Origin of the sequence: Novosphingobium gossypii, assembly GCF_050433305.1 — a bacterium.
GTDB classification, from domain to species: Bacteria; Pseudomonadota; Alphaproteobacteria; order Sphingomonadales; family Sphingomonadaceae; genus Novosphingobium; species Novosphingobium gossypii.
Window position 1 is genome coordinate 111,144 of the sequence record NZ_JBNPXM010000005.1, and the last position, 57,671, is coordinate 168,814.

Annotated in this window: 45 protein-coding genes, 1 tRNA gene and 1 riboswitch (2 of these 47 cut by a window edge); of the genes, 29 read left to right on the forward strand and 17 right to left on the reverse strand. The window is 66.9% G+C overall.

The annotated features are described in order from the left end of the window. Window positions 1-2,636 carry the 3' portion of an NAD-glutamate dehydrogenase domain-containing protein gene (locus GGR40_RS11390; protein ID WP_429276354.1) on the forward strand. Its footprint begins 2,122 nt before the window's first position, so 2,636 of the gene's 4,758 nt are visible here — the last part of the coding sequence; its start codon lies beyond the left edge, outside the window; the stop codon is at window positions 2,634-2,636. A 57-nt stretch (window positions 2,637-2,693) separates the two neighbouring features. On the opposite strand, the gene GGR40_RS11395 is transcribed toward GGR40_RS11390, so the two are convergent. Further along, entirely contained in the window at window positions 2,694-3,155 is a 462-nt protein-coding gene (locus tag GGR40_RS11395; RefSeq protein WP_429276355.1) for an Lrp/AsnC family transcriptional regulator, read from the reverse strand. 106 nt (window positions 3,156-3,261) lie between these two features. Between GGR40_RS11395 and phhA the strand changes: the two genes are divergently transcribed. The 4 genes from phhA (at window position 3,262) to maiA (ending at window position 6,500) form a co-directional block, all read left to right on the forward strand. Then, entirely contained in the window at window positions 3,262-4,116 is an 855-nt protein-coding gene (gene phhA, locus GGR40_RS11400; RefSeq protein WP_429276356.1) for a phenylalanine 4-monooxygenase, read from the forward strand. Then, on the forward strand, window positions 4,113-5,213 hold the full coding sequence (hppD, locus tag GGR40_RS11405; protein WP_429276357.1) for a 4-hydroxyphenylpyruvate dioxygenase: 1,101 nt from the start codon (window positions 4,113-4,115) through the stop codon (window positions 5,211-5,213). Before phhA ends, hppD begins: the two co-directional genes overlap by 4 nt. A gap of 76 nt (window positions 5,214-5,289) precedes the next feature. Continuing rightward, window positions 5,290-5,859, forward strand: coding sequence for a VOC family protein (locus tag GGR40_RS11410; protein ID WP_429276358.1), 570 nt, complete (start codon window positions 5,290-5,292; stop codon window positions 5,857-5,859). After that, window positions 5,826-6,500: a maleylacetoacetate isomerase gene (maiA, locus tag GGR40_RS11415; RefSeq protein WP_429276359.1), complete on the forward strand. Its 675-nt coding sequence runs from the start codon at window positions 5,826-5,828 to the stop codon at window positions 6,498-6,500. Before GGR40_RS11410 ends, maiA begins: the two co-directional genes overlap by 34 nt. 1 nt (window position 6,501) lies before the next feature. Here maiA and GGR40_RS11420 read toward each other — a convergent pair whose 3' ends face one another. The 5 genes from GGR40_RS11420 to astD form a co-directional block, all read right to left on the reverse strand. Further along, the gene (locus GGR40_RS11420; protein ID WP_429276360.1) at window positions 6,502-7,182 is read right to left on the reverse strand and encodes an HAD family hydrolase; all 681 of its coding nucleotides are present in this window, start codon (window positions 7,180-7,182) and stop codon (window positions 6,502-6,504) included. Window positions 7,183-7,265: 83 nt separating this feature from the next. Then, the gene (locus GGR40_RS11425; RefSeq protein ID WP_429276361.1) at window positions 7,266-8,516 is read right to left on the reverse strand and encodes an N-succinylarginine dihydrolase; all 1,251 of its coding nucleotides are present in this window, start codon (window positions 8,514-8,516) and stop codon (window positions 7,266-7,268) included. A gap of 69 nt (window positions 8,517-8,585) precedes the next feature. Beyond that, on the reverse strand, window positions 8,586-9,596 hold the full coding sequence (locus GGR40_RS11430) for an arginine N-succinyltransferase (protein WP_429276362.1): 1,011 nt from the start codon (window positions 9,594-9,596) through the stop codon (window positions 8,586-8,588). Continuing rightward, window positions 9,593-10,798 (reverse strand): hydrolase, encoded by a 1,206-nt coding sequence (locus GGR40_RS11435; RefSeq protein ID WP_429276363.1) that lies wholly within the window; start codon window positions 10,796-10,798, stop codon window positions 9,593-9,595. The genes GGR40_RS11430 and GGR40_RS11435 overlap by 4 nt, the downstream gene beginning before the upstream one ends. Next, window positions 10,795-12,219, reverse strand: a complete 1,425-nt coding sequence (gene astD, locus GGR40_RS11440) for a succinylglutamate-semialdehyde dehydrogenase (protein WP_429276364.1) — start codon at window positions 12,217-12,219, stop codon at window positions 10,795-10,797. The genes GGR40_RS11435 and astD overlap by 4 nt, the downstream gene beginning before the upstream one ends. Before the next feature lie 163 nt (window positions 12,220-12,382). On the opposite strand from astD, the gene GGR40_RS11445 reads away from it, so the two are divergent. Then, window positions 12,383-13,450, forward strand: a complete 1,068-nt coding sequence (locus tag GGR40_RS11445; RefSeq protein ID WP_429276538.1) for an NAD(P)H-dependent flavin oxidoreductase — start codon at window positions 12,383-12,385, stop codon at window positions 13,448-13,450. A 20-nt stretch (window positions 13,451-13,470) separates the two neighbouring features. Here GGR40_RS11445 and GGR40_RS11450 read toward each other — a convergent pair whose 3' ends face one another. From GGR40_RS11450 to zwf, 5 genes are all read right to left on the reverse strand, one after another. Beyond that, on the reverse strand, window positions 13,471-16,284 hold the full coding sequence (locus GGR40_RS11450) for a phosphoenolpyruvate carboxylase (protein WP_429276365.1): 2,814 nt from the start codon (window positions 16,282-16,284) through the stop codon (window positions 13,471-13,473). Beyond that, window positions 16,284-16,910, reverse strand: a complete 627-nt coding sequence (eda, locus tag GGR40_RS11455) for a bifunctional 4-hydroxy-2-oxoglutarate aldolase/2-dehydro-3-deoxy-phosphogluconate aldolase (RefSeq protein ID WP_429276366.1) — start codon at window positions 16,908-16,910, stop codon at window positions 16,284-16,286. Before eda ends, GGR40_RS11450 begins: the two co-directional genes overlap by 1 nt. After that, on the reverse strand, window positions 16,907-17,887 hold the full coding sequence (glk, locus tag GGR40_RS11460; protein ID WP_429276367.1) for a glucokinase: 981 nt from the start codon (window positions 17,885-17,887) through the stop codon (window positions 16,907-16,909). Before glk ends, eda begins: the two co-directional genes overlap by 4 nt. Window positions 17,888-17,898: 11 nt before the next feature. Beyond that, window positions 17,899-19,713: a phosphogluconate dehydratase gene (gene edd, locus GGR40_RS11465; protein ID WP_429276368.1), complete on the reverse strand. Its 1,815-nt coding sequence runs from the start codon at window positions 19,711-19,713 to the stop codon at window positions 17,899-17,901. A gap of 96 nt (window positions 19,714-19,809) precedes the next feature. Continuing rightward, window positions 19,810-21,252 carry a glucose-6-phosphate dehydrogenase gene (gene zwf, locus GGR40_RS11470; RefSeq protein WP_429276369.1) on the reverse strand — a complete coding sequence of 481 codons (1,443 nt, stop codon included), beginning with the start codon at window positions 21,250-21,252 and terminating at the stop codon, window positions 19,810-19,812. Between the two features lie 308 nt (window positions 21,253-21,560). Between zwf and GGR40_RS11475 the strand changes: the two genes are divergently transcribed. The 8 genes from GGR40_RS11475 (at window position 21,561) to phoB (ending at window position 29,798) form a co-directional block, all read left to right on the forward strand. Continuing rightward, entirely contained in the window at window positions 21,561-22,550 is a 990-nt protein-coding gene (locus GGR40_RS11475; RefSeq protein ID WP_429276370.1) for a sensor histidine kinase, read from the forward strand. A gap of 105 nt (window positions 22,551-22,655) precedes the next feature. Beyond that, complete coding sequence (locus tag GGR40_RS11480; protein WP_429276371.1) at window positions 22,656-24,161, forward strand: porin; 1,506 nt, start codon at window positions 22,656-22,658, stop codon at window positions 24,159-24,161. 111 nt (window positions 24,162-24,272) lie between these two features. Continuing rightward, a complete protein-coding gene (locus GGR40_RS11485) occupies window positions 24,273-25,319 on the forward strand; it encodes a substrate-binding domain-containing protein (protein ID WP_429276372.1) in 1,047 nt (348 codons plus the stop codon). A 31-nt stretch (window positions 25,320-25,350) separates the two neighbouring features. Beyond that, window positions 25,351-26,724 carry a phosphate ABC transporter permease subunit PstC gene (gene pstC / locus GGR40_RS11490; protein WP_429276373.1) on the forward strand — a complete coding sequence of 458 codons (1,374 nt, stop codon included), beginning with the start codon at window positions 25,351-25,353 and terminating at the stop codon, window positions 26,722-26,724. Then, entirely contained in the window at window positions 26,717-27,604 is an 888-nt protein-coding gene (gene pstA, locus GGR40_RS11495; protein ID WP_429276374.1) for a phosphate ABC transporter permease PstA, read from the forward strand. The genes pstC and pstA overlap by 8 nt, the downstream gene beginning before the upstream one ends. Window positions 27,605-27,608: 4 nt before the next feature. Then, entirely contained in the window at window positions 27,609-28,385 is a 777-nt protein-coding gene (pstB, locus tag GGR40_RS11500) for a phosphate ABC transporter ATP-binding protein PstB (protein WP_429276375.1), read from the forward strand. A 25-nt stretch (window positions 28,386-28,410) separates the two neighbouring features. Next, window positions 28,411-29,112 (forward strand): phosphate signaling complex protein PhoU, encoded by a 702-nt coding sequence (gene phoU / locus GGR40_RS11505; protein ID WP_429276376.1) that lies wholly within the window; start codon window positions 28,411-28,413, stop codon window positions 29,110-29,112. After that, a complete protein-coding gene (gene phoB, locus GGR40_RS11510) occupies window positions 29,109-29,798 on the forward strand; it encodes a phosphate regulon transcriptional regulator PhoB (protein ID WP_429276377.1) in 690 nt (229 codons plus the stop codon). The genes phoU and phoB overlap by 4 nt, the downstream gene beginning before the upstream one ends. A 67-nt stretch (window positions 29,799-29,865) precedes the next feature. On the opposite strand, the gene GGR40_RS11515 is transcribed toward phoB, so the two are convergent. The 4 genes from GGR40_RS11515 to GGR40_RS11530 form a co-directional block, all read right to left on the reverse strand. Further along, on the reverse strand, window positions 29,866-30,441 hold the full coding sequence (locus GGR40_RS11515; RefSeq protein WP_429276378.1) for a TMEM165/GDT1 family protein: 576 nt from the start codon (window positions 30,439-30,441) through the stop codon (window positions 29,866-29,868). Window positions 30,442-30,538: 97 nt separating this feature from the next. Next, window positions 30,539-30,646: riboswitch (yybP-ykoY riboswitch) on the reverse strand. Window positions 30,647-30,752: 106 nt separating this feature from the next. After that, entirely contained in the window at window positions 30,753-33,461 is a 2,709-nt protein-coding gene (locus GGR40_RS11520) for a TonB-dependent receptor domain-containing protein (protein WP_429276379.1), read from the reverse strand. Between the two features lie 88 nt (window positions 33,462-33,549). Beyond that, window positions 33,550-35,205, reverse strand: coding sequence for a hypothetical protein (locus GGR40_RS11525; protein ID WP_429276380.1), 1,656 nt, complete (start codon window positions 35,203-35,205; stop codon window positions 33,550-33,552). Between the two features lie 42 nt (window positions 35,206-35,247). After that, window positions 35,248-35,496 (reverse strand): hypothetical protein, encoded by a 249-nt coding sequence (locus tag GGR40_RS11530; protein ID WP_429276381.1) that lies wholly within the window; start codon window positions 35,494-35,496, stop codon window positions 35,248-35,250. A gap of 27 nt (window positions 35,497-35,523) precedes the next feature. Between GGR40_RS11530 and GGR40_RS11535 the strand changes: the two genes are divergently transcribed. The 8 genes from GGR40_RS11535 (at window position 35,524) to virB11 (ending at window position 43,484) form a co-directional block, all read left to right on the forward strand. Beyond that, window positions 35,524-35,898 carry a hypothetical protein gene (locus GGR40_RS11535; protein ID WP_429276382.1) on the forward strand — a complete coding sequence of 125 codons (375 nt, stop codon included), beginning with the start codon at window positions 35,524-35,526 and terminating at the stop codon, window positions 35,896-35,898. A gap of 270 nt (window positions 35,899-36,168) precedes the next feature. Beyond that, window positions 36,169-36,468 (forward strand): TrbC/VirB2 family protein, encoded by a 300-nt coding sequence (locus GGR40_RS11540; protein ID WP_429276539.1) that lies wholly within the window; start codon window positions 36,169-36,171, stop codon window positions 36,466-36,468. Window positions 36,469-36,472: 4 nt separating this feature from the next. Beyond that, complete coding sequence (locus GGR40_RS11545; protein ID WP_429276383.1) at window positions 36,473-36,754, forward strand: VirB3 family type IV secretion system protein; 282 nt, start codon at window positions 36,473-36,475, stop codon at window positions 36,752-36,754. A 28-nt stretch (window positions 36,755-36,782) separates the two neighbouring features. Continuing rightward, complete coding sequence (locus tag GGR40_RS11550) at window positions 36,783-39,212, forward strand: VirB4 family type IV secretion/conjugal transfer ATPase (RefSeq protein WP_429276384.1); 2,430 nt, start codon at window positions 36,783-36,785, stop codon at window positions 39,210-39,212. Between the two features lie 4 nt (window positions 39,213-39,216). Continuing rightward, complete coding sequence (locus tag GGR40_RS11555; protein WP_429276385.1) at window positions 39,217-40,479, forward strand: TrbL/VirB6 family protein; 1,263 nt, start codon at window positions 39,217-39,219, stop codon at window positions 40,477-40,479. Next, window positions 40,476-41,357: a TrbG/VirB9 family P-type conjugative transfer protein gene (locus GGR40_RS11560; RefSeq protein ID WP_429276386.1), complete on the forward strand. Its 882-nt coding sequence runs from the start codon at window positions 40,476-40,478 to the stop codon at window positions 41,355-41,357. The genes GGR40_RS11555 and GGR40_RS11560 overlap by 4 nt, the downstream gene beginning before the upstream one ends. Window positions 41,358-41,360: 3 nt before the next feature. Beyond that, the gene (locus GGR40_RS11565) at window positions 41,361-42,449 is read left to right on the forward strand and encodes a TraB/TrbI/VirB10 family type IV secretion system protein (RefSeq protein ID WP_429276387.1); all 1,089 of its coding nucleotides are present in this window, start codon (window positions 41,361-41,363) and stop codon (window positions 42,447-42,449) included. A gap of 6 nt (window positions 42,450-42,455) precedes the next feature. Further along, window positions 42,456-43,484, forward strand: coding sequence for a P-type DNA transfer ATPase VirB11 (gene virB11 / locus GGR40_RS11570; protein ID WP_429276388.1), 1,029 nt, complete (start codon window positions 42,456-42,458; stop codon window positions 43,482-43,484). Between the two features lie 213 nt (window positions 43,485-43,697). On the opposite strand, the gene GGR40_RS11575 is transcribed toward virB11, so the two are convergent. Both GGR40_RS11575 and GGR40_RS11580 read right to left on the reverse strand, forming a co-directional pair. Next, a complete protein-coding gene (locus tag GGR40_RS11575; protein WP_429276540.1) occupies window positions 43,698-45,206 on the reverse strand; it encodes a Ppx/GppA phosphatase family protein in 1,509 nt (502 codons plus the stop codon). A 133-nt stretch (window positions 45,207-45,339) separates the two neighbouring features. Continuing rightward, entirely contained in the window at window positions 45,340-47,523 is a 2,184-nt protein-coding gene (locus tag GGR40_RS11580; RefSeq protein ID WP_429276389.1) for an RNA degradosome polyphosphate kinase, read from the reverse strand. Between the two features lie 123 nt (window positions 47,524-47,646). On the opposite strand from GGR40_RS11580, the gene GGR40_RS11585 reads away from it, so the two are divergent. The 7 genes from GGR40_RS11585 to GGR40_RS11615 form a co-directional block, all read left to right on the forward strand. Further along, window positions 47,647-51,030: a transglutaminase family protein gene (locus GGR40_RS11585; protein WP_429276390.1), complete on the forward strand. Its 3,384-nt coding sequence runs from the start codon at window positions 47,647-47,649 to the stop codon at window positions 51,028-51,030. A gap of 57 nt (window positions 51,031-51,087) precedes the next feature. Next, on the forward strand, window positions 51,088-53,589 hold the full coding sequence (locus GGR40_RS11590) for a circularly permuted type 2 ATP-grasp protein (RefSeq protein WP_429276391.1): 2,502 nt from the start codon (window positions 51,088-51,090) through the stop codon (window positions 53,587-53,589). Further along, window positions 53,589-54,470 carry a transglutaminase family protein gene (locus GGR40_RS11595; protein WP_429276541.1) on the forward strand — a complete coding sequence of 294 codons (882 nt, stop codon included), beginning with the start codon at window positions 53,589-53,591 and terminating at the stop codon, window positions 54,468-54,470. The genes GGR40_RS11590 and GGR40_RS11595 overlap by 1 nt, the downstream gene beginning before the upstream one ends. Before the next feature lie 290 nt (window positions 54,471-54,760). Beyond that, a tRNA-Leu gene (locus GGR40_RS11600) sits at window positions 54,761-54,847 on the forward strand. Window positions 54,848-55,062: 215 nt separating this feature from the next. After that, on the forward strand, window positions 55,063-55,809 hold the full coding sequence (locus GGR40_RS11605; protein WP_429276392.1) for an ImuA family protein: 747 nt from the start codon (window positions 55,063-55,065) through the stop codon (window positions 55,807-55,809). A gap of 25 nt (window positions 55,810-55,834) precedes the next feature. Then, window positions 55,835-57,247 carry a Y-family DNA polymerase gene (locus tag GGR40_RS11610; RefSeq protein ID WP_429276542.1) on the forward strand — a complete coding sequence of 471 codons (1,413 nt, stop codon included), beginning with the start codon at window positions 55,835-55,837 and terminating at the stop codon, window positions 57,245-57,247. Then, window positions 57,244-57,671, forward strand: partial view of an error-prone DNA polymerase gene (locus GGR40_RS11615; protein ID WP_429276393.1) — the 5' portion only. It continues 2,803 nt past the right edge of the window; the window shows 428 of its 3,231 coding nt (coding positions 1-428); the start codon lies at window positions 57,244-57,246; the stop codon falls past the right edge of the window. Before GGR40_RS11610 ends, GGR40_RS11615 begins: the two co-directional genes overlap by 4 nt.

Genomic DNA, 57,671 nt, shown 5'->3' on the forward strand with positions numbered 1-57,671 from the left:
CGATCCGCACCGGGCTGGCCGCAGTCAACGCGATCAACGACGACCGCCTGCTGCGCGCCTATCGCGACATCGTGCTGGCGATGCTGCGCACCAACGCCTTCGCACCTGCCGGAGAGACCGCGCTGGCGTTCAAGTTCGATTCCGCGCTGGTGCCCGGCCTGCCCAAGCCGGTGCCATGGCGCGAGATCTTCGTCTATTCGCAGCGGGTGGAGGGCATCCACCTGCGCGCCGGCCCCGTCGCGCGCGGCGGCCTGCGCTGGTCCGACCGCCGCGACGACTTCCGCGTGGAGATCCTGGGCCTGATGAAGGCACAGCGCGTCAAGAACGCGGTGATCGTGCCGACCGGCGCGAAGGGCGGCTTCTACCCCAAGCAACTGCCTGATCCCGCGCGCGACCGCGCCGCATGGGCCGCCGAAGGGCAGGGCAGCTACGAAGTCTTCATCGACACCCTGCTGTCCATCACCGACAACATCGAGGGTGACCGCGTCGTCCATCCCGAAGGCGTCGTCATCCGCGACGGGGAAGACCCTTACTTCGTGGTCGCGGCGGACAAGGGCACGGCCAAGTTCTCCGACGTCGCCAACGGCATTGCCGAACGGCGCGACTTCTGGCTGGACGATGCCTTCGCCAGCGGCGGCTCCAACGGCTACGACCACAAGGCGATGGGCATTACCGCCAAGGGCGCGTGGCTGTCCGTGCAGCGCCACTTCCTGGAAATGGGCGTGGACGTGCAGGTCGATCCGGTCCGTGTTGTCGGCTGCGGCGACATGTCGGGCGACGTGTTCGGCAACGGCATGCTGCTGTCGAAGTCGCTGAAGCTGGTCGCCGCGTTCGACCATCGCCACATCTTCCTCGACCCCGATCCCGACGCGGGCAAGGCGTGGGCAGAGCGCCAGCGTCTGTTCGACCTGCCCGTGTCGAACTGGAACGACTATGACAAGGCGCTGATCTCCAAGGGCGGCGGCGTGTTCCCGCGCAGCCTGAAATCGATCCCGCTGAGCGAGGAAGTGCGCGCCGCGCTGGACGTCTCGGCGACCGAGATCGACCCGGATTCGCTCATCACCGCGATTCTGTCCGCACCTGTGGATCTGCTGTGGTTCGGCGGCATCGGCACTTACGTGAAGTCCTCTGCAGAGAACAACGTGCAGGTGGGCGATCCCACAAACGATGCCCTGCGCGTCAGCGGCAACGAACTGCGCGTGAAGGTGATCGGCGAAGGCGCGAACCTGGGCGTGACGCAGGCCGGTCGCATCGAGTTCGCGGCCAGGGGCGGGCGCATCAATGCCGACTTCATCGACAATTCGGCGGGCGTCGATTGTTCGGATAATGAGGTCAACATCAAGATCGCACTGGCCGCCGCCAAGCGCGCCGGAAAGCTGCCCGAAAAGAAGCGCGTCGAACTGCTGCGTTCGATGACGGACGAAGTCGCCGCGCTGGTGCTGGAGGACAACCGCCTTCAGGCGCTGGCCCTGTCCATCGCCGAGCGTGGCGGGGCGCAGGCCATCCCCTCGCACATCCGCCTGATCGAGACGATGGAGGAAAGCGGCCATCTGGATCGCCGGACGGAGGGGCTGGCCGACAACGACGTGCTCACCCGCCGTGCGCAGGACGGGCGCGGGCTGACCCGGCCGGAACTGGCGGTGCTGCTGTCCAGCGGCAAGCTGTTGCTGCAGGGCGCGATCGAGGACAGCGACCTTGGTGCCGATCCCGGTCTGACGGACCTGCTGCTGGCCGCCTTCCCGCAGCCGATGCAGGACAAGTTCGGCAAGTTCATCAAGTCGCACCGGCTGGCGAAGGAAATCATCGCCACCAAGCTGGCGAACCGCATCGTCAACCGGCTGGGCATCGTGACCCCGTTCGAGCTGGCGGAAGAAGAAGGCGCGCACCTGTCGCAGGTTGCCGCCGCCTTCGCTCTGGCGGATCGGCTGCTGGGGCTGGAAGTGCTGTGGGAGCGGATCGAGTCTGCGCCGATGGCCGAAACCGCCCGCGTCGCGCTGTTCGACACTGTCGCCAACGCGGTACGCGGCCACATGGCCGACCTGCTGCGTGCCGGTGCCGGACAGATGGCGCCGTCCGAACTGGTCGCGCGGCTGGGCAAGGGCATTGCCGCACTTTCCACCGATACCGCCGAACTGCTGGGCGAACGCATTGCCGCTCATTCCCGCAAGCTGCGCGACGGGCTGACCGGCATTGGCGCGCCTGAGGACGTGGCGGCGCAAGTGGCGCACCTTTACGACCTCGACGGCGCGGTGGGCATCGCCTCGCTCTCTGCCGAGACGGGCATCGCACCGCGCAGGCTTGTCGGCGCATTCTCGCGCGTGGGTGCGGGACTCGGCCTCGACTGGGCGCAGGCGACGGCGGCGACCATGAGCCCGTCCGACCCGTGGGAGCGCCTGCTGGTCGCGGGCCTTGCGCGCGATTTCCAGCAGATGCGGCTGGATTTCCTGCGCGGCATCGCCCGCACCAAGGCCGGTAAGAGCGACCCGCTTGCCGCCACCGAGGAGTGGGGACGCCAGCACAAGAGCGCCATCGACGCCTTCCGCGGCATCGTCCACCGCGCGGAAAAGGCGGTCACGATCACCCCGGCGATGCTGGCACAGATCGCCAGCCAGGCCCGCAACCTGCTGGGGCGGTGAACGGACAGGGCACTTCGGCAGCGCCGGAGTGCCTTGATCCGTACAGGGCCTACCGCCTTATCCCACCGGCACTGCGCGATCTTCCTTGATCGTTTCCAGCACGATGATCGACTTCACGTCCCGCACGCCGGGAATGCGCAGCAGCGTGCGCAGGGTGATCTGCGACAGGTGCTCCACGTTGCGGGCCATGACCCGCACCAGATAGTCCATGTCCCCGGTGACCGCGTGGCAGGCGATGACGTGCGGGTTGTCGGCAATGGCCTGCTCGAACCGGGCGATATTCTCGTCCACATGCGCGACGAGGTTGATGAGCACATAAGCCTCAAGCTCGAAACCCAGCACGCGGGGGTCGAGCACCGGCGCATAACCGCGGATCACGCCTTCGTCCTCCAGCCGCTTGATGCGGCGGCTGACCGGTGTGGCGGATAGCGAAACCCGCTCGGCCACTTGCGCCACGGGCATGCGCGCATCTTCCTGCAGGGCGGCGATAATGCCGAGATCGAATTCATCAAGCTGCATGGATCACCTGCCGATATGCGATCTGATAGTGGATTCCACCAATACCACATCTTTGCAGCCTATCAAACGCACGGAACTGAAGGCGGACCTATGGCATTCTATTTCCATGAAGAAGCCGTCGACGATCACGTCCAACAGCGGCCTTCGGGGAGAGTATGACCACGCTGCCGACGATTATACCGTCGGGCAGGACTGGCATGCCTATACCCCGGAGATGCACGAGCGCTGGCGCCGCCTGTTCGCGCGTCAGTCGGATCTTGTGCGGACCCATGCCTGCGCGTCGTTCCGTGACGGACTGGCCCGGCTGGACTGCGCCGACGGCATCCCCCGCTTCGAGGACGCCAACACCGTGCTGGGCGCGGCCACAGGCTGGCGGCTGGTGGCGGTGCCGGGCTTCATCCCGGACGACGTGTTCTTCGACCATCTGGCCCACCGCCGCTTCCCCGTCACCCGCTGGCTGCGCGAGGAGCATGAACTGGAATATCTGGCAGAGCCGGACGTCTTCCACGACTTCTTCGGTCACGTGCCGATGCTGCTGGACCCGGCGATCGCCCGCTTCCTCGAACTCTACGGCAAGGCCGGGGTGCGGGCGATGGCGATGGGCGCGCTGGACATGCTGGCGCGCCTCTACTGGTACACCGTCGAGTTCGGGCTGGTGCACGAGGACGGCGCGCTCAAGGTGTTCGGCGCGGGCATCATCTCGTCCTCGGGCGAAACCCGCTTCGCCATAGAGGACAGGCAGGTACTGCGCCTGCCGTTCGATCCGGTGCGGGTGATGCGCACCGGGTACATGATCGACAGTTTCCAGAAGACCTACTTCGTCCTCGACAGCCTGCCGCACCTGATCGAGGCGCTCGTCAGCCTCGATTTCGGTCCCGTCTACCAGACCTGGCGGAACGACCCGCCGCTTCCCGCCGGCGAAATGCTGCCGGGTGAATTTCCTATCGGAGCCTTCGCATGACCGACCTGTTCGACAATCCCATCGGCCTTGACGGGTTCGAGTTCGTCGAGTTCTCGGCCCCCGAAAAGGGCGTGCTGGAGCCGGTGTTCACGGCGATGGGCTTCACCAAGATCGCCCGCCACCGCTCCAAGGACGTCGAACTGTGGCGGCAGGGCGCGATCAACTTCATCACCAATTACGAACCGCACAGCCCTGCATGGTTCTTCAGCCGCGAGCATGGCCCATCGGCGTGCGGCATGGGCTTTCGCGTGCGCGATGCCCGCGCCGCCTATGCCGAACTGCTGGCGCGGTCGGCAGAACCGGTCTCGGTGGCGACGGGGCCGATGGAACTGCACCTTCCGGGCATTCGCGGCATCGGCAATTCGATCATCTACCTGATCGACCGCTACGAAAAGGACGGTGACAAGGCGCTGTCGATCTACGACATCGACTTCGATTACCTGCCCGGCGTCGATCGCCACCCGTTGGGCGCGGGGTTCGATGAAATCGACCACCTGACGCACAACGTCTACGGCGGGCGCATGGCCTACTGGGCGGACTTCTACGAGAAGCTCTTCAACTTCCGCGAAATCCGCTATTTCGACATCAAGGGCGAATATACCGGCCTGACCAGCCGCGCGCTGACCGCGCCTGATGGCAAGATCCGCATCCCCCTGAACGAGGAAGCGGAGGGCGGAAAAGGTCAGATCGACGAGTTCCTGCGCGCCTTCAACGGCGAAGGCATCCAGCACATCGCGCTGATCTGCGACGATCTTCTGGCCGCGTGGGACAAGCTGAAGGCGCTGGGCGTACCGTTCATGACCGCGCCGCCGGAAACCTATTACGAGATGCTGGAAGAGCGCCTGCCCGGCCACGGCCAGCCGACCGAAGCACTGAAGGCGCGCGGCATCCTTCTGGACGGGACGACGGACGGCGGCACCCCGCGCCTGCTACTGCAGATCTTCGCCGAGGCGCGGGTGGGGCCGGTGTTCTTCGAATTCATCGAACGGCGCGGCGACGACGGCTTCGGCAACGGCAACTTCAAGGCCCTGTTCGAAAGCATGGAACGCGACCAGATCCGGCGCGGCGTATTGAAGGTTGACGAACCGGCGGAGTAGTTGCGCGCGGGTCGAACGGTTTTGGGAGAGACGGGCGGGGCCATGCAGCCTCGCCCGCAAACTCCGGGAGAATGAGATGACTGAAACGGCACCTGCGTCCGCTGCCCCCGCCCTTGGTGGCATCCATCATGTGGCCTATCGCTGCAGGGACGCGAAGCAGACCGTCGCGTTCTATCGCGACGTGCTGGGCATGGACTTCATGCTGGCCATCGCGGAGGATACGGTGCCGTCCACCGGCGCGCCCGATCCTTACATGCACGTCTTCCTCGACTGCGGCGGGGGCAACGTGCTGGCCTTCTTCGAACTGCCCAACGCGCCCGAGATGGGCCGGGACGAGGCCACCCCCGCCTGGGTCCAACACATCGCCTTCAAGGTTGAGAGCGAGGCCGATCTTCTGGCGGCCAAAGCGCGCGCGCAGGCGGCGGGGCTGGAGGTGATCGGCCCGACGCACCACGGCGTGTTCAAGTCGATCTACTTCTTCGATCCCAACGGCCACCGGCTGGAGCTGGCCTGGCAGTTCGGCACCGTCGACCAGATGGCATCGCTGCGCGCCGTTGCGGACGACATGCTGGACGAATGGGCCCGCACGCGAAAGGCGCCGCGCCATGCCGCATGGCTGCACGAAAAGATCGCGGCGGAAAGCTGACCGTGGTGCTGCGCCTTCACGGATACTGGCGCAGTTCCACAACATATCGCGTGCGGATCGCGCTGGCGCTGAAGCGGCTGGATCACGAAATCATCCCGGTGAACCTGCTGGCGGGAGAGCATCGCGCGGATGCCTTTCGCGCGTGCAACCCCTTCGCCACGGTGCCGGTGCTGGAGGCCGACGGCGTGGTTCATGCGCAGTCGATGGCCATCCTGGAGTGGCTGGACGAACGGTTTCCCGAACGCCGGTTGCTGCCGGCCGGCATCGAAGACCGCTTTGCCGCGCGCGAACTGGCCATGGCGCTGGCCACCGAACTGCACGCGCCGCTCAACCTGCCGGTGCTACAGTATCTGAAGCTAGATCTGGGGCATACGCAGGCCGAAGTGGACTTGTGGTACTGGCACTGGCTGGAGCGCACGCTGGGCGGGGTGGAGGCGCGGCTGGAACAGCGCGGGTCGGGCGATTTCCTGTTCGGCGCGCCGGGCTACTTCGAATGCGTGGCGGTGCCGCAGCTTTACAACGCGCGGCGCAATGGCTTCGACCTGTCCGCCTACCCGCAGTTGACCCGGATCGATGCGGCCTGCGCCGAATTGCCGGAATTCGCCCTCTCTCACCCCGACCGGCAGCCGGACGCCGTATGAATCAGCCCGCTTCGGTCGGCGCCAGCAGCAGGTCGCGCAGGGCGGACAGGCTGGGAAGTACGGTGGCGCCGGCCAACGTCATTTCCTCCGTCGCGGGGAGCAGGTCGGGCACCATGAAGGTGGCGATGCCTGCCGATGTGGCCGCGATCACGCCGGCATAGCTGTCCTCCACCGCCACGCAGTCCGCAGGCGCGATGCCCAGCCGGCTGGCAGCGAGGAGGTAGGGTTCCGGGTTCGGCTTGGCCTGCGCCACATCGTCACGTGTGACGATGACGTCGAAATAGTCGATCAGCCCCGCCTTCTCCAGCCGCCACTGCGCCAGCCCGTTTGCCGTCGATGTCGCCAGCGCCAGCGGAATGCCCGCCGCGCGGAAATGGTCCAGGATGACCAGCGCGCCGGGGCGCAGTTCCACGCCGGCCTCCAGCGTGGCGTCGAACAGCGCATCCGCCTCTGCATAGAACCGTGCGAGCGGAAACTCGGGGCCGAGCCGCTCTGCCAGCATCTTCTCATTCAGGTCGCGGCTGACGCCCACCATCGCGTCCAGCAGGCCGTCCGGCAGCGGCCAGCCGATCGCCTGCGCCGTCTGCGCATAGCTGCGATGATGCACCGCCTCCGTCGAGATGAGGGTGCCGTCCATGTCGAAGATGGCGGCGCGGATCGGATCGGGGATGGGAGTGGCCATGGTTCTCAATATGGAGCGGCTTGGCGATGGGGCCATTGCAAAAAGCACGATCCGCGAAAAGATCGGTGCAAGTGCGGTCCAGGTTAGGCGAGTTCGTCCAGCCCCAGTTCGCTGCACAGCGCCACGCGGGCTTCGATGCAGGTGGTCCATAGCGCCGGGTCGGACAGATTTTCCACGGCGATATGCTCGGGCCATAGCCGTGCCACCAGCGCCTCGATCCGGTCCAGCTTTTCGGGCGTGGCGATGAAGCGCGGGTCTATGGTTGCGGGGTCGGCCACCACGCGCAGGCGCAGGCAGGCAGGGCCGCCGCCGTTTGCCATGCTTTCGCGCAGGTCATGGACGAAGAGGTGGCGGATCGGCCCATTCCCGGCCACATGCGCCTGCAGCCAGCGCCAGACGGAGGGCGTTTCCCGCGCTTCGCCGGGCAGGACCAGCGCCGCTTCGCCCGACGGCAGTGTCACCAGCTGAGCGTTGAACAGGTACGATGAAATGGCATCGGCCAGGCTGACCTCGGCGGCGGGAACCTCGACGATCTCGATCTCTGGCAGTTTCGCGTGCAAGGTGGCGTACAGCGCGTCGCGTTCGGCGAAGGCCTGTTCATGCGTGAACAGCACCCGTTCGTTGGCGACGGCGACGACGTCGTTGTGGAACGCTCCTGCCGCGATCGCCTCGTCCGACTGGCGGGCGAAGACGGTGCGTTCGGGCGACAGGCCGTGGATGCGGGCGACGGCTTCGCTGGCCTCGCGGTGCTGGCGGGCGGGATACGGGCCGCCTGCCGCGCCATAGACGAAGACCTCGATCCCCGGCGCATCGTGGCCGGCGCACAGGCGCATGTGGTTGGCCGCGCCCTCGTCGCCGAAGGGCGCAGGTACCGGGGCGTGGACGGCGAAGTGCGCAGGGTTCGCAAAGGCGATGCGCAGCTGCTCCAGCGTGCCGGCCCATTCGTGGCTGCGGTGCGGCATGGTGACAAGGTTGGCGACCGTCAGGTGGCAGCGCCCATCGGCGGTGTCGGCGGCGGGCGATACGGTGGCGGCGTTGGCCGCCCACATCGACGATGCCGACAGCGCATTGGCGCGCAATGTGGGGGCGGCGTCCTCCACCGTGGTGCCCAACTGCGCCAGCCATGCCGCGTCAGGGCGGCGCAGCGGCAGGAAGAAGCCCTGCGGCAGCCCCCGCTCCAGATTGGCGCGCATCTTGGCCAGCCCCTGCAACGCCGCCGCGCGCGGGGCGGACGTCTTGCCGAAGTTCTTTGTCGAGGCGAGATTGCCCAGGCTAAGCCCGGCGTAGTTGTGGCTGGGGCCGACGATGCCGTCGAAGTTGATCTCTGTGCGCATGGGTTGAGCCTAGCTTTCGGACGGGATGAGGGCAATTCATCGTCCCGGATCGAATCCGGGACGATGGGATTATGCCGGAGCGAACGTGACCGCATCCCCCACGCCGATCCCCAGCAGAGCCGCCGCCGCCTCGTCCAGCGTGCCGTCTTCGCCGACGCTGCCAAGGCATGCGCGGAAATCGGCCAGCCGTCCGGTGGCGATCAGGTGCGTCGGTTCGGTGTCCCGCGCGAGGCCTATGGCGCTGATCGTCGCCGTGCGCGCATCCTGCACGGTGCGGATCTGGTCGGTGCGGGCGATCATGGTCGGGCCGCCGTCGAAGATGTCGATGTAGTTCTGAAACGCGAAGCCCTCGCTCTCCAGCATCCGCATGGCCGGGCGGCCCGAATAGTGCGGCTGGCCCATCACCTGCCGCGCGCCTTCGGAGAGGAGGGCGGTGTAGATGGGGTGCTTGGGCATCAGGTCGGCGATGAACTGGTTGCCGTGCTTGGCGTTGAATTCGTCGGCATCGCGAAAGCTCATGTCGAAGAAGCGGCCCGCAAGGCCATCCCAGAACGGCGAATTGCCTGCATCGTCGATGGCGCCGCGCAGTTCCGCCAGCGTCGTCTCGCCGAAGCGTTCGCGGTGCATGGCGATGAACAGGTAGCGGCTGCGCGCCAGCAGCTTGCCCACGCCCGCCGACCGTTCCGTGGCGTCAAGGTAGAGGCCCCCCACTTCGCTGGCACCGTCAAGGTCGGTGGACAGGGTCAGCATCTCTGCGCGGAAGGTGCGGTCCAGTTCCTTGGAATGCTGGGTGATGCGCCCGATGCGGTACGAATAGAACGGCAGTTCGGTGCCCACCTGCGAGAACGCCTGACAGGTGCCGCGCACTTTGCCCGTCTGCGTATCCTCAAGGATGAAGGCGAACAGGTCGTTGGCGATTTCGCCATCGTCGCGGGCAAAGCACTTTGCCGCGCGTTCCAGCTTGCCCTTCAGTGTCGGGCGGTCTGGCGGCAGGTTGGTGAAGCCGCCGCCGGTGCCCTTCGCCATGCGATAGAGCGCCTCAAGGTCGCCCTCTTTTGCGGTACGCAGCAGGAAGGTCATGCAGCGAGTCCTTCACGATCGAGGCGATGGAGGACAAGCGCCGTAAGGCGGGCGCGGGCGTCTAGCGAACTGGCGATCATGAACTCCTGCGGTGAATGGATCGAGCCGCCCAGCGCGCCCATCGTGTCGAGCACGGGGACACCGCAGGCGGCGATGTTGTTGCCGTCGCATACGCCGCCGGTGTCCTGCCAGCGCATGGACTGGCCAAGATCTGCGGTGGCTTTGCTGACGAGGCCGAACAGCGCTTCGGTCTGCGGCGTGATGGGCTTGGGCGGGCGAGAAACATGGCCGTGGAGGTGGATATGCACATCGTGCGCGGCGCTGACTTCGGCCACTGCTTCGTCCACCAGCGCGCGGGCCGCTTCGGCCAGATCCGGAGAGCGGGGGCGCAGGTTGAAATGCAGGATCGCCAGATCGGGCACGGTGTTGTTGGGCGCGCCGCCTTCGATCCTTGCGGGGTTGATGGTCAGCCCATCACGCACGCCCTTAGCAAGGCGCATGGCAAGGTCGCTTGCGGCGACAAGCGCGTTGCGACCGTCCTGCGGGTTGCGCCCGGCGTGGGCGGAGCGGCCCGTCACCACCGCGGCGTAATTGCCCGAACCGGGGCGGGCGCGCGCCATCGAACCGTCGGGCAGGCCGGGCTCGTAGGTAAGCGCCGCCAGCTTGCCCTGGGCCAGCTGCGCGATCAGCGCGGCGGAGGACAGAGAGCCGGTCTCCTCGTCGCTGTTGATGAGGACGTCGTAGCCCAGAGTCGGATTGCCCCGTTCGTAGGCCGCCAGCCCGGCCAGCATCAGCGCAAGGCCGCCCTTCATGTCGGCCGTACCGGGGCCGCTCACAGTATCCGCATCCAGCCACGTCATCGTCTGGAACGGGTGATCGGCGGCGTAGACGGTATCCATGTGGCCGGTCAGGATCACCCGGCGCTCCGCCTGCGGCCTGACCGAGAGTACGAGGTGCCGGCCATGGCCCACTTCGCGCAAGGTGCCCTTGGCGTCCACTTTCTCGACCGGAGCGGCATCGACCAGCCGCACTTCGCCGGGCAGCGCGGCGAAGGCATCGGCAAGGCGGGTTGCCACTACAGCCAGCCCGTCGAGGTTGCCGGTGCCGCTGTTGATCGCCGCCCAGTCCAGCGTATGCGCCAAAATGGGCGCACGCTCTATCGGGGCCAGAAGGTCCAGTTCCTCGACGGCAAGCGCGCTCATGCGGTAAGCTTGCCGGCCAGCGCGCCAAGGTTGCCCTGCGCGTCCGCCGCCTCGAAGCTGGCGACCGGGTAGGCGCAGTAATCGGCGGCATAGTAGGCGCTGGGGCGGTGGTTGCCGCTGTCGCCAAGCCCGCCAAAGGGCATCGATCCCGCCGCGCCGGTTGTCGGGCGGTTGCGATTGACCACGCCCGCACGGATTTCGCGCGCGAACCGCTCCCACAGCGCATCGTCCGCGCTGACAAGGCCCGCAGACAGGCCAAAGCGGGTGTTGTTCGCTGCCTCCATCGCGGCGTCGAAATCGGGCACGCGGCTGACCTGCAGCACGGGGGCGAAGATCTCCTCGTCCGGCACGAAGACGCCCGTGACGTCGAGCATCGCCGGAGTGACGAATGCGGCGGAGCGGCCCTCCACGCCGGAGAAGGGCGCGATCACCTTTGCCCCGCGCGCCACCAGATCGTCGAAGCGCGCGCGGGCGGCGGCAGCGGCGGCATCGGAGATGAGCGGGCCGATCCACGGCTCGGGTGTCTCGTCCCAGGCGCCGATGGTCACGCGCGCGGCCATCGCGGCGACGGCATCGACCAGTGCGGTGCCGAACGCGTCGTCCGGCACGATAAGCCGCCGCGCGCAGGAGCAGCGCTGGCCGCTGGTGATGAAGGCGGATTGCACCACGACCGATGCGGCTTCCTCGACGTCGGCGGCGTCCCACGCGACCAGCGGGTTATTGCCGCCCAGTTCGAGCGCAAGGATCACGTCGGGCCGGTCGGCGAAGATGCGGCGGAAATGCGCGCCTGCCGCTGCCGAGCCGGTGAATAGCAGCCCGTCGATGTGCCCGTCGACCAGCGCTTCACCGCTCTCGCGCGCGCCCTGGATGCACTGGAAGACATGGGGGTGGTCGATCAACGCTTCGGCCCAGCATTCGGCCATCGCCGCGCCGGTCGCGGGGGTCATTTCGGAAGGCTTGAAGACCACCGTATTGCCCGCCAGCAGCGCCGGAACGATGTGGCCGTTGGGCAGGTGACCGGGGAAGTTGAACGGGCCGAGCACCGCCATGACGCCGTGCGGACGGTGACGCAGCACGGCCTGACCGAACGGCATGGCGCTCTGCCGTTCCCCGGCGCGCTCGGCCTGCGCGGCGATGGAGATGCCGACCTTGCCGATCATCGATGCGAGTTCGGCGCGCGTCTCCCACAAGGGCTTGCCGGTTTCGCGGGCGATGATTTCGGCGATGGCGTCCTTGCGGGTTTCAAGCGCGGCGCGGTAGCGCTCCACCACGGCAACGCGGGCTTCCACCGGCAGTGCGGCCCATGCCGGAAACGCCTGTCGCGCGCGCATCAGGGCGGCAGCGACCGCTTCGGGACCGGTGGCTTCGCCGCTCCAGACCTGCGCACCGCTGGCCGGATCGATGGAATGAAGCACGGTCATTTCGGGTTCCTCTTGCGGTCGATGGCGGCGATCTGTGTGAATGGCGTGGGAGCCGGATGCCGCCCGGTTGTTTTAGGCTATGAGCCAAGACATAGGAACACGGCGCGGGGAAGTCCATCGGCATGCCCCGCCCCCGGCGAAGCGATCAGGAGCAGGCATGACGATGACCTTGATGCAGCGTATCGGCACGGACATTCCGCTGGTGCAGGCGCCCATGGCGGGCACCAGCACGCCGGACATGGCCGCAGCCGTATCGAACGCCGGGGCGCTCGGCTCGATCGCGGTGGGCGCCACCGACGCGGCGGGCGCGCGGGCGATGATCGCGGAGACGCGGGCGCGCACCTTGCGGCCCTTCAACGTGAACCTGTTCGTCCATCGCACTCCGGTGGCGGACCCCGAGCGCGAGACGGGATGGCTGGACTGGATGCGTTCGCTGTTCGTCGAATTCGGCGCGGAGCCGCCGCAGGCGCTGCAATCGCCCTACACCAGCTTTGCCGACGATGCCGAGATGCTGGCGCTGCTGGTGGAACTGGCGCCGCCGGTGGTGAGCTTTCACTTCGGCCTTCCCGGCGCCGAGGCGATCGCCGCCCTGCGCGAACAGGGCGTGCTGCTGCTCGCCACCGCGACCAGCATCGAAGAGGCGCGGGCGATAGAAGCCGCCGGGATCGACGGCATCGTGGCGCAGGGCATCGAGGCGGGCGGTCATCGCGGCATGTTCGACCCCGGCGCATTCGACGCGCAGCTGGGCACAATGGCGCTGACCCGGCTGTTGGTGCGCGAAACCCGACTGCCGGTGATCGCGGCGGGCGGCATCATGGATGGCGCAGGGATCGCGGCGGCGCTGGATCTGGGCGCGGCGGCGGCGCAGCTGGGCACGGCCTTCGTGCTGTGCCCGGAATCGGCGGCGGACGAAGCCTATCGCGCCGCGCTGACGGGGCCGGGCGCGTGGCGGACCACGCTGACGCCGCTGGTATCGGGCCGACCGGCGCGGGCGCTGGCGAACCGCTTCACCGCACTGTCCTCCGAGGTGGGGGACCGTCGGATGCCGGATTATCCCATCGCCTATCATGCCGGAAAGGCGCTCAACGCTGCCGCCAAGGCGCGCGGAGAGCACGGCTTCGGCGCGCAGTGGGCCGGGCAGGGCGCCCCGCTGGCGCGGGCGATGCCGGCGGCGGAGCTGGTCGCTACGCTGGCCGCGGAAATGCGCGCGGCAAGGGGGCGCGGTTCGTAACCCCGCCCCTCGCACCCGCATCACCCGTGGGCGCCGAACTCGTTCGCCAGTGCGGTGGTGATCCGCAATGACAATCCATAAGACCGCGCGATCGGGTCGATGAAGTCCTTGTGGATCTGCGCATAGCCGGTCGCGCTGGAATCCGGGTAGTCGCTGGGGGCGTCCACCGCGAAGTCGCCGATGGACGGGAAATGCACCGGGAAGGCGCGGCGCAGCTGGGCCAGACCGTCTTCCACGCGCAGGGTGAAGAACATCTCAAGCACGTCATCGCGGCTGATGTCGTTGGCGCGGCTGAACTGCGGGGTCATGACCGATCGCAGGAACATGTGTTGGAACAGTGCGATGCGCAGCGCATGCAGAACGCCCAGCGACCGGCGCGTATGTTCGCGGTCCTGCTGCGGGGCTTCGTCGGGTATAAGATCCAACAGCCGGTGCAGCTTGAGCGCGTCGACCCGCAGGCGCGACGCAAGGCGGCGGTACACGCCGACGCGGTCGTCGCGGGTCAGGTATTCGGCCAGCTTGAGGCAGGCGTCCGAGATGTTCTCCTCGCCGCCGCGATAGGGACGGCTGGCCCAGTAGGCCGAGTTGAACAATTCGCCATAAGCCGACACCGTCTTGATCGAGGCCAGTGCATTGGCGGCGCGGGCCAGCCGGATGATCTGCCGCCCGCGTGCCGATTCGCGCAGCAGCCCGGCGATCTCCTCGCGGTTGCCGTCCGCCGCCGTGCCGATGCCCGCGATCACGTTCACCGGATAGCCCAGCTGCTGCAGGATCGCGTTGTGCGGGATCGCGCGGATCTGGCGCAGGTTCATCGTCCGGTCGGAAGCGAGGTCCGACTGGCGGCGCGCCTTGCGGCTGCCGGTGTCGTTCAGCAGGCCGAGGCCGAACGCGGTGATCGCGCGGCTGTAGGTCGAGCTTTCCAGATGGCCGTGCTGCACGGCGCGGATGGCGCGGTAGAAGTCGAGGGACAAGTCGGTGCGGCGATAGAACAGGTCGGTCGGCACGTTGACGTCGGCGTCCCACAGCGGACGCTCCGCCATGCGGGTGAGCGTAGCCAGCGCCAGTTCGTCGGACCCGAACCACAGATAACCGTCGCCACCCTGGAAGCTGACCTCCGGCTCCAGCCGGATGCCTGCACGCAGGAACCGGCGGCGGGCCCAGGGGGATAGCTGCCAGTCGAACCGGTCGTCGATGCTGGACGGGTGGCAGCCGCGGCCCATCGATTCGCCGCCGGTGTTGAAGATCAGGGCGCAGACGTCCGACAGGCCGTTGGCGGCCATGGCTTCGGACAGGCGGCCCTGCAGGCGTTCGATGGCGAGCGCTGCGGGCACCTGCCCCACGAAGCGGCCCGCGTCCGAGAACCCGGTCTGGATCGACACGCGCCCGCGCCGCCGTGCGTAGTCGCGGTAGGCGGGTTCGGCCAGCACCGCGTCGAGAAAGCGCCCGCCGTGTTCCAGCGCGGTTTCGGTCTCGAACAGGGGGGACACGTCCACCTTGTCGTCGATCCCGAACATGCGCGCGAAGTATAGCGCGGCGAGCACGGTGGTCGGCTCTTCGCACTCTGCCACGAGCATGCGGATCGGGGCGTCGGCGTCGATGTGGCTCAGGATCTGCGCCATCGCCAGGAACTGGCGCACGGCGGTGCTGTTCTCGATCGCAAGGGCGGCGAAGTTGGAGCGCAGCGGCTTCACTTCGGCCAGCAGTTCGCGCATCCGCACCAGCGCCGCCTGGCTGGCGAGGCTGAGCTTGCCGTCCGGATCGATGCGGCGGCGTATCGCGTTCTGCAACTGCGATGCGTTCACGCGGAAGTGGATGCCGCCCATGCCGAGGCCGTCGGCGCGCATCGCGGCGGCCACGACCAGCAGATCGCGGGCCTGTTCCTGATCGGCGTGGCGAGCGTCTTCCTCAAGCCGGGTGATGACGGCGTCGAGGCTGACGATCTTGTCGGGGTGTTCGGCGCTCAGCCCGTTGGCGGCGGCGGTGAGCGCGTCCGGGTCGGTAAGATCCTGCCTGAAGGCGCTGACGGCTTCGGCGGTGTGGGCATGGGCGCGCGACAGCTGGGCGGCAATTTCCGGCGCGACCTTTTCCAGCGCGGCAGCGTAGCCGGCCAGCCGCTGGGCCTTCTCTTCAAGCCGGTAGCGGATCGAAGTAGACCACGAAATGTCGGTGCGCCCGTCCATGTCGTAGCCGACCCAGTGGGCGAAGCGCACCGGCATCGGGTTCAGCCCCTTCCACCGCTTGGGCCAGCGAGCGGCGGCAAGGTCGAACAGGCGCGCGTTGATCCGGTCGCGCGCCTTCTGGCCGCGTGCCATCGCGGCCATCGCGGCGTCATGCTCGGAATCGAGGGTGATCGTATCGCGCGCGGGCGATGCGGCGCAGACCGAAGCCTCGCTGAAATCGCCGTTGGAGGCAGAGACGGTCACCGCCTCGGTCTGGGCGGCGCTCAGCAGGAAGGTCGGGTGCGCAGTGAAGACGACATGCGCCGCCGGGCGCTGCCAGCGCAGCGCGAAGGCGCTGAAATCGTCTTCCTGCGCGCTCTTTTCGGCAAGGGCGTCAAGTGCCTTGTCGTTGTCCGCGATAGGCAGGGTGCCCAGGATGCGGTCGAGCCGGGCGGCGCGGGCGCGCAGGCCCTCGCACTCCATCTCGGCGACGAGCGCCTCGATGTCGTCGAGTGCCATTTCGCCGTTCTCCAGCGCCCGCGACAGTTCCAGACCCAGCTGGAACACGGGGTTGAAGATCGGCGACACCGCCGTGAACTTGTGCAGTTCCTTCAGCCGGGCGTCGAGCGCCTCGACCGTGGTCAGCGCTCCGGCGCCCGCCCCCCCGGCGCCCATCAGCGCGCCAGCCCCGCAGCGAGGCGTGCTTCCGCCTCTATCTTCACGACGTCCGGCTTGCCCTTGGGCACCATCCAGCTGCCGCCGACGCAGATCACCGCATCGAGGCCCAGCCATTCGGGCGCGTTCTGCGGGGTGACGCCGCCGGTCGGGCAGAACTTCGCCTTCGCAAGCGGGGCGGAGATCGCCTTCAGCGCAGGCGGGCCACCGGCGGCCATGGCGGGGAAGAACTTCAGCCGGTCGAACCCGCATTCCAGCGCGAACATCACGTCGCTGGCGTTGGCGGTGCCGGGAAGAAACGGGATTTTCGACTTGTAGGCGGCCTCGGCCAGGTTCGGCGTCAGGCCGGGCGAGACGATGAACTCGGCCCCCGCATCGATCGAACGCTTGAGGTCGTCCGGCGTCAGCACCGTGCCCGCACCGACGACGGCGCCGGGAACCTGCTTCATCACCCGGATCGCCTCGATCGCGCATTCGGTGCGCAGCGTCACTTCCAGCGCGGGCAGGCCACCGGCCACCAGCGCCTCGGCGATCGGCAGGGCGTGTTCGATGTCCTCGATGACCAGAACCGGGATCACCGGGGCAAGGCGCATCACGCGTTCGACGGCTTCGGATACAGTGGTCATGACTGGAGGTGCTCCCTTGCGAATGCGGCCGCCGCGCCGAACAGGCCGGGCTGCGGATGAGTGATGAGCTTGACGGGCAGGGTGGCCATCAGGCCGGCGAAGCGGCCCTTGGCGCGGAACCGCTCGGCAAAGCCCGAAGTCTTGATGGTTTCACGAATGCGATAGCCAAGGCCACCCGCGATGACGACGCCGCTGGCACCCTGCGCCAGCGCGCAGTCGCCCGCCGCCGCGCCCAGTGCCAGACAGAAGCGGTCCACGGCGGCAACGGCGATGCTGTCCGAACCCTCGGCTGCGGCGGTCCAGATCTCGACGTCGGTCAGTTCGTGGATCGCCTTGTGCTCCATCGCGGCCAGTGTCGCATAGATATCGACGATGGCCGGGCCGGAGACGACGCGCTCCACAGAAACACGGTTGTGGCGCTTTCTGAGGCGGGCAAGGATCGCATCCTCGATCTGGTCGAGCGGGGCATAGTCGGTATGGCCGCCCTCGGTCGCCTGAACATGGTAGCCCCCCTTGCCGTCGCGGTAGAGGTGCGCGACGCCAAGCCCGGTGCCCGGTCCCAGCACGCTGAGCGTGCCCGAACGCGGCAGCGGCGTGTCGGGGCCGGTCAGGTGCAGGAAGTCTTCGTCCCCGGCGCAGGCCACGGCGTAGCCGACGGCGGCGAAGTCGTTGATGATCGTCTGGCGCGTCGGCCCCAGCATTTCCTGGATGCGCGCGGGGCGCAGGATCCAGGGGTTGTTGGTGAACTTGATGACCTCGTTGCCGACCGGCCCCGCCACCGACATGGCTACCGCATCGGGCAGGGTGCCCCCGTTCATCGCGCGGAACGCCTCCCACGCCAGTTGGAAGCTGCCGTGGTCCTTGGTGTGCAGGGTGGCCGGTTCGCCCAGCGTGATCCTGCCGTCATCGCCGATGGTGGCGATGGCGAAGCGGGCGTGCGTGCCGCCGATGTCGACGGCGACGATCTGCGTGCTCACAGGCTGTACGCTCACAGGCCCGCGACTTCCAGCATCGACGACCCGCCGTGCTCGGCGCTCGACGCATTGATGCGGAACATGGCGAACAGCTCGCGGCCCGTGCCCATGGCGGGCGGGGGCGTTGGCGCGGGTTCGCGGGCGGAAAGGTCGGCGGTGGTGGAGATGGTGCCGTCCTCTGCCGAAAGCCGCACGATGTCGCCATCGCGCAAGTAGGCCAGCGGCCCGCCGGCAAAGGCTTCGGGGGTGACATGGATCGCGGCGGGCACCTTGCCCGAAGCGCCCGACATGCGCCCGTCGGTGACGAGCGCGACCTTGTGGCCGCGATCCTGCAGCACGCCCAGCGGCGGGGTCAGCTTGTGCAGTTCGGGCATGCCGTTGGCGCGCGGCCCCTGGAAGCGGACGACGACGATCACGTCGCGGTCCAGTTCGCCCGCCTTGAACGCCTTTGCCACGCCTTCCTGATCGTCGAACACACGGCATGGCGCCTCGATCGTCCAGCGTTCGGCATCGACCGCGCTGGTCTTGAAGGTGCCGCGGCCCAGGTTGCCGTCCACCAGGCGCATGCCGCCGTCCGGCAGGAACGGGTTGGCGACCGGGCGAAGCATCGTATCGTCGCCGCTGACCGCAGGGGCGGGCGTCCAGGAAAGGGTATCGCCCTCCAGCACCGGTTCCTGCGTGTAGGCGCGCATGCCGCCTTCGGCCACGGTCAGCACGTCCTCATGCGCCAGCCCGGCGTCGAGCAGTTCCCGAGCCACCCAGGCCATGCCGCCCGCTGCGTGGAAGTGGTTCACGTCGCCCGAACCGTTGGGATAGGCGCGGGTGATGAGCGGGACGACGGCGGAAAGCTCGTCGAAATCCTGCCAGTCGATCAGGATGCCGCCCGCGCGCGCCATGGCGGGAAGGTGGATCGCATGGTTGGTGGAGCCACCCGTTGCCAGCAGGCCGGCGATGGCGTTGACGATCGCTTTTTCGTCCACGACCTTCGCCATCGGGCGATAATCGTCGCCCTTGCGCGTCATTGCGGCAAGGCGGTGCGTGGCGGCGCGGGTCAGCGCGGTGCGCAGCGGCGTGTTGGGGGGCACGAAGGCTGCATTGGGGACGTGCAGGCCCATCATCTCCATCATCATCTGGTTGGAGTTGGCGGTGCCGTAGAAGGTGCAGGTGCCCGGCGAGTGGTAGCTGGCGCTTTCGCTGGCGAGCAGTTCCTCACGCCCCACCTTGCCCTCTGCATAAAGCTGGCGGACTTTCTGCTTTTCCTTGTTGGAAATACCGGTGGGCATCGGGCCGCCCGGCACGAAGATCGCGGGCAGGTGGCCGAAGCGCAGCGCGCCGATGACCAGACCGGGGACGATCTTGTCGCAGATGCCCAGCAGCGCCATGCCGTCGAACATCGCGTGGGACAGCGCTACGCCGGTGGACAGGGCGATGACGTCGCGGCTGAACAGCGACAGTTCCATGCCATCGAAGCCCTGCGTCACGCCGTCACACATGGCGGGCACGCCGCCCGCGACTTGCGCAGTAGCGCCGACTTCACGGGCGAACAGCTTCATCTGTTCGGGGTAACGGCCATAAGGCTGATGCGCCGACAGCATATCGTTGTAGGCGGTGACGATGCCGAGGTTGACCGCCTTGTTGCCCGCGATCGTCGCCTTGTCCTCTCCGGAGGCGGCGAAACCGTGCGCGAGGTTGGAGCACGACAGGAAGCTGCGGTCGGAATGCCGTTCCGTCTCGCGCGCGATCATGTCGAGATAGCGCGTGCGGCTGTCCTTCGACCGTTCGATGATACGGTCGGTGACGCGCGCGACCACCGGGTGGAGGTTGGTCATGGGTGTTCTCCTGGTCTTTCGCGACATCCGGCCCGCCGCGCTTTTGCATGGAGGCGGTAACCGGTGTCAATCGCTATGTTCTGGCCCGCACGAGGATCACTCGTGCCAAGTCACTCCATCACGTTCGGCAAGGGCGATCGCCGCTGACGGGCCCCAGCTTCCGGCAGTGTAAGTCTTGGGCGTCTGCGCCTGTTCCATCCAGCCGGCACGGATTGCGTCGATCCATTCCCACTGGGCTTCCACTTCGTCGCGGCGCACGAACAGCGTCTGGTCGCCCTCGATCAGGTCGAGCAGCAGGCGTTCGTAGGCGATGCGGCGCTGGTGGTCGGCGAAGGCGTCGGGCGTCAGGATCGCCAGCGGGACGGAGCGCAGGCCGTAGCCGTCGCGGTCCAGCCCCGGCACCTTGGCCATGAGCGACAGGGTAATGTTCTCTTCCGGCTGGATGCCGATGACGAGCCGGTTGGGCACCGTCTTCGCACCGCGCCCGTGGAAGATGGAGTGCGGCACGTCGCGGAACTGCACGATGATTTCCGTGCAGCGCTTGGGCAGGCGCTTGCCGGTGCGCATGTAGAAGGGCACACCCTGCCACCGCCAGTTGTCGACATAGCCCTTGATCGCGACGAAGGTTTCGGTGTCCGAATCCTTGCCCAGTTCCTCGTCGTAGCCGGGGACGGCCTTGCCGCCGATGGCACCGGCGCGGTACTGGCCGGTCACGGTCTCTTCCGGCTTCACCTTGCGCAGGGAATGGAGAACCTTGACCTTCTCGTTGCGGATGGACGTGGCGTTGTAGGACACCGGCGGCTCCATCGCCACCAGCGCCAGCAACTGCAGCATGTGGTTCTGCACCATGTCGCGAAGGGCGCCGCTGTCGTCGTAGTAGGCGACGCGCGATTCGAGGCCGACAGTTTCCGCCACGGTGATCTGGACGTGATCGATATGTGCGGCGTTCCACAGCGGTTCGAACATCAGGTTGGCAAAACGCAGCGCCAGGATGTTCTGCACCGTCTCCTTGCCCAGATAATGGTCGATCCGGAAGATCCGGTCCTCGGGGAAGGCGTGGGCGACGGCATCGTTGATGACCTTGCTGGACGCCAGGTCGATGCCGAGCGGCTTTTCCAGGCCGATCCGCACGTTCTCACCCGCCAGGCCGCTTTTTTCCAGACCGTGGATGGTCGGTTCGAACAGGCTGGGCGCGGTGGACAGGAAGATCGACAGGCCCTGTTTCGGGGTGCCCACCTTTTCGGCCAGCGCGGTGAAGTGGTCGATCTCGTTCGCGTCGAGCGGCTGGTAGGTCAGCCGGTTGAGGAACTGGGCCATGCCGCCCCGGCGCTGCGCGGGCAGGAACTGCTCCAGCGATTCGCGCGCGAAGTTGCGGAAGCCCTGATCGTCCATGTCGGACCGGGCCGTGCCGATGATCTCGATGTCAGGAGCCAGCAGGCCTTCCGCGTCGAGCGCGCAAAGCGAGGGAAGAAGCATCCTGCGTGAAAGATCGCCCGTGGCGCCGAAGAGGAGCAGGCGATCGGAAGTGAATTGCGTCACGGTACCCTTTCCACCGGACGGACGCGCTCCTCCTCGCGGCCATCGATGCTTGTTATCAAGGCCGCATGGCTGCATCCGCTTGTCCGCAGGCCGCCATGCGGGGGCGCCATAACAAAGGCCGCCGCCGAACGCTAGGGCGGGAACGCCCCTCGGCACGATTTTGCAAACGATCTTCGCGCCGGACGGACACGGAAATGTCATTTCGGGTGTTAGTGAATACGAATGTTGCAACAATAGTGTCTTGGAAGCATGTCACGCGCCAAGTGGGCGAGGACCGCACCGGTCACCATTGCAGGAGCAGAACAGGCATGAGCATCGAGGGCGTACACCTCCTCGAACATCTCCAGACCCCCGCGATGATGATCGTGCGGGGGCAGGTGCGCTTCGCCAACAGCGCGGCCAAGGCACTGCTGGGCGCGCATATCGTCGGGCAGGACGTGCGCATCGCCATCCGCGAACCGCGCGCCGTTGCCGCCATCCTCAGCGACGAGGGCGGCTCTGCGCGGGTCAAGGGGCTGTCCACCGGCGGGTCGGTCTGGGAAGTCGATTGCAAGGTCGTGGGGCTCTACGAACGGCTGGTCAGCCTCTATGACCTGTCGGAGCGGGTCAGCGTGGCAAAGTCTCACGCGGACTTCGTCGCCAACGCCAGTCACGAACTGCGCACCCCGCTGGCCAATGTCATCGGCTATTGCGAGACGCTGATGAACCCCAAGGCGGGCGGGGACGAAGCGCTGCGCAACCGCTTCCTCGGCACCATCCGGCACGAGGCGCAACGGATGCAGGCTCTGATTTCCGACCTCATGTCGCTGTCGCGGATCGAGGCAGTGAAGCATGAGGCCCCGTCCGACAATGTGGACCTGCTGGCCATGGCCAACGAAGTCGCGGGCGAATTCAAGGGCACCATGGAGGTGCACGTCCGCAGCAACGGCCCCGAGGCCGTGGTTGCGGGCGATCGCGGCCAGCTGTCGCAGGTGCTGCGCAACCTCATCGACAATGCCCGCAAGTATGCGAAGCCCGACGGCCCGGTGGAAGTCTCGGTGGAGGCGGCCAGCACCGGCTGGGTGCTCGTCACCGTGCGCGACGAGGGGGAGGGCATTGCGCCCGAACACCTGCCGCGCGTGACCGAGCGGTTCTATCGTGCCGACACCAGTCGCAGCCGGGCGGCGGGGGGCACCGGGCTGGGCCTGTCGATCGTCAAGCACATCGTCGAGCGCCATCGTGGCCGCTTCGACATTGAAAGCCGACAGGGCGTGGGCACCACTGCCTCGCTGATGCTGCCTTTGCGCGTGGAGGTCTGACCCTACCGCTATCTCCATCTGTCATCGAAACGTCATTGAGAAGTCATACTGGCGTCACCGGAACGACACGAATCGTCCGGTGCGGACGTGTGAGGGACGGTATCGATGGGCAGGCAGCAGATCTCGGCAGTGGCTCTTGCCGTGGCGCTTGGCGGAGCGACGTGCTGGGCAACGCCAGCATTCGCCCAGACGGCTGGCGGCAGCGCGGTGACCCAGGAAGACCTGGCTGCGATGCGCGCGCAGATGACGGCCATGGCGCAGCGCATCACTTCGCTGGAAGCGCAACTGGCTGCTGCGAAGCAGGTGCCCGGCTCTCCGCAACTGGCAGCCAGCGCACCTGCCATGGCCGCCCCGGCCCAGTCCGCCGCGCCTGCGCAGGTGGCAGTTGCGCCTTCCGGGCCTGCCGCTCCACAGGCTGCACCGGCCGCCGGCGCTTCGTCCGGCCAATCACTTCCCGCGCAAGTCGCCAAGGCCGCCAGCGGCATCCGCATTCGCGGCTACACGCAAGTCCGCTTCAACGAGATCGTATCGGGCGACAAGGACGCCCCGGCAGGCCGCTCGCGCCTGCGCTCAGTGCATGACGGCAGCATCGGGCCGGACAGCAATTTCTTCATCCGCCGCCTGCGGCTGGTGTTCCAGGGCGATCTTGGTCACGGCGTCTCGTTCTATCTCCAGCCCGACTTCGCGGCGGCGGTGAACAGCCAGTCCGTGGGTGAACGGCGCGACAATTACCTGCAACTGCGCGACGCCTATGTCGACGTGGCGCTGGACAAGGCGCACCGTCTGAAGCTGCGCGTTGGCCAGTCCAAAATCCCGTTCGGGTGGGAAAACCTGCAGTCTTCGGGTAACCGCGTGCCATTGGATCGGTCCGATGCGATGAACAGCGCCGTACCCAGCGAACGCGATCTGGGCGTCGTGGCCTACTACACGCCTACCCATGTGCAGCAGATCTGGGACGATTTGGAGCATCAGGGCCAGAAGCTTTTCGGCAACTACGGCGCGTTCGGCGCGGGCGTGTTCAACGGGCAAGGCGTCAACCGGCCGGAGCGCAACGAAAGCGTCATGAGCGTGGCGATGGCGACGTGGCCGTTCCGGCTCGACGGCATTGGCCTTGACGGGCAGGTGCTGGAAGTGGGCGGCGCGGTCCTGCACAACAAGGTCCGGCCCGAAGTGCGCGCCGGCGGTGTCACCGAGGCCAATTTCGAGGAGCACCGCGTCGGGCTGCACGCGATCCTCTACCCCAAACCCTTCGGCATTCAGGCGGAATGGAATTTCGGCAAGGCGCCCGAGTTCGACACCGCATCGCAGGCGATCCAGCTCAAGAAGGCGTCGGGCGGCTATGTCATGGCGATGTACCGCATCGCGCACTTCGGCGGCGGCACGCTGATCCCCTATGCCCGCTGGGAACGCTACAAGGGTGGCTGGAAGGCTGCCGTCAACGCCCCCCGGCTCGACACCAACGACATAGAACTGGGCGTGGAATGGGCGCCGATCAAGCCGCTTGAACTCACGCTTGCCTACGCCCGGATGAAGCGCGCCGAGGCGGACGAACGGCGTAGCGGACAGGCCGAAGGCGATGTCCTGCGCGCTCAGCTCCAATGGAATTACTAAGTGCGCGAGACAGGAATTTCGCCACTTCCCGCATTCTGTCACGTTTTTGACGCAAAAGTGTCATCGAAGGCCAATAGGGGCAAACCTAAGATAGAGCCAAAGGGGGTTTCCATGCGTTCTACCAAGACCATCATCTTCGCCGCGGCTTCGGTACTTGCACTTTCCGCCTGTGGCGGCTCGGGCGGTTCCTCTGCAGGATCGCGCGATTTCGTGCGGGCCGTGGGCTCTTCCACCGTCTACCCGTTCGCCACCGCCGTGGCCGAAGCCTATGCCAAGGCGTCGGGCGCAAAGTCGCCGGTCATCGAATCGACCGGTACCGGCGCGGGCATGAAGCTGTTCTGCGCCGGCGTCGGCGCCCAGCACCCCGACATCGAAGACGCCTCGCGCCGGATCAAGAAGGCCGAGTTCGAGGAATGCCAGAAGAACGGCGTCAAGGAGATCGTCGAGGTTCAGGTCGGCATCGACGGCATCGCCTTTGCCGAATCGAAGAGCGGCCCCGGCTTCAAGCTGACCCCGCTGGACGTCTACAAGGCGCTGGCCGCCAACCCGTTCGGCAAGCCCAACACCGCGAAGACCTGGAAGGACGTGAACCCGTCGCTTCCTGCGGAACCGATCCTGGTCTACGGCCCGCCGTCCACCTCGGGCACGCGCGACGCGCTCAAGGAACTGATCCTGGAGGCCGGCTGCAAGACCGACGCCGCCACCGCCAAGCTCAAGGACAGCGACAAGAACAAGTACGAGGCGACCTGCCACGACATTCGTGAAGACGGTCCTTATGTCGATGCCGGCGAGAACGACAACCTGATCGTCCAGAAAATCTCGCAGAACCCCAAGGCCATCGGCGTGTTCGGCTATTCGTTCCTCGAAGAGAACCCCGAAAGCCTGAAGGGCATTCCGATGTCGGGCGTGACGCCCACCTACGCGACGATCTCGGACTATTCGTATCCCGGCGCGCGGCCGCTCTACATCTACGTCAAGAAGCAGCACCTTGGCCCGATCAAGAGCCTGCAGGGCTACGTGGCGGAATGGGTGAAGTCGTGGGGCACCGATGGTCTGGCCCAGAAGAAGGGCATGGTCATCGCGCCCGAGGACATCCGCAAGAAGAACGCGGACATCGTCGCCAAGATGACCCCGCTCGATCCTTCCGAACTGAAGTAAGCACCCGCAGGAAAGGGCCGGTAGGCCAGTCATGATACTTACCGCAGTTCTCCTGGCCGTGCTCGGCCTCGGCCTTGTCGGCTGGTTCGCCGCGCGCGGCCGGGCGCGGCTGCTCTACAAGGGCCGCGGGTCGATGCATTCGATGCCCGGCTATCACGGCTGGCATCTGGCCCTGTGGATCGTCGTTCCGGCGCTGGCCGCCTGGCTGGTGTGGCAGGCGGTGATGCCGGGTCTGGTCGAAGGCTCGGTCTTCGCCAGCCCCGCGGCACAGGGCCTGCCGACCGATCCGTTCCAGCTGGGCGCCATCGTCGCCGAAGCCCAGACGATCGCGTCCGATCCCAACGCCTCTGCCTTCAATCCCGAAGCGCAGGCGCTGGTCGAGCCGTTCCGGCAGGGGCAGGTCAAGTTCGGGCTGATCGGCGCGGTGATCGTGCTGATCGTGGCCTTCGCGGGCGGGGCCTTCGGCTTTACCCGTATCCGCCCCGACTTCAAGGCCCGCACCCATGTAGAGCGGCTGGTGCTGGGCGTCCTGCTGGCCGCCTCGCTGCTGGCGATCCTGACCACGTTCGGCATCGTCGCCTCGCTGGTGTTCGAGGCGGGCATGTTCTTCAAGGACGTGTCGCCGATCGCCTTCCTGACCGGCACCCACTGGTCGCCCGCCAGCACCATGGGCGACAACATCTCCGACAACTTCGGCGCAGTGCCGCTGTTCTGGGGCACGATCTACATCGGCGCGATCATCGCCATGGTGGTCGCAATCCCGCTGGGCCTGATGAGCGCGATCTACCTGACGCAGTACGCCACGCGTGACGTGCGCAAGTGGGTGAAGCCGCTGCTGGAAATCCTGGCAGGCATTCCCACGGTCGTCTACGGCTACTTCGCCGCGCTGACCGTGGCCCCCTTCATCCGCGATTTCGCTGCCTCCATGGGCATGCAGAACCCCTCGACCGAAAGCGCGCTTGCCGCCGGTCTGGTGATGGGCGTGATGATAATCCCGTTCGTGTCCTCGATGGCGGACGACGCACTGGCTGCCGTGCCGCGCGCGATGAGCGACGGTTCGCTGGCGCTGGGCGCCACCCGCTCGGAGACGATCAAGAAGGTGCTGCTGCCCGCCGCTCTGCCCGGCATCGTCGCGGGCGTCATGCTGGCGATCAGCCGCGCCATCGGCGAGACGATGATCGTCGTCATGGCTGCCGGCGCCGCCGCCAACCTGTCTGCGAACCCCTTCGCCTCGATGACCACGGTGACTTACCAGATCGTCCAGATGCTGACCGGCGACCAGGAGTTCAACAGCCCCAAGACGCTGTCGGCCTTTGCGCTGGGGCTGGTGCTGTTCATCGTCACCCTCATTCTCAACATCGTCGCCCTGCGCGTCGTGAAGCGGTTCCGCGAAGCCTATGAGTAAGTCCGACTGGAATTCGCCCGAGGCGGTCCGCCGCCTCGCGAAGCGTCACGCTGCCGAAAAGCGGTTCAAGTTCATCGGTCTGGGCGCCATCGTGCTCAGCCTGTCGTTCCTGGCGCTGCTGCTCGTGATCATGCTGCGCAACGGGCTGGGCGGTCTGGACTGGGATTTCCTGTCCGGTTCGGACTCCACCGATGCCAGCGCCGCGGGCGTGTGGGGCGCGGCCAAGGGTTCGCTGCTGACCATGCTGGTGACGCTGCTGCTCAGCTTCCCGATGGGCGTGCTCGCCGCGATCTACCTTGAGGAGTTCGCGCCCCGTCGGAAGTGGATCGAATGGGTCGAGGTGTCGATCAACAACCTTGCCGCCGTGCCCTCGATCATCTTCGGCCTGCTGGGCCTCGCTGTGCTCATCAACACCTTCCAGATGCCGCGTTCCTCGCCGCTGGTCGGTGGCCTGACACTGGCGCTGATGACGATGCCGGTCATCGTCATCTCGGGCCGAAACGCGATCAAGGCGGTGCCGCCCTCCATCCGCGAGGCCGCTTACGGTATTGGCGCGAGCAAGGTGCAGACGACCTTCCACCACGTCCTGCCGCTGGCGCTGCCGGGCATCCTGACCGGCACGATCATCGGCATGGCCCGCGCGCTGGGTGAAACCGCGCCGCTGCTGATGATCGGCATGCGCGCGTTCGTCGTCACTCCGCCGGACAGCCTGACGGCCCCGTCCAGCGTGTTGCCGATGCAGATCTTCCTGTGGTCCGACGAAATCGACAAGGCTTTCGTCCAGAACACATCCGCCGCCATCATCGTGCTGCTGGTCTTCCTGCTCGCCATGAACGGTATCGCGATCTATCTTCGCAACAAATTCGAAGTCCGCTGGTAGGGTCATGACCGAAGCAAAAATCAACTCCGCCAAAATCGCGGCTCGCAACGTCGACGTCTTCTACGGACAGAAGAAGGCAATCAACGACGTCTCGATCGACATCGACAACGGCATCGTCACGGCCTTTATCGGCCCGTCGGGCTGCGGTAAGTCGACGTTCCTGCGCACCCTCAACCGCATGAACGACACGATCGCCGGCGCCCGCGTCGACGGCCAAATCCTGCTGGACGGAGAGGACATTTACGCCACCAGCATGGACTCGGTCGCCCTGCGCGCCCGTGTCGGCATGGTGTTCCAGAAGCCCAATCCGTTCCCCAAGTCCATCTACGAGAACATCGCCTACGGCCCGCGCATCCACGGCCTTGCCAGCGCGAAGTCGGAGATGGACGGCATCGTCGAACACGCGCTGACCAAGGCGGGCCTGTGGGACGAGGTTAAGGATCGCCTGACGGACGCCGGCACCGCGCTTTCGGGCGGCCAGCAGCAGCGCCTGTGCATCGCCCGCGCCATCGCCGTCAGCCCCGAAGTCATCCTCATGGACGAGCCGTGCTCCGCGCTCGACCCGATCGCCACCGCGCGCATCGAGGAACTGATCGACGAGCTGAAGGACAGCTTTGCCATCGTCATCGTCACCCATTCCATGCAGCAGGCGGCCCGCGTGTCGCAGCGCACGGCGTTCTTCCACCTCGGCAGCCTGGTGGAATACGGCGAGACGGACCAGATCTTCACCAATCCGCGCGAAACGCGCACCAAGGACTACATCACCGGCCGCTACGGCTGATCGGTGAAATGACAGGGAAAACGCCATGGTAGACCATACCGTAAAGGCTTTCGATTCCGAGATCGGCCAGCTTCGCGGCCTCGTCGCCGAAATGGGCGGCCTCGCCGAAGTCGCCATCCGCGACGCAATCACTGCGCTCGTCCAGCATGACGAGGAACTGGCCGCACAGGTCGTCGCTGCCGACGCTCGCCTAGATGCGCTGGAGGCCGAGGTGGACCGCCTCGCCGTGCGCACCATCGCCCTGCGCGCGCCGATGGCCGACGATCTGCGCGACGTCATCGCCGCGCTCAAGATCTCCGGCGTGATCGAGCGCATCGGCGATTATGCCAAGAACATCGCCAAGCGCGTCAACGCGCTGGAAGGGCGCACCAAGATCGATCCGGTCACGCTGGTGCCCGCCATGGCCGAGATCGCCGAGAGCATGGTGCGTGACGTTCTGAACGCCTACGGTTCGCGCGATGCCGCGCTCAGCGTCGAGGTGATCCGCCGCGACCAGAAGCTGGACCAGTTCTACAACACGCTGTTCCGTTCGCTGCTGACGCACATGATGGAAAATCCGGCCACGATCACCAGCGCCGCGCAGTTGCTGTTCATCGCCCGCAATTTGGAACGCATCGGCGACCACGCCACCAACGTGGCCGAGATGGTCTACTACGCGGCGACCGGCGAATACTGCACCGAACGCGATTCGCTGACCGACGATACAGCTGCAGGGATGCTGTCATGAGCGCGGCCTCCATCCTCGTCGTTGAGGACGACGCTGCGCTGAGCGAACTGCTGACCTGGAATCTGTCGGCCGAAGGGTACGACGTGCGCTCCACGCCCGATGGCGAGGAAGCGCTGGTCATGGTGCGCGAACAGACGCCCGACGCCATCGTGCTGGACTGGATGATCGAGCAGGTGCCCGGCATCGAGGTCTGTCGCCAGCTGCGCAAGGACAAGGAAACCGCGCAGGTTCCGATCATCATGCTGACCGCGCGCGGTGAGGAAGAGGACATGATCCGCGGCCTCAAGACCGGCGCGGACGATTATGTCACCAAGCCGTTCTCTCCCAAGGAGCTGATGGCTCGGATCGAGGCGCTGCTTCGCCGTGCGCGCCCGTCGCTGGCGGGCAGCGTGTTGTCGTGGGGCGACATCGAACTGGATGCCACCAGCCACCGCGTCCGCCGTGGCGGCGAGGCGCTGCACCTTGGTCCTACCGAGTTCCGCCTGCTGCGCTACTTCATGGAACGCCCGAACCGCGTGGTTTCGCGCCAGCAGATCCTGGACGGCGTGTGGGGCATGGATTCGGACATCGACGAACGCACCGTTGACGTCCACATCCGCCGCCTGCGCAAGGCGATCAACCGCGACGGCGAGACGGATCCCATCCGCACCGTCCGGGCGGCAGGCTACGCGATGGACGTGGCCTGAGATTTACCTCGTCGGTGCAAACCCGATCAACAAGAAGGGGCCGCCATCCAGCGGCCCCTTCGGCGTTTTATCCCAGCAAGCCCGCAGTCTGGGCCAGCAGCCACAGGCCGATACCCAGGAACAGCAGTGCCGCCACGGTGCGCACGACGTTCAGCGGTACGCGCTTTATCAGTGCATTGCCCAAGAACACCGCCGGGACGTTGGCGATCATCATGCCGATGGTGGTGCCCATCATCACCGGTACCACGCTCTGGAACCGGGCGCCCAGCGCCACAGTGGCGATCTGGGTCTTGTCGCCCATCTCGACGATGAAGAACGCGATGGCCGTCGCCAGGAACGGCCCAAACCGGCTGGGTTTCGCCTCCTCGTCCTCGTCGAACGTGTCGGGGATAAGGGTCCAGCCAGCCATCAGGATGAAGCTGGCGGCGACCAGATAACGGAACCAGCGCCCATCCAGGAATGCCGCCGCCTGCTCGCCGACGAGGGCGGCCAGGAAGTGGTTGGCGATCGTGGCGACGAAGATGCCCGCCACGATCGGCCAGGGCCGCTTGAAGCGGGTGGCAAGGACGATGGCCAGCAGCTGGGTCTTGTCGCCGATCTCGGCGAGGGCGACCACGGCGGTCGAGGTTAGCAGGGCTTCCAACGCAGGGTACTCCGGGGCCGGGCGGACGCAAAACGCAACGACGCACACGATGATCCGCCCGGCAGAGCGACACCGCGATGCGTCATTGGTCTCGCCCGGACGTTCGTGAACGTCCTCCTGCGCGCCATGGCCTCTCGGCCAAGTGTGTTGACGGCAGGTCCCGCATTGTTGCGACGCGGGCGGCTACTCCCCAGATGACGGCCGCCGCTTACGACAACCTTTGCCTCGTGAAAACAAAAAAGGGGCCCGGTGGTCACACCGGGCCCCGCAGGTTCCTATAGAGAGGGCAGGAGCGCCTCCCCAGAGAGTGATCAGAACGTTATCGAAGCCGAGAGCGAGAACACGCGGCCCAGCGCGTAAGTGTTGAAATCCACCCGGCCATCGTCGAAGGTCTGGTATTCCAGATGCTTCCGGCCGGTAAGGTTGCGACCTTCGGCCTTCAGTTCGATCTGCTTGCCGCCGAGCTCGATCCCCTGGCGCAGCACCACGTCTACGCGCAGGCCCGGATATTCGATGATGTCAGGCTGGCGCACGGTGCCAACCAGACCACGGCTGACCGAACGCTTGCTGGCGTAAGTCAGCAGGAGCGTCTGCTGCGACAGTTTGGTGGTATCTTCCAGACCAAGCTGCAGGTTGGCGATGTGCTCGGATTGCCCGGTAAGCGGGGCACCATTGCGGAAGTAGTCCGCAGCAAGCTGCGTCGTGCTGGCACCGTAGATGTCCGTTGTATCGTCTGCGCTGACCTTCAGTTTCGACTTCGTGTAGGTATAGTTGCCGATCAGCACGACCCGACGGTTTTCGAAGAATGAACCGCCCAGCTTATCAAGGTAGAAGTATTTCTGTAGCTCCAGTTCTGCGCCATAAAGATCGGCCGCAGGAGCATTGGCATAAGTAGTGATGAAGCTTTCCGAACCTGCCAGGATCGATTCGATCGGGTTCTTGATGTGCTTGTAGAAGCCGCCCAGTGACACCCGCTCGTCACGCGCGAAGTACCACTCGAACCGGGCCTCGGCGTTGGTGAGCTGGCTGTCCTTGAGGAACGGGTTGCCGCGGTAGGTGCGGTTGCTGTCGGGGTCGAAGAAGTTCTGGTAGACCAGTTCGCGGAACTGCGGGCGGGCGATCGTCTTCGAGCCGTTGACGCGAACCTGCATGCCGGGTTCCAGCTCGTAGGTGAGCGTGAGGGCAGGCAGGACGTATTCGTTCTTGAGGCCGGTGGTCGGGGTTGCATCGGCGCCCACGGGGCGCAGCACCGTGGTCTGGTTGGCGTATTCCCAACGCACGCCTGCATCGATCGAGAGGCTGTCGGTGACCTGTCCGTCGACCTTGCCGTAGTAGGCGTGGTTTATGAGGCGAGCGTCGAACAGGCCGACGTTGGCGGTCAGATCGCGCAGTTCGAGGTTGTAGTTCACTCCCGACGCCTGATTCAGATACCACATGCCCGGCTGCAGCAGCACGTCGGGGCGCAGCAAGCCGAACGCCTGGATCAGATTGGCGTCGCCGCTGGCATAGACGCCGAACTGGCGGTTCGAGTTCGAGCGGCGGTTGAGCTGGTAGGCGTAACCCACCGTGCCACGCCAGCCGTCGAAGAACTGGTGCGAGACATCGACGCCCGCTGACCAGACGTCCTCACTGAGGCGCGAGAAGCTGATCGTGGTCGGATCGACCTGGCCGGTGCCCATCGTGTTGACGAAGTTACGCCCGTAAAGGGTGTCCTCGTTGGTGCGGATATATTCGGAGTCGATCTCGAACGGCGCAAGGCGCTTGGAGTTCGCGAAGCCGGCTCGCACGTCGATGCTGGTCTTGTCGTCCGGCTTGAACTCACCGGTCAGCTGCGAGTCCAGCAGAGCGCGTTCATACCATGCCGTCTTCTGGGTGATGAAGTCGACGTTTGGATTGCTTTCCTGATGGCCGTTGCGCAGGCGCGTGAACTTGCTGGTGTCGTGGATGTAGACATTGGTCCAGCGGATCGCGTTCTCGCCCCACTCGAGACCGAGGCCCAGCATGCCGTTGACGACAATGCGGTTGTCGGTGCTGACGGTACGGTAGTCTTCCCAAAGCGTGTCGGGGTTCGCGCTCAGGCCCTGGGTAAGCTGCTGGATCGCGTCGCGCGTCTGGGTCTTGTTGGAGTAGCCGGCTGCGGCGATGACGCCGAGCGTGACTTCACCCATCTCGAAGCGCGTACCGGCCGAAATGTCGGCGGAGAAGTTCGCCTGCGTCCTGTCAGTGCGCTGGACCACCGCGTTACGGCCGCGGAACAGCGTGCTGCCGATCTCGAGCGCTTGGTCGCTGGTCGAACCCATGACCTTGTTGCTGTTGAGGTAGTCCTTCAGGACTGGCGGCAGCGAGCGGTTGCCGTTGTCGTAGCCGGTCCAGTCGTGCTTGCCGCCGTAATAGGTGTAGCCGAGCTTGTTGGTGGTCTCGGTGTCCCAGCCGCCGCCGCCGCCAATGGTGAGGAAGCTTTCTTCGGGGATCGACTTGGTGGTCAGGTTGATGACGCCGCCGCCGAACTCGCCGGGGAAATTCACCGAATAGCTCTTCTGCACCAGCGACGAGGCGATGATGCTGGTGGGGAACAGGTCCAGCGGAACCACGCGCTTGAGCGGCTCTGGGCTGGGCAGCGGCGAACCGTTGAGCAGTGCCAGCGAATAGCGATCGCCCAGGCCCCGAACGTAGACATAGCCGTTGCCGACGACCGAAAGGCCGGTGACGCGACCGAGCGCGCCGGCAATGTCGCCTTCGCCGGTACGGGCAATCTGTTCGGTCGACAGGACCGAAACCACCTGCGGCGCAACGCGTTCGATGTTGCGGTTGCGCTGGCCGGTCACGATGATCGCGCCGCCGGGGATCGAGACGTCGGGCGCCTCTTCCTCGGCCGCGGCGTCGGCCTGTTCGACGGTTTGGGAAGGTACGGCGCCCACGTTGCCGGAGGCGGGAGCGGAAGTGCTGTCCTGCGCCCACGCCGCAGTCGGCGCAAGCATGGCGGTGGAGAGCAGCAGCGAGACGAGCCGCGGCTTATTCATGATATGTCCCCCTGGAACACGTATCGGATGCGAATAGGGGGGCGGCCAGCTTGGACCGCCCCCCTCTCGTTACTTGCGGGCGGCCGGATCAGGTGGTGGGCAGCGCGGTGCAGGCGCTGTTCGATCCGAGGCTCGCGTTGGTGGTGTCGCAGGTCCAGCCGCGATACCACACGTCGGTGGCCGCATTGCTCACGGCACCAATGTAGCTGGTGCTGGTGAAGAAGCTGGAGACGTTGGTCTGGCCGCTGGCGTTCAGGCTGGCGTAGTTGGTGAACGCGGCAACTGCGGTTTCGCCCGCGCCGTTGACGAACGTGTTCGTCAGCGTCGAGGTGAAGGACGAGTTGTTGTTGTTCGCACTGGTGCCGAAGGCCGCTGCAGCCGTGTCGTCGGTGTAGGTGCCGGTACCCAGGACGGGCTTGGTGCCGCCGCAGGTCATCACGACCGAGCGCGCGCGCAGCGAAGCGGGGGTGCTGCCGGCAGGACCCGAACCGTTGAGACGCAGACACTCGTTGGTCGGGGTGTTGATGACGCCATTGACGAGGGTGACGTCGGCGTTGCCGCGGAACAGGGCCGAAGCCTGGTTGCCGCTGTTGCCGGTACCAACTGCGGTCTGGACGGCGGTGAAGTTGCCGATCGTGATCGTGGTGCGCGGGGTGTCGGCCTCATTGCCGTTGCTGTCGAACTCGAAGAACGAGTCGCCGGCGTTCGGCTTCTGGACGATGAGCGCGTACTGCACGTTGGCCTGTACGCCGGTGTCGAGGTCGAGGCTGTCATCGTCGGCATTGATCGCGACGTAGTGCTTCATGTTGAGCGCACCGCCGAAGAATTCCGAACCGTCGTCCGAGCTGTTGATCGACTGGATGTAGTCGAGCTGCGTACCGGTGCCGATGCCGCCGCCGGTCAGCGACTGCAGTTCGTTGCCCGGAGCCAGCGAGTAGCCCGAATAGCGGATCTGGACGTACTTCAGGCTGCCAGCGTTGTAGGTATTGTCACGACCGCCGAAGTTGGCCGGATCGGCGGCGCCTTCCGTCACGCGCTCGCAGTTGTCGGCAGCGACCGAGCCGAGACCGGTCGAGCAGTCGGTGGTGCGACCACGGCCGAGCAACACGACGCCGCCCCACTGGCCCATCGAGTCGTTGTTGTTGGAGCCGCGCACGTTCTGCAGGCTGGTGAAGATGATCGGGCGGGTAGCGGTGCCTTCGGCGATCAGCTTGTTGCCGCGGTTGACGGCCAGCCAGGAAGCCGCGTTCGTGCTGTCGCCATAGACGATCACGCCCGGTTCGATGGTCAGCGTGACGTTGGTGTCGGCAGTCAGCGAACGGTTGCTGCAAGCGGCGGTCGTGGTGGTGCGCGGTGCCGCGGTGGTCGGCGCCGAGAAGCCGCCGTCGCAGCCTACGTCAACGCGGCCGTTGAGGCGATAGAGAACGCCGGCCACCTTGGGCAGCGTTGCGCTGACGTTTACCAGCGCGGGAAGGGTGCAGACGCGCCAGCTACCTTCGGGGCCGGAGATCGTACCGTCGTTGGTGAGGGCGAGGCCGCCGGTCGCTGCTGCGCCAGGGCATTCCGAAGCGGCAACGACGAGGCCAGTGCCCGGGGTAGGCGTGGGGGCAGGCGTACCGCTGCCGTTGTCGATGTTGATCGGACCGACCGAGCCGGCGCCTGGCGAGGAAATGTCGTCGGCGCCGCAGCCGGCGAGAGCGAGAGCGCTGCAGCCCATGAGCAGCAGACCAGAAATCTTCTTCACGATGAATCCCCCGTGTTCAGGTCGAACGGATCGATCGGGCGGTCACTCACCGCCGCGTCGTGAAGGCCATTTATGCGGTGCAAGTGAAGGTTTGTTGGCAATATGATGACAGTTATCTTCATTTATGCGACTGCAAAATGACGAACCAACACCGCCTGATGCCAGCGCTTCTTGTGCGTGTGGCAGCGCCAACGGCGACTCAGATGGATCGCATTCACACTTCAATTGCAGCTTTATGACAGTCGCGTCATTTTCTTGATGAAGCGGCATTTTCGGCAGACGATGGGGCATCAGAATACATAATCGGGAGAACTCGCCATGTCGCTTACCGCACTCACCGCCGCCATGCTGCTTGGTCAGTCGGCGCTGTCTTTCGCGCCTGCGGGTCCGTCCGCCGATACGATCGACGTCGCCTACACCGAACTCGCGTCCGGTCAGGCCCAGGCTGCGCTGAGCAAGCTGGAGGCGAGCGGCGCCTCGAAATCGGACGACCCTGCGACGCTCATCAACCTGGGCTACGCTTATGCGCGTGCGGGACAATCGGCGAAGGCGATCTCCGCTTATCGATCCGCGATCAACAGTCCGGTGCGCTATGATCTGCAACTGGCGGACGGCAGCTGGGTGGATTCGCGATATGCCGCTCGCCGCGCGCTAAGTGGCATGATGGCTGCGCGGACGGTTGCCGCCCGCTGACCGCACGTCTCTCGCGAACGGCATCGAAGGGGCTTTAAGGAGACTTCCTTCCTTCGGGTCGCGGCAGCCATGACGGCGCTTCATCCAACAAGGTGCTGCGTGGCTGCCGACCTGCAATGAAACCGTAACGCGACTCTCATCGTCCGCGTGAATTACGACCACTTCGCAGCATCGTCGTCACACACCTGTCATCGAGATGGAGCACTGCGCCCTCATACGGAGGGTATGGTGATTCGATACGCACATCTTCGCAGCCGCGTCTCGCGCGGTATGCTTTCGGTCCTTGGCGCAACCGCTGCACTTCTGACGCCGGCAATAGCACAGGCGCAGGCCGTGGCGCAGGATCCGGCGGGTTCCGGTCCGATCGTCGCCGCGCTCGGCTGGTTGCAGGGCACGCTGCTGGGCAACGTCGCCACCGCCGTCGCGGTGATGGCTGTCGCCGCCGTCGGCTTCATGATGCTGACCGGCCGGATGAACTGGCGCTTCGGTGCCACCGTCATCATCGGCGTGTTCATCCTGTTCGGCGCGGGCGCGATCGTCACCGGCATCCAGTCGGCGGCAGTGGGCTAAGGCGATGAGCCTGGCTCGCTACCCCGTCCATCGCGCGCTGACCCGCCCGCAGATGTTCGCTGGCGTGACCTACAGCTTCTTCATCATCAACTTCGCACTGGTGACCGAGATATTCCTCATCACCAAGAGCTTCTGGGCGCTGCCTGCGATGCTGGCGATCCACGGCGTCGGCTATCTCGCATGTCTGCGGGAGCCGCGCGTGTTCGACTTGTGGATCGCCAAGGTCAGCAAATGCCCGCGCGTCGCCAACTGGCAGCGCTGGGGCTGCAACAGCTACGCGCCTTAGAATACTGCGCGCGGGGGACGACAGTTTTATGGGCAAGAGCATGACATCGCCGTTGAAGGGCCCGATGGCCAAACTGCGCAGCCGGGAAGTGCAGGCGGGCGATCGGCTGCCTTACGCGGGCTTCGTGGACGAGAACGTCGTGCGCCTGCGCGACGGGGCGGTCATGCTGGCGCTGATGGTGCCCGGCCTTGCGTTCGAGACCGCCGACAGCGACGAACTGAACGCCCACGTCGCCACGCGCGAAGTGCTGCTGCGCTCCGCCCTCGACGCGCGGTTCGTGCTCTATCATCACGTCATCCGCCGCCGGGTGGAGATCGAGATGGCAGCGCAGTTCGACGATCCGCTGGCTGCGCACATCGACGCGCGCTGGCGTGAACGCACCGGATCGGGCGCGCTGTTCGTCAACGACCAGTTCATCACGCTGGTCCGCCGCCCGGCGCGCGGCAAGGCGGGCTGGGCGGACAAGCTTTCGCGCTTCATGAAGAACAAGGGTGCCGACAACGCCGAAGTCGATCCCGGCGACGTCCGCGCCCTCAAGGCCGCCGCGTCGGCGATGGTCGCTTCGCTCGGCGCATATGGCGCGCGCCTGCTGGGCGATTACGACGCCCCGGCGGGCCGCTGTTCCGAAGTTCTGGAACTGCTCTCGGCCCTTTACAATGGCGAGATGCGGCCCGTGCGCCGCCCGTCCGACGACGCCGACCTGGGCCAGATGCTGCCTTATCGCCGCGTCAGCTTCGGCATGGACGCGCTGGAACTGCGCGGGGCGACGGGCGGCACGTTCGGCTCGATCGTCAGCTTGAAGGACTATCCCGATTCGACCGCGCCGGGCCTTACCGACGCGCTGCTGCGCCTGCCGTGCGAACTGGTGCTGACCGAAAGCTACGCCCCGTCGGACCGCCAGATCGCGCGCGAACGCATTGACCTTGCCATCCGCCGCCTGCGCAGCGCCGACGAGGAAGCACTGGCCGAGCGCCGCGAAATGTCGGCCGCGCGCGATGCGCTGGGCACCGGCTCCGTCAGTTTCGGCGATCATCACCTCTCGGTTCTGGTGCGCGCCGATTCGCTCGATGCGCTGGATGAGGTTACCGCCCTGTGCGCCGCTTCGCTTGCCGATGCCGGTGCCGTCGCCGTGCGCGAGGAAGTGAACCTGGAACCCGCGTTCTGGGGCCAGCTTCCGGGCAATGAAAGCTTCATCGTGCGCCGCGCGCTGATTTCCAGCGCCAACATGGCCTGTTTCGGATCGCTTCACGGCTTTGCGATGGGGCAGGCAAGCGGCAATCACTGGGGCGATGCGGTCACGCTGCTGGCCACGACCAGCGCGACGCCGTTCTTCTTCAACTTCCATCAGGGTGACCTCGGTAACTTTACCGTCATCGGTCCGTCGGGTTCCGGCAAGACCGTGGTCATGAACTTCCTGGCGGCACAAGCGCAGAAGTTTGCACCCCGCACCATCCTGTTCGACAAGGATCGCGGTGCCGAAGTGTTCCTGCGCGGTATCGGCGGCACCTACAGCCGCGTCGCGGCGGGCCATCCGACCGGCTTCAACCCACTGGCGCTGCCCGATACCGCGCACAACCGCGCCTTCCTGCGCGACTGGCTGGGCGTGCTACTGGCCGCGAAGGGGCCGGAGGAGCTATCCACCATCGCCGGCGCGGTGGATGCGGCCTATCACAACGACCCGTCGCTGCGCCGCCTGTCGCACTTCCGCGAATTGCTGGCAGGCGCACGCCGTCCCGAGCCGGGCGACCTTGCCAGCCGCCTCGATGCTTGGCTGCAGGGCGGCGAACACGGCTGGCTGTTCGACAACCAGCACGACCGGCTTGACCTGTCGCAGCGCGTGCTCGGCTTCGACATGACGGCGCTGCTGGAAAGCCCGCGCCTGCGCACGCCGGTGATGATGTACCTGTTCCACCGCATCGACGAGCGGCTGGACGGCGAACCGACGATGATCCTCATCGACGAAGGCTGGAAGGCGCTGGACGACGAGGTCTTCGCCGCGCGCATCCGCGACTGGCTCAAGACGCTGCGCAAGCGCAACGCGCTGGTCGGCTTTGCCACCCAGTCTGCGCGCGACGCGCTGGACAGCAAGATCGCCACCGCGCTGGTCGAACAGACCGCAACTATGGTGTTCATGCCCAATTCGCGGGCGCGCCCTGAGGACTACTGCGAAGGTTTCGGCCTGTCGCAGCACGAACTCGACGTCATCCGCACGCTGCCTGCGCATTCGCGCTGCTTCCTGATCCGCCAGTCGGACGCCTCCGTGGTGGTGCGCCTCGACCTGTCGGGGATGCCCGAAGTGCTCACCGTCCTATCGGGCCGCGAAAGCACTGTGCGCAAGCTGGATGCCCTGCGCGAACGCTACGGCGATGCGCCCGAGAGCTGGTACCCGGTGCTGACCGGAATGCAGTGGCCGGGCGAACTGTCCGAAGACGCACCCTGGACGGCGGCGGCGGAGTGATCCCATGAGCCAGGCTTGCGAACAGCTTACCGAAGTCGCCTCCGCCGGTGTAGCACCCGCCTTGCGCGCGGTCGACTGCGTGGCGAACGAAATGGCGGCGGGCGCCTTCGGGCGGTTGTTCGGGGCGGGGGGCGCGATGGCCCCGGTGCTTACGATCCTGCTGACGCTGTATATCGCCTTCTTCGCGTTCTCGCTGCTCACGGGCCGGTCCAGCCTTGGCATCTCGGCGCTGAGCCCGCGCATGTTGCGCCTTGGCGTGGTGCTGACCTTCGCCACCAGCTGGATCGCTTATCAGGGCGTTGTCTGGAACTTGGCGATCGGCGGGCCGGACTGGATCGCGGGCCTCTTGATGGGCGCGAAAGGGTCGGCGACGCAGATGTTCGGCGACCGGATCGACATCGTCTTTTCCGCGATCAACCAGATTTCCGAAGCCACCGCGCAGGCCGGTGCGGCCGCCGGTGAAGGCGGTCAGGAAGCGGCTTCAAACGCCGGTGCCGCCATCGCCGCCAAGGGCGCGGGCGGGCTGTTCACCCCCGAAAGCGTCATGTGGATGGGCGCGCTGCTGCTGCTGCTGGGGACCGTGGGCGTGCTGCTGACGGCGCGCATCGCGCTGGCGGTGCTGCTGGCACTGGGGCCGATCTTCGTGGTCATGGCGCTGTTCGGCGGCACGCGCGGGCTGACCGCCGGCTGGCTGCGCGGCGTGGTGCTGACCGCCGTGACGCCGCTGTTCGTGGTGCTGGGGGGTGGGATCACGCTGGAACTGCTGGTGCCGATCATCTCGGGCCTGGTGGAGAACACCAACATGGGCGAGATCGACGGGCGGGGCGCGATGGCGCTTTTCCTTGTCGCCTCCGTCCACGTGGCGCTGATGGCGATGGTCGTGAAGGTGGCGGCGACGATGGTCACGGGCTGGCAGGTCTTCGGACTGGGTCAGGCAGAGCAAGGCCGCGATGCGCCGCAGGGGCAGGCCGTTGCCGCCGCGCCCGCTGCCGCGCCCGTGCCTTCGGTATCCGCTTTTCAGAGCCGCACGTCCACTGTTTCCGCTGCAGCCGCCGCTGCGGCAGCCGCCCCCGCACCGGGTGCAGAGGCCGCGCGCGGGGGGGACCGGCGCACCGTGGTCACGCAAGTGGTCGGCGGCGGCATCGAACCGCTGCGTCAGGGCGAAACCGCCCAGCGCGCCAAAGGCATCGGCTCGCGCTTTCGCAGCGCCTCGAACGACACCGCCTCAAACCCCGGCAGGCTGCCGGGCAGGGAGAAGACACGATGATCCGCGCACCCTTGCGCATGTGTGCAGCCGCCGCCAGCCTCGTGGCGATCGCAGCGGCGGTGCCCGCTCTGGCGGACGAGCGCCTCGTCGCCCACGCTTTCAGCGACAACGAAGTGGTTCGCATCGATGGCCGCGCAGGCGTGCAGGCGACCATCGCCTTCGGTGACGGCGAAGCGATCGAGAACGTCGCGGTCGGCGATTCGCAGGCCTGGCAGATCACCCCTAACAAGCGCGCAGACCTGCTGTTCGTGAAGCCGCTGGAAGCGACCGCGCGCACCAACATGACGGTCGTCACCAACCGCCACACCTATTTCTTCGACCTCGTCGCATCGGGCAAGGCGCGGCCGCTCTACATGCTGCGCTTCACGTACAAGGATGAGCCCAAGCCCGTTCCCGCCGCGCTCGATGCGGCGGAGGAAGCGCTGGCGGCAGGCGACCCTGCTGCGGTCCCGGTCGATCCCGCGCAGCTCAACTTCGCGTGGAAATCCACCGGCGTGGAAAAGCTGGTCCCGGCGCGCATCTACGACGATGGCCAGTCCACCTACCTGCTGTGGCCGGCGCAGACATCGGTGCCCGCCATCCTCGTCACGAACGAGAAGGGCGACGAAGGGCCGGTGAACTATGCCGTGCGCGGCGCGACGATCGTGATCGACGATGTGCCCGGCACCATCGTGCTGCGTTCAGGCAAAGCGCGAGCGGAGCTGGTCAACACCTATCCGCTGGCCTCTCGCCCGCCGCGCGCGCTGCCAAGCGCGACGGTTCCGGCTTCGGCTGCACCCACGCCGCGCGTCGCTGCCACAGCGCCCGCTTCGGCTCCGACCGCAATCGCCGAACCCGCACCGGCATCGGCCACCACGCCCACCTCGCAGGGGAACTGATCCATGGCGCCCAATTCCAACTTGCGTGAGCGTTTCGCCGCCCATGCCGCCACCGACCCGCGTGAAGGCGAAGGCGCGCAGGTCATCGACCTTGCCACGCGCAACGTCCTGCCGCAGGTCACGCAGCGCAAGAAGGCCGATGGTCTGGGTCTTGCCGCCGGGGTGCTGATCGTGGCGGCGCTGGGCGGGCTGACGCTGTGGTCGATGGATTCGGCCCGTACCGGCAGTGCCGATCTGAAGCCGACGACGCCTGCGCCGCAGCCCGCCGCGCCGGCCCCTGCCGCAGTGCTTCCTGCCGCTGTTCCCGCCCCCGCCGCCGTGCCTGCCGCGCCGCCCGCGCCCGCTCCGGCGCCGGTGCTGGCCGCCGCGCCGGGCGCCGCCGTGGCCCCGCAGAGCAACCGCCTTGCCAGCCCGACCGTGGTTTTCGACATCGGCGCCGGCACCGCCGTGCCCGTGTCGGGCATCGCGGGCGAAGCGGCCAAGGCGGGCGGCAATGCCAATGACGATTTCGCCGCGCGCGTGGGCGGCACCGGCTCCACCGCCGCTGCTGCGCGATCCTTCGATCCGGCCACCACAGTGACGCAGGGCACGCTGATCCCGGCAGTGCTGGAAACCGCGATCGACACTGACGTGCCCGGCTACGTGCGCGCCATCGTCTCCACCGACGTGCGCAGCTTCGACGGTCGGCATGTGCTGGTCCCGCGCTCGTCGCGCCTCGTCGGCCAGTACAAGAGCGGGCTTACGGCGGGCCAGAAGCGCGCTTACGTGATCTGGAGCCGCCTGATCCGGCCGGACGGCGTTTCGGTGAACCTGGGATCGCCCGCTGTGGCATTCGGTGGCGAGACGGGCCTGCCCGGCAAGGTCAACAGCCACTTCTTCGAACGGTTCGGATCGGCCATGCTGCTGTCCGTGGTCGGCGGCCTGACTACGCTGGCGTCCAGCGGGTCCAACGTGGTCATCGGTGGCGGCAACTCCGCAGCGGCGCAGGCGGTGCAGGGCGGGTCGCAGATCGGCCCGACCATCCGCGTCCGCATGGGTGAGCCGATCCGCGTGTTCACCGCCAAGGATCTGGATTTCAGCGCGGTTCAGTGAACGATCATGGCCGATATACTCTCTTTGCAACCGCCTGCTGCCGCCGCCGCGCCTGAAGTGCCGGTAGCCGAAGCTCGCAGCGTCTATCTCGACGCCTATCTGGCGCCGCTGCGCCCGTGGCTGGACAAGGAGACGGTGACCGAAATCCTCGTCAATCGCCCCGGTGAGATCTGGGTGGAAGACGCAGCGCTTTCGGGCATGCAGTGCATCGCGTTGCCGCAGATGGACAACCGCCTGCTGCAGCGGCTGGCCGAGCAGGTGGCGCGGATCAGTCATCAGGGCATCAACCGTGAGCATCCCCTGCTGTCAGCCACGCTGCCGGCCTATGGCGGGCATTCGGGCGCGCGCATCCAGTTGGTCGGCCCGCCGGCGACGCGCGCCAACTGGGCGTTGGCGATCCGGCGGCATCGGCTGCTGGAACTGCCGCTCGACGCCTACGATCGCGGCCCGATCCCGCCGCATGTCGAGCAACCTTCGCCCGATCCCATGGCAGAGCCGATCGCCTTCCTGCGCGATGCCATCCGGCGGCGGCGCACGATCCTGATCTCGGGCGGCACGTCCACCGGCAAGACCACGTTCCTGAACGCCATGCTGTCCGAAATTCCCGAGCACGAGCGCGTCGTGCTGGTGGAGGATACCGCCGAACTGCGCCTGCCGGGTGCCAACGGGGTGGGCCTGATCGCGGTGAAGGGCGAATTGGGCGAAGCCAAGGTTTCGGCCAACGACCTGCTGCAGGCGGCGCTGCGTCTGCGCCCGGATCGCATCGTGCTGGGCGAATTGCGCGGAACCGAGACGGTCAGCTTTCTGCGCGCGATCAACACCGGCCACCCCGGATCGTTCTCCACCGTCCATGCCAATACCCCGCGCGGCGCGCTGGAGCAGATCGCGCTGATGTCCATGCAGACCGGCATCGGCCTGACCCGCGCCGAGACGCTGGAATACGCGGCGTCGGTGATCGACATCGTGGTGCAACTGGACCGCAGCGGCGGCAAGCGCGGCATTGCCGCCATCGCGCAGAGTATCACGCTGGTTTGAAGGCCGGGGAAGGGCGGCACCTACTCCGTCACCCTGAACTCGTTTCAGGGTCCATCATGCCGCATTGTCGGCGCTATGACCAGCAAACGGATCGTGCGGCATGGTGATGCCACGCTCCGGGCTGGCGGCGAAATGGACCCTGAAACAAGTTCAGGGTGACGGGGGATATAGGCGCGTATGCCTGCGTCGTCCCGGATCAGGGCGGGGACGACGTCACGCCTCGATCGGCATTCCTGCAGCGTCCTGCACGCGGCAGGCAAGACCCAGCCAGTCGGCCAGGGCCTTCAGATCCTTGCCGTTGCCTGCACCGTAGAGCGGACGGGCGGCGTCCTGCACGGTCAGCACCAGCGTGCCGCCGTCAACCGCCAGAGACGTTGCCGCAAGGCCGCCCGGAACGCCGCCCGTCAGGCGGCGGCACAAGCGCACGGCAAGGCCCCAGCCGATGGCGCGGTGAAGGTCTTCCTTGCCCGCCAGCTTCGTGAACTGTTCGGGGATCTGCGTCTCGCCGGAATTGGCGAAGACCGTCATCGCCATCATCCCGCGTCCGCGCATGTCGAGACCGATCCAGCGCTTGCGCAGCGCCCATGTCAGCGCTTCTTCGGTGCGCATGTTCGGCTCGGTGCGCATGGCGGCCAGCGCCAGCAGGCTGCCGGCCTTGCGCAAGTCGGCATCGGCGGACGCCTGAGAACACGCAGGCGCGGTCCAATTGGCGATGCGCACCGCGTCGTCGGCGCTGACGCGCGCGGTCTGGGCGAAGTCGGCGACGCTGGCCAGCATCGGGCTTTCCTGCCGGACGTCAGCGGGAAGCTGCATGTGTAGCAGCCCTTCGCGCAGGCCCCACGACGAGAAGATCAGGCGCGAGGGGTGCAGCTGACCCACGACCTGCGCCATCAGCGCCGCCGCATCGGGTAGGGTGGCGAGGCGCGCGGACGAGATGCGCGGGTCCGGGTTGTCCAGCTTGCCCTTGGCGAACAGGCGGGCCAGATGCATCGCCTCTGACGGGGCCAGTTCGAAGCCGTGCGGATCGTCCACCGGCCAGTCGAGTACGCGCATCGCCTGAAGCGCCAGCGCGCGCCATGATCCGCCCACGATGTAAAGGGGCATGCCGCGCCCCCCGTGATGGCCGCCCACGCCCCATCCACGCGCGGCCAGGCCATCGCGCACGGCAGCGGCGAATTTCTGCTGGCCCAGCGCGCGCAGGTCCGGCAGGCGCAGGGTGCCGAAGGGCAGGGTGATGCCGCCGGGGGCTATGCCGCAGGGGTGGGCGACGTCGATCTCCACCAGTTCCAGGCTGCCGCCGCCAAGGTCGGCGGCGATGCCGCGGGCGCCGGGAAAGGCCGCGATCACGCCGGTGGCGCTGGCGCGGGCTTCCTCCTCGCCGGAAAGCAGGCGCGGCGACAGACCGAAGCTGCGCACCGCATCGAGGAACTCGGGCCCGTTCGACGCATCGCGCGCGGCGGCGGTGGCGACGCATTCGACGTCGTTCACATCCAGGAACCGCAGCAACGTGGCGAACCGTTCCAGCGCGGCCAGGGCGGCGCGCATGGACTTTTCGGCAATGGCCCCGGTGCGTCCCAGATCCTTGCCCAGCCGGGCATTGACCTTTTCGTTGAGCACGACGACCGGCGCCCGCGGCGGTCCGTTGTAGACGACGAGACGCACGGTGTTGGAACCGATGTCGATGATGGCGCGCTTGGCGCTGGACTGGCTGATGCCGATCATTCTGGTCAATACTTACCACAAGGCGCGAAGGTTGCGACGCGCTCTTTAAAGCGGCGCTGGCGCAAGGTGAAGTGCGGCGCGATGCGTCATCCCAAGTTCCGTCGCCCCGGCGCGGACCGGGGCGACGGAATGGTCAGATCGTGCCCCTGCGCAGCGAGAGCTTGGGTACCTTGCGCCCGCTGTCGAGAGCAGCGCCGCGCCCGGAAAGCGACGGGTTGGTCATGAAATAGCGGTGCAGGTTGAACGGATTCTCCACTTCGCCCACCCGGCTGTAGGTGCCGTCGGGCGCGCAGTCCCACGATTGTTCGGAATCCAGCAGGTTGGCCAGCATGACCTGATCCAGCACCTGATCGTGCACGGTCTTGTTGCGGATCGGCAGCAGCACCTCGACACGGCGGTCGAGGTTGCGGCTCATCCCGTCGGCGGAGGTGATGAACACCTTGGCGCGGCGGTTCGGCAGGTAGGAGCCGTTGGCGAAGGCCCAGATCCGTGCATGTTCCAGAAAGCGGCCGATCACGGACTTGACCGCGATGTTCTCCGACAGGCCCGGCACGCCCGGACGCAGGCAGCAGATGCCGCGCACGACCAGGTCGATGTCCACCCCGGCGCGGCTGGCGGCGTAGAGGCGGTCGATCAGGTCGGGGTCGGTCAGCGAGTTCAGCTTGGCCCAGATGCCTGCAGGCTTGCCCGCTTCGGCATTGGCGATTTCGGCATCGATGCACTCGTTCAGCGTCGGGCGCAGAGAAATAGGCGAGATCGAGAGCAGTTCGGTGCCCTTCGGCTCGACATAGCCGGTGATGAAGTTGAACAGGCGCACCACGTCGCGGCCCGCGGCGGGGTCGGCCGTGAAGTACGAAAGGTCGGTGTAAACGCGCGCGGTGATCGGGTGGTAGTTGCCGGTGCCGAAGTGGCAATAGGTCCGGTAGGCGCCGTTTTCGCGGCGCACCACGGCGGACACCTTGGCGTGGGTCTTCCAGTCGACGAAGCCGTAGATCACCTGAACGCCGGCGCGTTCCAGCTGGCTGGCCCAGAGCAGGTTCTGCTCCTCGTCGAAGCGGGCTTTCAGTTCGACCACGGCAGTGACGGACTTGCCCTGTTCCGCGGCCTGGATCAGCGCGGATATGATCGCCGACTGCTTGCCCGCGCGATACAGCGTCTGCTTGATGGCCACTACGTCGGGGTCCAGCGCGGCCTGCTTCAGAAAGTCGATGACGACTTCGAAGCTTTCGTAAGGGTGCTGGACGACGATGCCCTTTTCGCGGATCGCTGCGAAGATGTCGCCGTCATGTTCGAGGATGCGTTCGGGATAGCGCGGGCTGTATGGCTCGAACTTCAGTTCGGGGCGATCCTCGTCGCAGATGGCGGACAGGCCGGAGAAACCGATGATGCCATCGGTCTTCATGATCAGCGCCTTGTCCAGCCCCAGCTGGGTGCGCAGGATTTCTTCCGCTGCCGGGTCGAACCGGCCCTGCAGCTGCAGCACGATCACCAGACCGCGGCGGCGGCGCTGGATCGCTGTGCGGAAGTAGCGCACGAGGTCTTCGGCGTCTTCCTCGATCTCGATGTCGCTGTCGCGCAGGATGCGGAATACGCCGTGGCCGTTGAAGCGGAAGCCGGGGAACAGTTCCGCCGTGTTGCGGCAGATCAGGTCTTCCATCGAGATCCACGCCGCCTGATCGCCGGGGATGCGCACGAAGCGCGGCAGCGGCGAGGGGATCAGCACCATCTCCATCACCGGCGCATCGTCCGCCTCTCGGGTGAGGGAGAACAGCACGCCGATGCCTTGGTTGGCGACGAAGGGGAACGGGTGCGCGGGGTCGATCGCCTGCGGGGTGATGACCGGCATCACCTGCTCGATGAAGTATTCGCGCAGCCACTTCTCACGCTCACGGTCGAGCCTGTCGTCCTCGCCGACGACGGTGATGCCCGCGTCCGCCAGTTCGGTCTTGAGCGAGGCCCAGGTGTCCTGCTGGATCTGCTCCAGTTCCAGCACCTTTTCGTGGGTCAGCGCGATCGCCTGCGAAGGCGTCAAGCCGTCGATCGAGATTTCCTCGATCTGGCGGCGCACCTGCGCATGGAACCCGGCGACGCGCACCATCAGGAATTCGTCGATGTTGCTGCCCGAGATGGACAGGAACCGCAGCCGTTCGAGCAACGGGTAGTTCGGGTTGCAGGCTTCGGCCAGCACCCGTTCGTTGAAGGCAAGCCAGCTCAGTTCGCGATTGAAGAAGCGCGAAGGCAGCGTGGCGAGGTCTTCGGTTTCCTCTGCGCTGTCGGCGGGGCCAATGGCGGGATCGGGGGGGCTCAGCATGTCCATGGTAGTCACTTGGCGCCTTTCGCATGCAAGGATGACACAAGTGCGACGGTCGGGGGAAGCTCCGGCACGGGAAAAACGAACAATCGTTGCAGTGCAACATCGTTTCGCGCACACTTGCCGCCGATGATCAAGGCAGCCCTGCACCATCTCACCCGCTACCGCTATTCGCGGCGCATCCGTCTTGGCCCGCAGGTGATCCGGCTGCGCCCGGCCCCGCACAGCCGGACGGAGGTGCCGAACTATTCGCTGAAGATCAGCCCGCCAGAGCATTTCCTGAACTGGCAGCAGGATCCGCACGGCAACTGGCTGGCGCGGGTGGTGTTTCCCGATCCGGTCGATCACTTCTCCATCGAAGTGGACCTGCTGGCGGAAATGGCGGTCATCAACCCGTTCGACTTCTTCGTGGAGCCGGACGCGGAGGATTATCCGTTTACCTATGCGCCTACGCTAAAGGCCGACCTGTCTGCCTATTTCGAGGTGGAGCCGCAAGGTTCGCTGTTCGAGGGGCTGGTGGCCCAGCATGCCGGCTATCAGGGGCGCACGGTCGATTTCCTGGTAGACATCAACAGCCGCCTGCAACAGCGCATCGATTACGTGATCCGTATGGAGCAGGGCGTGATGACGCCCGAGGAAACGCTGGCGGCGGGCATCGGATCGTGCCGCGATTCGGCGTGGCTGCTGGTGCAGCTGCTGCGGCGGCTGGGGTTTGCGGCGCGGTTCGTGTCGGGCTATTCGATCCAACTGGTGGCAGACGTGCTGCCGAAAGAGGGGCCGGTGGGCGTGCTGCAGGACGTCACCGACCTGCACGCCTGGGCCGAGGCCTATGTTCCCGGCGCAGGGTGGATCGCGCTGGATGCCACATCGGGCATGTTTGCGGGCGAAGGGCACATCCCGCTCTGCGCCGCGCCGCACTATCGTTCCGCCACGCCGATCGAGGGGATGGCCGAACCGGCGGAAGTCGATTTCGACTTTGCCATGAACGTCAGCCGCATCGCCGAAGCGGTGCGCATCACCAAGCCGTTCACCGACGCGCGCTGGGACAGCCTGCTGCAGCTGGGCGACCGGGTGGACACCGATCTGCGTGACTGGAACGTCAACCTGACGATGGGCGGGGAACCGACCTTCATCGCCGCGACCGACTTCGAGGCGCCCGAATGGAACAGCGCCGCCGTCGGCCCCACCAAGGCGGCCTACGCCGACCGGCTGATCCGCCTGCTGCGCCAGAAGTTCGCGCCGGGATCGCTGCTGCATCACGGGCAGGGCAAGTGGTATCCGGGGGAAACGCTGCCGCGCTGGGGCTATTCGATCTACTGGCGCAAGGACGGCGTGCCGATCTGGCGCGATGACAGCCTGATCGCGGGCGAAAAGCCGCTGGAGCCGAGCGGCGATCCCGATCCGGTGCCCACGCTCGACGTTTCGGCGGCGGCGGACCTGCTCCACGGCGCCGCCCGCGTGCTGGGGCTGGAGGCGGATTTCGTCCAGCCGGTGTTCGAGGATCGCGGCGTCTGGCAGCAGCGTGAGGACGACCTGCCGGTCAACACCACGCCGCTCGATCCGGCGATCGAGGACGAGGAACTGGCCCGCCGCTTTCGCCGGACCTATCGGCGCGGGATCGACAGGCCGGTGGGCGTGGTGCTGCCGGTGCAGCGCTGGAATAGCCGGGATCAGGCCGCGCCGCGTTGGAAAAGCGAACAGTGGCGCGTGCGCAAGGGAACGCTGACGGCGGCGCCGGGCGATTCCGCGCTGGGCTATCGCCTGCCGCTGGGGGCGCTGCCGCATGTGCCGCCCGCTGACTTTCCCTACATCCACCCGCGCGACACCGCCGAGCCGCGGGAACCACTGGCCGATTTTCGCCGCCAGCTGACCGAACGCGGCGTCCAGACGCACGAGATCGCAGCCGGCCAGCGCTATGAAACCGTGCCCGAACCGCAGGTATGGCGCGAGTCCGCCGCCGACCAGGATCTGATCGAGGGCGCGGTGCGCACCGCCATGACGGTGGAACCGCGCGGCGATTACCTCGCGGTGTTCATCCCGCCAGTGGAATCGCTGGACGACTACCTCGAACTGGTCGCCGCCGTGGAGACCGTGGCCGAGGCGCAGCGGCTTCCGGTGCGCATCGAAGGCTATCCGCCGCCGCCCGACCCGCGCCTGACCGTTCTGAAAGTGACGCCCGATCCCGGCGTTATAGAGGTCAACATCCACCCTTCCGCCAGCTGGCGCGAGACGGTGGAGATCACCGAGACGCTGTACGACTGCGCCCGCGAAGTGGGGCTGACCGCCGACAAGTTCATGGTCGATGGCCGCTCCATCGGCACCGGCGGGGGCAATCACATCGTGCTGGGCGGGCCGACGCTGCTCGACAGCCCGTTCATCCGCCGCCCGGACCTGCTCAAGAGCTTCGTCACCTACTGGCAGCGGCATCCCTCGCTAAGCTACCTGTTCTCCGGCCTTTTCATCGGCCCGACCAGCCAGGCCCCGCGCATCGACGAGGCACGGCACGATGCGCTCTACGAACTGGAGATCGCGCTGGCGCAGGTGCCCAATCCAAATACGGGGGGTCCGCACATGCAGCAGCCTGCGCCGTGGGTGGTGGACCGCCTGTTCCGCAACCTGCTTGTGGACGTCACCGGCAATACCCACCGCACCGAAATCTGCATCGACAAGCTGTTCAGCCCCGACGGGCCGACCGGGCGGCTGGGGCTGGTGGAGTTCCGCGGCTTCGAAATGCCGCCCGAACCGCGCATGTCCTGCGCCCAGCAACTGCTGCTGCGCGCGCTGACCGCGTGGTTCTGGCGCGAGCCGGTGGAAGGGCCGCTGGTGCGCTGGGGCACGCAGTTGCACGACCGGTTCATGCTGGGCCACTTCGTCTGGGCGGACTTCATGGACGTGCTGGATGACCTTCGTCGCGCAGGCTACGATTTCGACCCTACCTGGTTCGAGGCGCAGCGCATGTTCCGTTTCCCCGTCCATGGTGAAGTCACGGGCGGCGGCGTTTCGCTGGAGATCAGCCACGCGCTGGAACCCTGGAACGTGCTGGGCGAGACGGGTGCCATCGGCGGCACCGTGCGCTATGTCGACAGTTCCACCGAACGGCTGCAGGTACGGGCTACGGGCCTTGTCGAAGGGCGCCACGTCATCACCTGCAACGGCCGCCGCGTGCCGCTGACGGCGGTCGCGAGAGGAGAGGCCGTGGGCGGCGTGCGCTACAAGGCATGGGGTCCGGCGGAAAGCCTGCACCCGATGCTGGCCCCGCAGGCCCCGCTGACGTTCGACATCTACGACTTGTGGAACGGGCGTTCGCTGGGCGGCTGCATCTATCACGTGGCGCATCCCGGCGGGCGCAATTACGATACGGTGCCGGTCAACGACTACGAGGCCGAGGCCCGGCGCAAAGCCCGGTTCCAGAACCACGGCCATTCGCCCGGCCCGCTGCCGGTGCCGGTGGAGGAACTGCCCGGCGAATTTCCCTACACCCTCGACCTCAGGCGCCCCTCGCGGCTATCATAGCGGGATGGTTCAGGGGTGCAGCGCGCATAGATCAGGTCCGGTGCGACGGGACGGCGCATGGTGACCCGCCCCGACCTTGCCCCTTCGGCGGACTGGCTGGACGGCTATGCCGCCGAAGTCACGCGCGGGGATCTGTTCGCCGATGCCAGCCGCCCGGTGGCCGAGGTGTGGCGCCGGGTTGCCGCAGGACTTGCCGCCGCGACCGACGGCGATCCTTCCGCCATACAGGACGCCACCGCGCGGAATGCCGCCGACCTTGGTCTGGCGTTTCGCCTGACCGGAGACGAGGACGAACGCGCGTGGCCGCTCAATGCCATGCCGCTGATCGTCGGCGCACAGGAATGGGCGCAGGTTGAACGCGGGCTGATCCAGCGCGCCGAACTGATGGAGAGCATCGCCGCCGACATCTACGGCCCGCAGACGCTGGTGGCACAGGGCCATCTGCCCGCCGCCGTGGTTGCGGGAAGCCCGTTCTTCGCGCGGCGGATGATGGGGCGCTCGCCTGAAAACGGGTGCTTCGTCCATGTCTATGCCGCCGATCTTGCGCGCGGGCCGCGCGGGCAATGGCGCGTACTTCAGGACCGGGTGCGGGTGGCGGGCGGCATGGGCTATGCGCTGGAGAACCGGCTGGCGATGTCGCGGGCGATGGGCAACCTGCTGGCCGACGCCCATGCGCGCCGTCTGGCGGAATTCTTCTCGACCATGGTAGAGGGGATGGCCGCCGCCTGCCGCCGCGAAAACCCGCGTATCGCCCTGATGACGCCGGGCCGCTTCAACCAGACGTATGCCGAACAGGCGCATCTGGCCCGCTACCTGGGCCTGCCGCTGGTCGAAGGGCGCGACCTGACGGTGCTGGACGAAAAGCTCTACGTCGGCACCATCGCCGGGCCCAAGCGTGTCGACGCGGTGTGGCGCTGGATCGATACCACCGCGCTCGACCCGCTGTCGTTCGATGCGAAATCGCAGCTGGGCGTCGCCAACCTGTTCGACGCCTGGGCCGGGGGCGGGGTGGAGATGGTCAACTGGCCGGGGGTGGAGGTGCTGGAATCGCCCGCCTTCGCCGCCTTCATGCCCCGCCTGTGCCGTATCCTGCTGGGCGAGGCGCCGATCCTGCCTACTATCGCGACATGGTGGTGCGGGCAGGCGGCGGAAAGCTCCACCGTCGCCGCGCGGCTGGACGAACTGGCGCTCTTGTCCGCCTTCGGGACTGCGGTTCCGGGGCTTGAGAGCCGGGGCCCGGTGGCCGGAACCGATCTCGATCCCCGCCGCCGCGCCGCGCTGCTCGATGCGTTGTGGCGCAGGCCGATGGACTATTGCGGGCAGGAGATCGTCCGCCTGTCCACCACGCCCGCGATCATCGACGGCCGGATCGTGCCGCGCCCTTTCACCGTTCGCGCCTTCGTGGCCAGAACCGCGGATGGCGGCTGGACGGTGATGCCGGGCGGCTTCGCGCGGCTTTCGTCCAGCACCGCGCTGCCCACTTCGCTGATGGGCGACGGCGATCTTTCCGCCGACTTGTGGGTGGTGGAAGACAGGCCGGTCCAGCAGCACGCGGCGGTTCGTACCGCCGCAGAGCCGCCGATCTCACGCGGGGGCGGCATCCTTGCCAGTCAGGCGGCGGACAACCTGTTCTGGTTCGGCCGCTACAACGAACGTGCAGAAACCATGGTGCGCGTGGTCCGCGCGATCCTGGCCAACCCCGCCGACGGCGACGGCGCGCTAGACCCGCAGGCGGATGCGGGCGGCGCGTTCGCGCATCTGGTCGCGCTGCTGGTGGACGGTGACGCCATTGCGCCGGAAACCGCGAAACTCTCGGTCGCGGGCATCTGCGCCCGTGCCTTGACCGAGACACGCCTGCCCGGCGGCGTCGCCGCGCTGATGCGCCGTCGCCAGCAGGCGGGCATGGCCCTGCGCGAACGCTTCGCCCGCGATTTCTGGCGCATCGTCAGTCGCCCCATGCCTTCGATCAACGTCGACCGCCCGCAGTCGATGCTGTCCAGCGCGCGCTGGCTGACGGAGCATTTCAGCGCGCTGGCGGGGCTGATCTCGGAAAACATGGTGCGCTCCGCCGCCTGGCGTTTCCTTGAGATAGGCCAGCGGCTGGAGCGCGCGCAGGCGATCTGCCGCATGGCCCGCCGCCTGACGACGCAGAGCGCGCCGGATACGCCTCCGGACGCCGAACTGGGCCTGCTGCTGGACTTGTGCGACAGCCAGATCATCTATCGCAGCCGTTACCTGACGCGGCCCGCGCTGAACCCGGTGCGCGATCTTGTCCTGCTGGATCCCGACAACCCGCGCGCGCTGGTCTATCAGGTGGCGCAGATCGCGCAGCATCTGGCGCAGTTGCCGCCCCTGCGCGACGACAACATCGCCGAACCGCCGCTGCGCGCCGCCCGCGCGCTGCTGGGCGAACTGCAGGCCGCGCTCGCCGCCGAGATGACGTCCGCACGGGTGGCAAAAGTGGAGGCGCAGCTGCTGGCGCTGTCCGATGCGATCTCCGACCGGTACTTCCTGCAATTCGACAACGAGGACGCCGAACGGCGCACGCGGCTGCTGTGATGCGCTATTCGGTCAGCCACATCACCACGCTGAACTATCCCCGTCCCGTCAGCATGGCGCAGTTCAACGTGCGCCTGCGCCCCGCCGCGTGGCCGGGGCAGACGGTGACGGATTACCGGCTTGTGCTGGACCCCGCGCCCGCGCAGGTGGTCACGCGCGAGGGCGGCTATCACGTCAACGAGGCGCGCTTTGCCCTGCGCGAACCGACCGCGCAGTTGCAGATCGAAAGCCGCTTCACCGTAGAGGTGGAGCCGCTGCCGTTCTTCGTGGAGGACGGCGCCGGCCCCGGCCTTGCCGACTTGCGCGAGCGGGCGATGCGCCGGCCCGACCTGTCGGACCTTGCGCCCGCGTCCTACATCTTCGCCTCTCCGGTGGCGCGGCCAGAGCCTGCCATCGCCGAATGGGCGGGCGCGTTCCTGGACGAAGCGATGCCGGTGATGGAGGCGGGCAGGGCGCTGATGTCCGCGATCCACGCCGAATTCGCCTACGACGCCGACGCGACGGAGACGGACACGCCGCCGATCGAGGCGTTCAACCGCCGCCACGGCGTGTGCCAGGACTTCAGCCACATCATGATCGTCGCGGCGCGCGCTCACGGTATCCCGGCGGCCTATGTCAGCGGCTATCTGCGCACCCTGCCGCCGCCGGGCAAGCCGCGGCTGGTCGGCGCCGACGCCATGCACGCCTGGGTCAACCTGTGGTGTGGCGAGGAACTGGGCTGGGTCGGCTTCGACCCCACGAACGACAAGCTGGCCGACACCGATCACATCTTCCTCGGCATGGGCCGCGACTATGCCGACGTCGCCCCGCTGGACGGCACGTTCCGGGGATCGGGCAGCCAGGGCATGGTGTTCTCGGTGGATGTGGCCCCGGTAGACTGAGGGGAGGGCGGGGCAAAACGTCCGCCGCTTTCCTACACGCCGGAGCGCTGCTACTTTCGCGCAGGGTCTTTGAAATCGTCGAAATCCGCCGCGCCGTGTCTTTCAAGGACAAGGCCCTCCCGCATGTATGTCATCAACTAAGCCACTTTGCTCCAGCCGATTCCGCAGGGCGGTGGCGAAAAATGGCGCAGGGCAAAAATAATCTTCACCACCGGGTTGCCGGGTCCGAATCCCTTTGCTAATGGCGCGCTCCTGCCCAGGGACGGATGCAAATCCTGCTCCCGGATTTAGCGGTCGTGGCGGAATTGGTAGACGCGCAACGTTGAGGTCGTTGTGGGCGAAAGCCCGTGGAAGTTCGAGTCTTCTCGACCGCACCAGGCAGTATCCGAACAGAACTGATCCTAGCCTTCGGGCTCCCCTCGCAAGAGGGGGGGATCAGCTGTTCGTGTGCCTTTTGCCGATCCAGTATCATCGGCATCTTGCTGACATTTCAGATGAATCTCATCGCGCCCTGGAATCGATGCAGGTAGGTGGACCTGACGCTTGAATTAGAACATAATAAGAACATAGTTCCTGATTCGAGGCCCGTTCCATGTCTGCCCATACAGCTCCCATCGCCATAGAGGATCCGCCGCCCGGCACGTTGCCCCGGCTTGCCGGCGCGCAACTGCACGAAATCCATGCCGCCGCAAAGGACTGGGCTTCTGCTCTGCTGTTCGGGCTGGCAAGCATCGAGGCGCCGCCCGGCAAGCCTATCCTGCTGATGCGGACCCGAAGGCGGGGCAGCATCACGGTGCCTTGCGGAGAGGGGCTGGGCGCGCTGGGCATCGACCCGGCGCGGCTGGTGATCGTCGATGCCCGCGACGGCGCCGCACTGTTGCGGGCCGGGCTGGATGCGGCGCGCAACAGCGGTCCGGCGGCGGTGCTGCTGGAAAGTTGGGGGCCTTTGCGGGAGTACGATCTTGTCGCCAGTCGTCGCCTGATCCTGGCGGCGGAAAGCTCGCGCATCCCGGTGGTGATGCTGCGCGGCGATGCGGAACCGCGCGCCAGTGCCGCCCATACCCGCTGGACGGTCGCGGGCGCTCCGTCCGCCCCGCTGGAGATGCAGGCACCGGGCGCGCCGACGCTGATCGTCGAACTCGTGCGCAGGCGGGGCGGTCCGGCGGGGCAGCGCTGGCGGCTTGAATGGAATGAAGAACATGGCGGTTTCCGCGAACGACCCCTCGATTTCGAAGACCCCGACCTCGACGGCTCCATCCGCAGGCCCGCGCCGGTATCTGGCACTGTGGTTTCCCTTCCTGCCGTGCGAACGCGCGCGCCGCTCAGGCGAACTGCCTGACGGGCCGGGGCCGCAGGCACTGTTCATGCGCGACGGGCAGGCGCTGCGCCTTGCCGCGGTGGATGCCACAGCGATGCGGCAGGGGTTGACCGCAGGCATGACGCTGGCCGACGCCCGCGCCCGCTGTCCCGATCTGACGACTGCCCCGCACGATCCCGTGGCGGATGCCCGCACGCTGGAACAACTGGGGAAGGCGATGGTCGCCTACACCCCGCTCGTCGCACTGGATGCGCCGGACGGGTTGCTGCTGGACGTAACGGGATGCGCACACCTGTTCGGCGGCGAAAAGGCGCTGGTGCGGCGGGTGGTGGACGGGGCGGGGCCGGTCGCCCGCCACGCGCTGTCCGCGCATTCAGCCGCCGCGCGTGCGCTGGCGCGGTTTGGTGGAGGTGCGGACGTGCGCGCCTTGCCCGTCGCCGCGCTGGAACTAGATGAAAGCGCGCTGGCCGGGCTGCGCCGTGCGGGGCTGGAGACGCTGGGCGATCTGGCCGCGCGGCCGATGGCAGGGCTGGCGGCGCGCTTCGGCGAACTTGCGGTATCGCGTTTGCGCGCGATCCTGGGGGAGACGGGCAGCCCGGTGATGCCGCTGCGCCTGGCCGATCCGGTCCGGCTGGAGACCCGCTTTCCCGAACCGCTGGCGCGCACCGACGATGCGCTGGACGTGGTGGAGGACATGCTGGCGCAGGCATCGCGCACCATGGAGCAGCGGCAGATCGGCGGGCGGCGCTTCCTCGTCACCCTCCACCGCAGCGACAACGCGCGGCGGCGGCTGGTGGTGGAAACCGGGCAGGCGGTGCGTGAACCCGGCATGGTGATGCGCCTGCTGCGCGAACGGATCGACACCCTGTCCGACCCGCTGGACCCAGGCTTCGGCTTCGATGCGATCACGCTGGCCGTACTGCAGGCCGATCACCTGCCTTCGCGCCAGATCGGGCTGGACCGCAAGGATGAAGCCGCTGCCGATGTGTCCGCGCTGGTGGACCGGCTCAGCGTGCGGCTGGGAGAGGACAACGTGCGCCGTCTGGCCCCGCGTGACCGGCACTTGCCCGAAAAGGCGCAGGCGCTGGTTCCGGCGCTGCGGTTGCGACCCGCACTGCCGTCTACGTCGTGGCCCGCGCCCGAAGACCGGCCCGCTCGCCCGCTGCTGCTGCTCGATCCGCCGCAGCCGGTGGAAGTAATCGCGGGCGTGCCCGACAGTCCGCCGCAGCGCTTTCGCTGGAAGGGCCGCCTGCACGACGTCGCCATGGCCGAAGGGCCGGAGCGGATCGGCGCGGAGTGGTGGCGCAGGCGCGGCGGCCATGTTCCCGGGCAGGCCGGCGAAACGCGCGACTATTACCGGATCGAGGATGCCGACGGCCGCCGCTACTGGATCTTCCGCCACGGCCTGTTCAGCGAGAAGCCCGACCCGCGCTGGTACCTGCACGGCCTGTTCCCATGAGCGGGGTCGCTTTTGCCGAACTGGTCACCGCCACCAACTTCAGCTTCCTGCGCGGCGCGTCGCCGGGTGAAGAGATGGTTGCGCGGGCGCAGACGATGGGCATGACCGGCATCGGCATCGCCGACCGCAACACCGTGGCGGGCGTGGTGCGCGCCTTCAGCGCCTGGAAGGAGATCGGCAGGGAAGCCAGCGGACTGCGTCTGATCGTTGGCGCGCGGCTGGTCTTCGCGGACGGCACCCCCGACATCGTCGCCTATCCCATGACCCGCCACGGATGGGGCCGCCTGACCCGGCTGCTGACGGTGGGCAACCGGCGCGCGCAGAAGGGCGACTGCGTGCTGCACATGGCCGATCTGGTCGATCATGCGCAGGATCTGGCGCTGATCGCGATGGACGGTGACGATGCGCTGCTAGCCACGCTGCG

Bases quoted from the DNA above. Each gene is read 5' to 3' on its own strand.
- GGR40_RS11395 (WP_429276355.1), bottom strand. From the start codon at position 3,155: ATGCAGCTTGATGAATTCGATCTCGGCATTATCGCCGCCCTGCAGGAA.
- phhA (WP_429276356.1), top strand. From the start codon at position 3,262: ATGAAGAAGCCGTCGACGATCACGTCCAACAGCGGCCTTCGGGGAGAG.
- hppD (WP_429276357.1), top strand. From the start codon at position 4,113: ATGACCGACCTGTTCGACAATCCCATCGGCCTTGACGGGTTCGAGTTC.
- GGR40_RS11410 (WP_429276358.1), top strand. From the start codon at position 5,290: ATGACTGAAACGGCACCTGCGTCCGCTGCCCCCGCCCTTGGTGGCATC.
- maiA (WP_429276359.1), top strand. From the start codon at position 5,826: ATGGCTGCACGAAAAGATCGCGGCGGAAAGCTGACCGTGGTGCTGCGC.
- GGR40_RS11420 (WP_429276360.1), bottom strand. From the start codon at position 7,182: ATGGCCACTCCCATCCCCGATCCGATCCGCGCCGCCATCTTCGACATG.
- GGR40_RS11425 (WP_429276361.1), bottom strand. From the start codon at position 8,516: ATGCGCACAGAGATCAACTTCGACGGCATCGTCGGCCCCAGCCACAAC.
- GGR40_RS11430 (WP_429276362.1), bottom strand. From the start codon at position 9,596: ATGACCTTCCTGCTGCGTACCGCAAAAGAGGGCGACCTTGAGGCGCTC.
- GGR40_RS11435 (WP_429276363.1), bottom strand. From the start codon at position 10,798: ATGAGCGCGCTTGCCGTCGAGGAACTGGACCTTCTGGCCCCGATAGAG.
- astD (WP_429276364.1), bottom strand. From the start codon at position 12,219: ATGACCGTGCTTCATTCCATCGATCCGGCCAGCGGTGCGCAGGTCTGG.
- GGR40_RS11445 (WP_429276538.1), top strand. From the start codon at position 12,383: ATGACCTTGATGCAGCGTATCGGCACGGACATTCCGCTGGTGCAGGCG.
- GGR40_RS11450 (WP_429276365.1), bottom strand. From the start codon at position 16,284: ATGGGCGCCGGGGGGGCGGGCGCCGGAGCGCTGACCACGGTCGAGGCG.
- eda (WP_429276366.1), bottom strand. From the start codon at position 16,910: ATGACCACTGTATCCGAAGCCGTCGAACGCGTGATGCGCCTTGCCCCG.
- edd (WP_429276368.1), bottom strand. From the start codon at position 19,713: ATGACCAACCTCCACCCGGTGGTCGCGCGCGTCACCGACCGTATCATC.
- GGR40_RS11475 (WP_429276370.1), top strand. From the start codon at position 21,561: ATGAGCATCGAGGGCGTACACCTCCTCGAACATCTCCAGACCCCCGCG.
- GGR40_RS11480 (WP_429276371.1), top strand. From the start codon at position 22,656: ATGGGCAGGCAGCAGATCTCGGCAGTGGCTCTTGCCGTGGCGCTTGGC.
- GGR40_RS11485 (WP_429276372.1), top strand. From the start codon at position 24,273: ATGCGTTCTACCAAGACCATCATCTTCGCCGCGGCTTCGGTACTTGCA.
- pstC (WP_429276373.1), top strand. From the start codon at position 25,351: ATGATACTTACCGCAGTTCTCCTGGCCGTGCTCGGCCTCGGCCTTGTC.
- pstA (WP_429276374.1), top strand. From the start codon at position 26,717: ATGAGTAAGTCCGACTGGAATTCGCCCGAGGCGGTCCGCCGCCTCGCG.
- pstB (WP_429276375.1), top strand. From the start codon at position 27,609: ATGACCGAAGCAAAAATCAACTCCGCCAAAATCGCGGCTCGCAACGTC.
- phoU (WP_429276376.1), top strand. From the start codon at position 28,411: ATGGTAGACCATACCGTAAAGGCTTTCGATTCCGAGATCGGCCAGCTT.
- phoB (WP_429276377.1), top strand. From the start codon at position 29,109: ATGAGCGCGGCCTCCATCCTCGTCGTTGAGGACGACGCTGCGCTGAGC.
- GGR40_RS11520 (WP_429276379.1), bottom strand. From the start codon at position 33,461: ATGAATAAGCCGCGGCTCGTCTCGCTGCTGCTCTCCACCGCCATGCTT.
- GGR40_RS11530 (WP_429276381.1), bottom strand. From the start codon at position 35,496: ATGCCCCATCGTCTGCCGAAAATGCCGCTTCATCAAGAAAATGACGCG.
- GGR40_RS11535 (WP_429276382.1), top strand. From the start codon at position 35,524: ATGTCGCTTACCGCACTCACCGCCGCCATGCTGCTTGGTCAGTCGGCG.
- GGR40_RS11540 (WP_429276539.1), top strand. From the start codon at position 36,169: ATGCTTTCGGTCCTTGGCGCAACCGCTGCACTTCTGACGCCGGCAATA.
- GGR40_RS11545 (WP_429276383.1), top strand. From the start codon at position 36,473: ATGAGCCTGGCTCGCTACCCCGTCCATCGCGCGCTGACCCGCCCGCAG.
- GGR40_RS11550 (WP_429276384.1), top strand. From the start codon at position 36,783: ATGGGCAAGAGCATGACATCGCCGTTGAAGGGCCCGATGGCCAAACTG.
- GGR40_RS11555 (WP_429276385.1), top strand. From the start codon at position 39,217: ATGAGCCAGGCTTGCGAACAGCTTACCGAAGTCGCCTCCGCCGGTGTA.
- GGR40_RS11560 (WP_429276386.1), top strand. From the start codon at position 40,476: ATGATCCGCGCACCCTTGCGCATGTGTGCAGCCGCCGCCAGCCTCGTG.
- GGR40_RS11565 (WP_429276387.1), top strand. From the start codon at position 41,361: ATGGCGCCCAATTCCAACTTGCGTGAGCGTTTCGCCGCCCATGCCGCC.
- virB11 (WP_429276388.1), top strand. From the start codon at position 42,456: ATGGCCGATATACTCTCTTTGCAACCGCCTGCTGCCGCCGCCGCGCCT.
- GGR40_RS11575 (WP_429276540.1), bottom strand. From the start codon at position 45,206: ATGATCGGCATCAGCCAGTCCAGCGCCAAGCGCGCCATCATCGACATC.
- GGR40_RS11580 (WP_429276389.1), bottom strand. From the start codon at position 47,523: ATGGACATGCTGAGCCCCCCCGATCCCGCCATTGGCCCCGCCGACAGC.
- GGR40_RS11585 (WP_429276390.1), top strand. From the start codon at position 47,647: ATGATCAAGGCAGCCCTGCACCATCTCACCCGCTACCGCTATTCGCGG.
- GGR40_RS11590 (WP_429276391.1), top strand. From the start codon at position 51,088: ATGGTGACCCGCCCCGACCTTGCCCCTTCGGCGGACTGGCTGGACGGC.
- GGR40_RS11595 (WP_429276541.1), top strand. From the start codon at position 53,589: ATGCGCTATTCGGTCAGCCACATCACCACGCTGAACTATCCCCGTCCC.
- GGR40_RS11605 (WP_429276392.1), top strand. From the start codon at position 55,063: ATGTCTGCCCATACAGCTCCCATCGCCATAGAGGATCCGCCGCCCGGC.
- GGR40_RS11610 (WP_429276542.1), top strand. From the start codon at position 55,835: ATGCGCGACGGGCAGGCGCTGCGCCTTGCCGCGGTGGATGCCACAGCG.